Origin of the sequence: Mucilaginibacter corticis (assembly GCF_007558865.1) — a bacterium.
Classification (GTDB): Bacteria; Bacteroidota; Bacteroidia; order Sphingobacteriales; family Sphingobacteriaceae; genus Mucilaginibacter; species Mucilaginibacter corticis.
Map to the genome: position 1 here is coordinate 2304051 of NZ_VLPK01000001.1, position 57671 is coordinate 2361721.

General features: G+C 42.6%; 54 protein-coding genes (2 of these 54 cut by a window edge). 26 read left to right on the forward strand and 28 right to left on the reverse strand.

Annotation, left to right across the window (positions count from 1 at the left end):
- From FO440_RS10195 to FO440_RS10220, 6 genes are all read left to right on the forward strand, one after another.
- Nucleotides 1-351, forward strand: partial view of a UxaA family hydrolase gene (locus FO440_RS10195; protein WP_144248083.1) — the 3' portion only. Its footprint begins 1311 nt before the window's first position; 351 of the gene's 1662 nt are visible here — the last part of the coding sequence; its start codon lies beyond the left edge, outside the window; it ends in the stop codon at nt 349-351.
- 962 nt (nt 352-1313) lie between these two features.
- Entirely contained in the window at nt 1314-2405 is a 1092-nt protein-coding gene (locus FO440_RS10200) for an AAA family ATPase (RefSeq protein WP_144248084.1), read from the forward strand.
- Between the two features lie 311 nt (nt 2406-2716).
- Complete coding sequence (locus tag FO440_RS10205; RefSeq protein WP_144248085.1) at nt 2717-2983, forward strand: hypothetical protein; 267 nt, start codon at nt 2717-2719, stop codon at nt 2981-2983.
- A gap of 74 nt (nt 2984-3057) precedes the next feature.
- The gene (locus tag FO440_RS10210) at nt 3058-3888 is read left to right on the forward strand and encodes a Shedu anti-phage system protein SduA domain-containing protein (protein WP_186292630.1); all 831 of its coding nucleotides are present in this window, start codon (nt 3058-3060) and stop codon (nt 3886-3888) included.
- A gap of 364 nt (nt 3889-4252) precedes the next feature.
- Complete coding sequence (locus FO440_RS10215) at nt 4253-5344, forward strand: carboxypeptidase-like regulatory domain-containing protein (RefSeq protein WP_186292631.1); 1092 nt, start codon at nt 4253-4255, stop codon at nt 5342-5344.
- 72 nt (nt 5345-5416) lie between these two features.
- A complete protein-coding gene (locus tag FO440_RS10220; protein ID WP_222103955.1) occupies nt 5417-6055 on the forward strand; it encodes a putative polyvalent protein kinase domain-containing protein in 639 nt (212 codons plus the stop codon).
- A gap of 97 nt (nt 6056-6152) precedes the next feature.
- Here the strand turns inward: FO440_RS10220 and FO440_RS10225 are convergent, their stop codons facing one another.
- Entirely contained in the window at nt 6153-6866 is a 714-nt protein-coding gene (locus FO440_RS10225; protein ID WP_144248088.1) for a head GIN domain-containing protein, read from the reverse strand.
- A gap of 66 nt (nt 6867-6932) precedes the next feature.
- Nucleotides 6933-8615 (reverse strand): M1 family metallopeptidase, encoded by a 1683-nt coding sequence (locus FO440_RS10230; protein WP_144248089.1) that lies wholly within the window; start codon nt 8613-8615, stop codon nt 6933-6935.
- Between the two features lie 219 nt (nt 8616-8834).
- Between FO440_RS10230 and lpdA the strand changes: the two genes are divergently transcribed.
- From lpdA to FO440_RS10255, 5 genes are all read left to right on the forward strand, one after another.
- Nucleotides 8835-10238 (forward strand): dihydrolipoyl dehydrogenase, encoded by a 1404-nt coding sequence (gene lpdA / locus FO440_RS10235; RefSeq protein ID WP_144248249.1) that lies wholly within the window; start codon nt 8835-8837, stop codon nt 10236-10238.
- A 117-nt stretch (nt 10239-10355) separates the two neighbouring features.
- Entirely contained in the window at nt 10356-11780 is a 1425-nt protein-coding gene (locus FO440_RS10240; RefSeq protein WP_144248090.1) for a hypothetical protein, read from the forward strand.
- A gap of 139 nt (nt 11781-11919) precedes the next feature.
- Nucleotides 11920-12795: an alpha/beta hydrolase gene (locus FO440_RS10245; RefSeq protein WP_246104203.1), complete on the forward strand. Its 876-nt coding sequence runs from the start codon at nt 11920-11922 to the stop codon at nt 12793-12795.
- Nucleotides 12796-12843: 48 nt separating this feature from the next.
- Complete coding sequence (locus tag FO440_RS10250) at nt 12844-13749, forward strand: alpha/beta hydrolase (RefSeq protein ID WP_144248092.1); 906 nt, start codon at nt 12844-12846, stop codon at nt 13747-13749.
- Between the two features lie 158 nt (nt 13750-13907).
- On the forward strand, nt 13908-14387 hold the full coding sequence (locus tag FO440_RS10255; RefSeq protein ID WP_144248093.1) for a universal stress protein: 480 nt from the start codon (nt 13908-13910) through the stop codon (nt 14385-14387).
- A 119-nt stretch (nt 14388-14506) separates the two neighbouring features.
- On the opposite strand, the gene FO440_RS10260 is transcribed toward FO440_RS10255, so the two are convergent.
- The gene (locus tag FO440_RS10260; protein ID WP_144248094.1) at nt 14507-15796 is read right to left on the reverse strand and encodes an HAD-IB family phosphatase; all 1290 of its coding nucleotides are present in this window, start codon (nt 15794-15796) and stop codon (nt 14507-14509) included.
- A 235-nt stretch (nt 15797-16031) separates the two neighbouring features.
- A complete protein-coding gene (locus FO440_RS10265; RefSeq protein WP_144248095.1) occupies nt 16032-16541 on the reverse strand; it encodes a hypothetical protein in 510 nt (169 codons plus the stop codon).
- A 198-nt stretch (nt 16542-16739) separates the two neighbouring features.
- Between FO440_RS10265 and FO440_RS10270 the strand changes: the two genes are divergently transcribed.
- The 3 genes from FO440_RS10270 (at nt 16740) to FO440_RS10280 (ending at nt 18833) form a co-directional block, all read left to right on the forward strand.
- Nucleotides 16740-17186 (forward strand): MarR family winged helix-turn-helix transcriptional regulator, encoded by a 447-nt coding sequence (locus tag FO440_RS10270; RefSeq protein WP_186292639.1) that lies wholly within the window; start codon nt 16740-16742, stop codon nt 17184-17186.
- Nucleotides 17187-17279: 93 nt separating this feature from the next.
- Nucleotides 17280-17774: an FKBP-type peptidyl-prolyl cis-trans isomerase gene (locus FO440_RS10275; protein WP_186292632.1), complete on the forward strand. Its 495-nt coding sequence runs from the start codon at nt 17280-17282 to the stop codon at nt 17772-17774.
- Nucleotides 17775-17876: 102 nt separating this feature from the next.
- The gene (locus FO440_RS10280) at nt 17877-18833 is read left to right on the forward strand and encodes an FKBP-type peptidyl-prolyl cis-trans isomerase (RefSeq protein ID WP_144248098.1); all 957 of its coding nucleotides are present in this window, start codon (nt 17877-17879) and stop codon (nt 18831-18833) included.
- Here FO440_RS10280 and FO440_RS10285 read toward each other — a convergent pair whose 3' ends face one another.
- The 4 genes from FO440_RS10285 to FO440_RS10300 all read right to left on the reverse strand — a co-directional run bounded on the left by FO440_RS10285 (nt 18834) and on the right by FO440_RS10300 (nt 25526).
- Complete coding sequence (locus tag FO440_RS10285; protein ID WP_144248099.1) at nt 18834-20141, reverse strand: cryptochrome/photolyase family protein; 1308 nt, start codon at nt 20139-20141, stop codon at nt 18834-18836.
- A gap of 9 nt (nt 20142-20150) precedes the next feature.
- On the reverse strand, nt 20151-21071 hold the full coding sequence (locus FO440_RS10290) for a TIGR01777 family oxidoreductase (protein WP_144248100.1): 921 nt from the start codon (nt 21069-21071) through the stop codon (nt 20151-20153).
- Nucleotides 21068-22522, reverse strand: a complete 1455-nt coding sequence (locus FO440_RS10295) for an SDR family oxidoreductase (RefSeq protein WP_144248101.1) — start codon at nt 22520-22522, stop codon at nt 21068-21070. Before FO440_RS10295 ends, FO440_RS10290 begins: the two co-directional genes overlap by 4 nt.
- 112 nt (nt 22523-22634) lie before the next feature.
- Nucleotides 22635-25526: a DEAD/DEAH box helicase gene (locus tag FO440_RS10300; protein WP_144248102.1), complete on the reverse strand. Its 2892-nt coding sequence runs from the start codon at nt 25524-25526 to the stop codon at nt 22635-22637.
- Nucleotides 25527-25777: 251 nt separating this feature from the next.
- Here FO440_RS10300 and FO440_RS10305 point away from each other — a divergent pair, with 251 nt between their 5' ends.
- Nucleotides 25778-26203 (forward strand): hypothetical protein, encoded by a 426-nt coding sequence (locus FO440_RS10305; RefSeq protein WP_144248103.1) that lies wholly within the window; start codon nt 25778-25780, stop codon nt 26201-26203.
- 6 nt (nt 26204-26209) lie between these two features.
- Here the strand turns inward: FO440_RS10305 and dapF are convergent, their stop codons facing one another.
- Nucleotides 26210-27001, reverse strand: a complete 792-nt coding sequence (dapF, locus tag FO440_RS10310) for a diaminopimelate epimerase (RefSeq protein WP_144248104.1) — start codon at nt 26999-27001, stop codon at nt 26210-26212.
- A 186-nt stretch (nt 27002-27187) separates the two neighbouring features.
- Here dapF and FO440_RS10315 point away from each other — a divergent pair, with 186 nt between their 5' ends.
- Nucleotides 27188-28729: a Do family serine endopeptidase gene (locus FO440_RS10315; RefSeq protein ID WP_144248105.1), complete on the forward strand. Its 1542-nt coding sequence runs from the start codon at nt 27188-27190 to the stop codon at nt 28727-28729.
- Nucleotides 28730-28932: 203 nt separating this feature from the next.
- On the opposite strand, the gene FO440_RS10320 is transcribed toward FO440_RS10315, so the two are convergent.
- Entirely contained in the window at nt 28933-30453 is a 1521-nt protein-coding gene (locus tag FO440_RS10320; RefSeq protein ID WP_144248106.1) for a M56 family metallopeptidase, read from the reverse strand.
- Nucleotides 30450-30821, reverse strand: a complete 372-nt coding sequence (locus tag FO440_RS10325) for a BlaI/MecI/CopY family transcriptional regulator (protein WP_144248107.1) — start codon at nt 30819-30821, stop codon at nt 30450-30452. Before FO440_RS10325 ends, FO440_RS10320 begins: the two co-directional genes overlap by 4 nt.
- A 213-nt stretch (nt 30822-31034) precedes the next feature.
- Between FO440_RS10325 and FO440_RS10330 the strand changes: the two genes are divergently transcribed.
- Nucleotides 31035-31547, forward strand: a complete 513-nt coding sequence (locus FO440_RS10330; RefSeq protein ID WP_144248108.1) for a DinB family protein — start codon at nt 31035-31037, stop codon at nt 31545-31547.
- 245 nt (nt 31548-31792) lie between these two features.
- Here the strand turns inward: FO440_RS10330 and FO440_RS10335 are convergent, their stop codons facing one another.
- From FO440_RS10335 to FO440_RS10350, 4 genes are all read right to left on the reverse strand, one after another.
- Complete coding sequence (locus FO440_RS10335) at nt 31793-32533, reverse strand: LytR/AlgR family response regulator transcription factor (RefSeq protein ID WP_144248109.1); 741 nt, start codon at nt 32531-32533, stop codon at nt 31793-31795.
- Entirely contained in the window at nt 32533-33567 is a 1035-nt protein-coding gene (locus FO440_RS10340) for a sensor histidine kinase (protein ID WP_246104204.1), read from the reverse strand. The genes FO440_RS10335 and FO440_RS10340 overlap by 1 nt, the downstream gene beginning before the upstream one ends.
- Nucleotides 33568-33605: 38 nt before the next feature.
- Entirely contained in the window at nt 33606-34451 is an 846-nt protein-coding gene (locus FO440_RS10345; RefSeq protein WP_144248110.1) for a LiaF transmembrane domain-containing protein, read from the reverse strand.
- A gap of 213 nt (nt 34452-34664) precedes the next feature.
- Nucleotides 34665-35228: a YbhB/YbcL family Raf kinase inhibitor-like protein gene (locus tag FO440_RS10350; protein ID WP_144248111.1), complete on the reverse strand. Its 564-nt coding sequence runs from the start codon at nt 35226-35228 to the stop codon at nt 34665-34667.
- Between the two features lie 98 nt (nt 35229-35326).
- Here FO440_RS10350 and FO440_RS10355 point away from each other — a divergent pair, with 98 nt between their 5' ends.
- Nucleotides 35327-35740 (forward strand): hypothetical protein, encoded by a 414-nt coding sequence (locus FO440_RS10355; protein WP_144248112.1) that lies wholly within the window; start codon nt 35327-35329, stop codon nt 35738-35740.
- 15 nt (nt 35741-35755) lie between these two features.
- Here FO440_RS10355 and FO440_RS10360 read toward each other — a convergent pair whose 3' ends face one another.
- The gene (locus FO440_RS10360) at nt 35756-36793 is read right to left on the reverse strand and encodes an agmatine deiminase family protein (protein ID WP_144248113.1); all 1038 of its coding nucleotides are present in this window, start codon (nt 36791-36793) and stop codon (nt 35756-35758) included.
- Between the two features lie 115 nt (nt 36794-36908).
- Nucleotides 36909-37778, reverse strand: a complete 870-nt coding sequence (locus tag FO440_RS10365; RefSeq protein ID WP_144248251.1) for a carbon-nitrogen hydrolase — start codon at nt 37776-37778, stop codon at nt 36909-36911.
- A 200-nt stretch (nt 37779-37978) separates the two neighbouring features.
- Here FO440_RS10365 and FO440_RS10370 point away from each other — a divergent pair, with 200 nt between their 5' ends.
- The gene (locus FO440_RS10370; protein ID WP_144248114.1) at nt 37979-38959 is read left to right on the forward strand and encodes a lysylphosphatidylglycerol synthase transmembrane domain-containing protein; all 981 of its coding nucleotides are present in this window, start codon (nt 37979-37981) and stop codon (nt 38957-38959) included.
- A 12-nt stretch (nt 38960-38971) separates the two neighbouring features.
- Nucleotides 38972-39676 (forward strand): SDR family NAD(P)-dependent oxidoreductase, encoded by a 705-nt coding sequence (locus tag FO440_RS10375; RefSeq protein ID WP_144248115.1) that lies wholly within the window; start codon nt 38972-38974, stop codon nt 39674-39676.
- A gap of 47 nt (nt 39677-39723) precedes the next feature.
- Here the strand turns inward: FO440_RS10375 and FO440_RS10380 are convergent, their stop codons facing one another.
- Both FO440_RS10380 and FO440_RS10385 read right to left on the reverse strand, forming a co-directional pair.
- The gene (locus tag FO440_RS10380) at nt 39724-40011 is read right to left on the reverse strand and encodes a hypothetical protein (RefSeq protein ID WP_144248116.1); all 288 of its coding nucleotides are present in this window, start codon (nt 40009-40011) and stop codon (nt 39724-39726) included.
- A gap of 78 nt (nt 40012-40089) precedes the next feature.
- Entirely contained in the window at nt 40090-40428 is a 339-nt protein-coding gene (locus FO440_RS10385) for a single-stranded DNA-binding protein (protein WP_144248117.1), read from the reverse strand.
- 157 nt (nt 40429-40585) lie between these two features.
- Here FO440_RS10385 and FO440_RS10390 point away from each other — a divergent pair, with 157 nt between their 5' ends.
- The 3 genes from FO440_RS10390 (at nt 40586) to FO440_RS10400 (ending at nt 42688) form a co-directional block, all read left to right on the forward strand.
- Nucleotides 40586-40951, forward strand: coding sequence for a hypothetical protein (locus FO440_RS10390; protein ID WP_144248118.1), 366 nt, complete (start codon nt 40586-40588; stop codon nt 40949-40951).
- A gap of 91 nt (nt 40952-41042) precedes the next feature.
- On the forward strand, nt 41043-42110 hold the full coding sequence (gene namA, locus FO440_RS10395; RefSeq protein WP_144248119.1) for an NADPH dehydrogenase NamA: 1068 nt from the start codon (nt 41043-41045) through the stop codon (nt 42108-42110).
- A gap of 158 nt (nt 42111-42268) precedes the next feature.
- Nucleotides 42269-42688 carry an OsmC family protein gene (locus FO440_RS10400; RefSeq protein ID WP_144248120.1) on the forward strand — a complete coding sequence of 140 codons (420 nt, stop codon included), beginning with the start codon at nt 42269-42271 and terminating at the stop codon, nt 42686-42688.
- A 480-nt stretch (nt 42689-43168) separates the two neighbouring features.
- Here the strand turns inward: FO440_RS10400 and FO440_RS10405 are convergent, their stop codons facing one another.
- The 3 genes from FO440_RS10405 to FO440_RS10415 are packed head-to-tail and all read right to left on the reverse strand — an operon-like array spanning nt 43169 to nt 47907.
- Nucleotides 43169-43408, reverse strand: a complete 240-nt coding sequence (locus FO440_RS10405; protein WP_144248121.1) for a hypothetical protein — start codon at nt 43406-43408, stop codon at nt 43169-43171.
- Nucleotides 43405-46038 carry a restriction endonuclease gene (locus FO440_RS10410; protein WP_144248122.1) on the reverse strand — a complete coding sequence of 878 codons (2634 nt, stop codon included), beginning with the start codon at nt 46036-46038 and terminating at the stop codon, nt 43405-43407. The genes FO440_RS10405 and FO440_RS10410 overlap by 4 nt, the downstream gene beginning before the upstream one ends.
- A 9-nt stretch (nt 46039-46047) precedes the next feature.
- The gene (locus FO440_RS10415; protein WP_144248123.1) at nt 46048-47907 is read right to left on the reverse strand and encodes a site-specific DNA-methyltransferase; all 1860 of its coding nucleotides are present in this window, start codon (nt 47905-47907) and stop codon (nt 46048-46050) included.
- Between the two features lie 471 nt (nt 47908-48378).
- Here FO440_RS10415 and FO440_RS10420 point away from each other — a divergent pair, with 471 nt between their 5' ends.
- Complete coding sequence (locus tag FO440_RS10420; protein ID WP_246104205.1) at nt 48379-50769, forward strand: alpha-L-rhamnosidase-related protein; 2391 nt, start codon at nt 48379-48381, stop codon at nt 50767-50769.
- 195 nt (nt 50770-50964) lie between these two features.
- On the opposite strand, the gene FO440_RS10425 is transcribed toward FO440_RS10420, so the two are convergent.
- The 4 genes from FO440_RS10425 to FO440_RS10440 form a co-directional block, all read right to left on the reverse strand.
- Nucleotides 50965-51246: a Txe/YoeB family addiction module toxin gene (locus FO440_RS10425; protein WP_144248124.1), complete on the reverse strand. Its 282-nt coding sequence runs from the start codon at nt 51244-51246 to the stop codon at nt 50965-50967.
- Entirely contained in the window at nt 51228-51437 is a 210-nt protein-coding gene (locus FO440_RS10430) for a DUF2683 family protein (RefSeq protein ID WP_144248125.1), read from the reverse strand. The genes FO440_RS10425 and FO440_RS10430 overlap by 19 nt, the downstream gene beginning before the upstream one ends.
- Nucleotides 51438-51475: 38 nt before the next feature.
- Nucleotides 51476-52954, reverse strand: a complete 1479-nt coding sequence (locus FO440_RS10435) for a glycine--tRNA ligase (RefSeq protein ID WP_144248126.1) — start codon at nt 52952-52954, stop codon at nt 51476-51478.
- A 537-nt stretch (nt 52955-53491) separates the two neighbouring features.
- A complete protein-coding gene (locus FO440_RS10440; protein WP_144248127.1) occupies nt 53492-54148 on the reverse strand; it encodes a DNA alkylation repair protein in 657 nt (218 codons plus the stop codon).
- Nucleotides 54149-54231: 83 nt separating this feature from the next.
- Here FO440_RS10440 and FO440_RS10445 point away from each other — a divergent pair, with 83 nt between their 5' ends.
- Together FO440_RS10445 and FO440_RS10450 are read left to right on the forward strand one after the other, a co-directional pair.
- Complete coding sequence (locus FO440_RS10445) at nt 54232-54750, forward strand: hypothetical protein (protein ID WP_144248128.1); 519 nt, start codon at nt 54232-54234, stop codon at nt 54748-54750.
- 77 nt (nt 54751-54827) lie between these two features.
- A complete protein-coding gene (locus FO440_RS10450; protein WP_144248129.1) occupies nt 54828-55784 on the forward strand; it encodes an acetyl-CoA carboxylase carboxyltransferase subunit alpha in 957 nt (318 codons plus the stop codon).
- 86 nt (nt 55785-55870) lie between these two features.
- Here the strand turns inward: FO440_RS10450 and FO440_RS10455 are convergent, their stop codons facing one another.
- Nucleotides 55871-57049 (reverse strand): TlpA family protein disulfide reductase, encoded by a 1179-nt coding sequence (locus FO440_RS10455; RefSeq protein ID WP_144248130.1) that lies wholly within the window; start codon nt 57047-57049, stop codon nt 55871-55873.
- Nucleotides 57050-57216: 167 nt separating this feature from the next.
- A protein-coding gene (locus tag FO440_RS10460; protein ID WP_144248131.1) for a glycosyltransferase family 117 protein crosses the window boundary here: on the reverse strand, nt 57217-57671 show its end. Its footprint extends 2677 nt past the window's final position; only the last 455 of its 3132 coding nucleotides appear in the window; the start codon falls outside the window, past its right edge; it ends in the stop codon at nt 57217-57219.

Genomic DNA, 57671 nt, shown 5'->3' on the forward strand with positions numbered 1-57671 from the left:
AAACCGGGCCTGAACCTGTTATGCACACCGGGCAGCGATGTAGAAAGCACTACTGCCGAGGTAGGCTCAGGCGCTAATGTGGTGTTGTTTACCACCGGCTTGGGTACACCAACAGGCAACCCTATTACCCCGGTTATCAAGTTGTCAACCAATACGCGCATTTTCCAGCGTATGCCGGATATTATCGACATTAACTGCGGAACGATCATAGAAGGTACAGAAACTATAGACCAGGTTGGCGAGCGTATCCTGAACTACGTGATTGACGTAGCCAGCGGCGTGGTACAACCCAAGTCTGTACAGTTAGGACAAGACGATTTTATACCGTGGAAACGCGGCGTATCATTGTAACAGCTGTGCCAAACTGAAGGTGTCCCGATGGTACACTTTGGTACACCTGTTTTTGTAAACTACTGATAGTTAATAAACTGTGTTTGTTGAATTGCTTTCATGGTACAGTTTGGTACAGATTTTCTGACTTATAAGTATTTTTTGGCGAGGGTATTTTCTGACAAAATGGTGTCACCATAAGTTTGGAAAATAGTGTTTTGACGCGGTATTTATTTAAACGAACCCTATCGCTTTGAGGCCTTCTCGCGCCTGGCTTGCCCCGCTCTTGGGCGCGGAACCCCATTACTTTTTTCCTTGATGAAAAAAGTAACAAAAAAATCAAGTCATCCGGGATGCTTCTCTGCCGCACTTGGCCTTATGCGCTGCAAATCAGGTGAAACCTAAGGCCCGGTCCTTTTGCCGCCGGTGTCGCTCCCGCAAACCCTACGCTTCAGGCAAAATTACCAATGCCTTTGCAGCCGCACTCCCCCTCTTGTTTTACCTGATTTCGCCCGAAGCTGCCCGTATGACGGCTTTACGTATAAGACAAGGATCATATTAAATATGGGCAGCTCACAATTAAGTTCATTCATATTTAGAAAAATTTCGGTTTTGCGGAAATTCCGTCAGCAAAAAAGCTTCGGATGAAAACTGATAAAACAAGCTGGACTTGCGGGCGGGAAGGGCATAGCGTCTTTTTGCCATGAGCGTTGGGCAAGAGCGGTTGCGGCAAAATTATGCAGCCCGTGGTTTTATCAGTTTTGCAGGGCAAGGGCCCGTGCGGCAAAAGAAGCCTCTTTGCTGACTTGATTTTTGGTTCTTTTCATCAAGGAAAAGAACAAAGGCCTCCGCGGCCATAGCGGGGCAAGCCTTGCGCGTAAGGCAAAGGAACGATGAACGAAAGCACGCTCACCCCACTACTGACAAAACACCGCCACCATTAAAGATCTTTATCCTCATTACCTTGCATAAAATCTTTAAAAATGAGTAGTTACAAAGAACACCCAACCTTTCAGCGGCCGGCCGAAATTGAGTTGATTCGGTCCATGTCGCACCGCAAATTAACCGCCAGGGAAAATAAACGGCTTGATAAATACCTGCAGGGGCCACCCAGCAGTAAGGATGCCTTTATCATTAAACCCGCTGCTGACTGGCTCGAAACCGAAAACGACACCCATGCCGGTAAGCTCTTTGGCGATTTTTGGTACCAGGGCGAACTATGCATCATGTTTGCCGATACCAATGTAGGCAAATCCATCCTTGCCGTTCAAATTGGCGATAGCCTGAGCAGGGGCATACCCATCCCCGGTATTGGCGGCGACCGCCCTGCAGAAAAGGTGCTATATTTTGATTTTGAATTGAGCGCCGCCCAGTTTAAAAAACGCTACAGTAGCGATTTGCAGGGTAACTACCGCTTTGGCCCCGGCTTTACCCGCCTGGTGTTTAACCCCGATGCTGACGGCGCCCGCAAATTTGCCACTTATGCCGACTACCTGAACAACGCTATCGAAAACGTATTGATAACCAGCGGCGCCCGTATCCTCATCATTGACAACATTACCTGCCTGCGCAGCAGTACCGAAGCCGCCGCCAGCGCGGTAGCGCTCATGAGCAAGTTACAGGCCATAAAAAGCCAATACGGCCTGTCCATTTTAGTGCTGGCACATACGCCCAAGCGCAACCCTGCCAGGCCCATTAGCCGTAACGATCTGCAGGGCAGTAAAATGCTCATCAACTTTACAGATAGCGCCTTTGCCATTGGCGAAAGCCAAACTGATAAGGGCCTGCGTTACCTTAAACAAATAAAGCAACGCAGCGGCACGCAGGTACACGGTGCCGATAATGTTTGTCTTTGCCGCATGATAAAGCCAAACAACTTTCTGCATTTTGACATTTGCGGCCGCGAACCCGAGGCCCGCCACCTATTGCATTATACCGAGCAGCAACGCAAAGCCAATGAGGACCGCATTATCCAACTGCATGACCAGGGCCTGAGCCTGCGCGCCATAGTCGCCGAAACCAATAGTTCGTTAGGTACGGTGGCAAGGTTGCTGAGGAGGTTGGAGAAGGTATGATCTGTTAATCAGGGCGTTGCCTGCGGCCCACGCTTTCTGCTCATACGGGCACAAGGCGTTAGGCGCAAGGCCGGTATCCGCTACAATCGTTAACGCGGCTATACGCACTGCGTTTAAATTTACTATGCTGTTTGAAGTTTGCAACTTCAAACTACTATGCAAATAGTCTTTAAACTATTGCGGCCTGAACATCATTGCGCCTGTAGTCGCAGACTATAAACATGCTGGTCCGAAGTTACAAACTTCGGCAGTGGAGTTAATTTAAAATTGATATTATTCGCTATCTTTAAATTAAATCCTTACCATATTGAATGCGCATTCTTTTTATTTTAAATAATTTCTGGGAAACTGATACTATAAGAAACGCATTGGCCGACCTAGCTGAAAAAGATTCGATTTATTTTGTAGATTCTTACTTTGAAGCAGAAACCTTTATTAATAAGCGAATTGTTGATAAACAAGAACCTCTGGATTTGATTATTTCTCAAAATAAAATAGGAGGAGAAATTGCACTTGATTTTCTTAATAAACTATCTGCTGAGCCCACAAGGATTTATCAAATCGCGACTTTAATTTAAACAAAATACCAATCGTATTATTAATACTACCAGTTGAGGATCAAAGACTTTATAAACGCCAAGGGTTTTCGAAAGTGCTTTTAGATTTTGGTGCAGATGAACTTAATAAACAAATTCCTCATTTTTATTCAACCCTAAAATCGTGGCGTAAAAAAGTTGTAGATGAATTGGATAATTTAGGTATCAAGTATAATTCTGGTTTGGTTGATTATAGTTATTATTTCAGCAAGACAAAACAATATGTGCCAACTAAGGTGCTTTCTGAAAATTTTCAAATAATTCCAAGAAAACTCAATTATTACTGGCTAAATCAAAATCAACGGCAGATTGAATTAGCTATTGATGAGTTTTCTAAACTACTTCGGCAAACCTACCGTGGTAATCCCAAGAAGGAAGAAAAGCTTTACCACCAGTTTTTTAACGAGAATGATTTTTTTTTATTGAGGGATAATTATTCGAAATCTTGGTATGAGCTTACACTTCCTTACGGTAAAAATAAGTCTTATCAACCCGATTACAGCCTTAAACCTAATATGAATTATAAGACAGACTTAAATATCCTTGAGGTTAAGCTCCCAAATGAGGGTTTTGTAAAAAATACAAAATTTCATCCAAACTTATATTCTAAGTTCTTTGAACATTTAGGACAAATCAATGACTATAAGATGTATCTTGAAAATGAAGAATTTAGAAATATTATCCAACAGCGTTATGGATGGTATCCAGAAAGAGTGCAATACAGTTTGCTAATGGGGCGAGAGGCAGAAAAAGAAGAGAACTTGGATACATTAACTGTTAGAATGAAGCAGTTTGGTCAAGAAAATATTTATTTAATGACCTATGACGAGTTACTTGCCTATCAAGTTCGATTTCTTGACCGTATGAATCTTCTACAAATAAATTGATACCCCTATGCTGTTTGAAGTTTGCAACTTCAAACTACTATGTAAATAGTCTTTAGACTATTGCGGCTTGAACATCATTGTGCCTATAGTCACAGACCATAAACATACTGGTCCGAAGTTACAAACTTCGGACAGCGGTAGGGGAATCTAACCATGCAAAGCATTTGGATTTGCCCTAAAATGTTATAAGCATTCTGCTTGCGTTATCAAATCATTATCTTAGCCTAATGGGCCTGAACTTTCGACCAATGGTAGTTGAAAGATAAATTCGTCACTATAAATCATGCATCTTAAAAAAACTTTTAGGGCGATTATTATTTTCAAACTAAAATTGCTAGCTGCTTGTTGCATAATCATTTTAAGTTTGTCGCTATCAGTGTTTAATTGTTTTGCGCAATCTAATTATACCATCAGCGGTGCGGTATCCGATGAAAATAAAAAGCCTATTGCTGATGCTATTATTTTTGTAGACGGCAGTGAAATTGTAACAACTACCGACAATTTTGGCAGGTATAAACTAAATGTCCCGGGGCTTGGATCATATACCATTTCCGTTAAAATGATGGGTTATGATGGGCTTACCAAAGATGTTATGCTAAAAACCAGGGCTATGACTTTAGACCTTAGTTTAACTTTACATTCGGTGCTGCTTGATGAGGTTAAAATTGGGGTTGATAAGAAATGGCAAAGCGATTATGAACTTTTTAAAACCCAATTTTTGGGTTCAACACCTAATGCAAAAGCTTGTGAAATTGTAAATCCGGAGGTGCTTAGTTTTAAAATGGATAAAAGTTTATTCACTGCCCGCGCTAATGATATTTTGGTAATTGTAAATCCACATTTGGGTTACCGTATAAAATACATGCTTAAGTATTTTCGGTTCAGTCAAAAGATCATTGGCACTATGTTACATGTCGAAACATCGTATGACGGCAATACAGTTTTCGAGGAACTACAGGGAACAAATGACCAAAAACAAGAGTGGGTAAAAAACAGGGCGTTGGCTTATAGGGGCTCGATGGTACATTTTATGCGTTCTGTTTTTAGCAGGAGATTGTTAGAGGAAGGGTTTATAGTTACTCAATTATCAGGTGATGGTAATGCATATGATGATAATAAACCGGTAAATTTTGATACCCTTGAGACATCCCGGAATCAAGCTTTCGTAACGTTTAGGTCAACCGGCTTGCATATTACCTATAATGTTGAAGCATCACTGAAGTTAGCAGAACAAAAAGGCAACGCAATTTCAAGAAAAGACAAAATAACTAATGATGTTGTATTAAAATATCATTCTTACCTCTTACCCGGCGAAAAACAAATTGTAGTAGATGCCAGGGGCCGAACGTCTGTTGGTTACATACAGGCGTTTGACATAAAAGGCGATTGGTCCAATCAACGTTTGGCAGACCAGGTGCCTTTTGAGTATTCGCCTCCTGTAAGTAATATTAAATGATAAATTGCTCACGGGTAGAAGTATGTGTTGATACAATAGCTCGAAAATGGTATATTTGAATTATAGTTTTAAATGAAAGGCATCAAAGATGAATTACAAAATATCATTCTCAGAGATGAACAAATTGGCCCAGGAAGTCAACTCAAAAAAGTCCAAAATTTCCTTAGAAGGTATGCGAAAACAAGCATCACAACTAAAGAACAGCAGCGCTTCAAAGATCAAGAAACAGCAGCACTCATAGCTTTTGCAAAAGCTGAAAACTGTTTTTACAATCATTCCATATCTATAAATGATTTTATCAGCGAAGGGGCTGAGCAAAAAGTTTACCGATTGGATGATACTCAAGTTTTAAAAATAAATCAAAGTATTTTTTACGAAAGTTGGCTTGACTATTTTAATAGCCTGCTTACGCATAATTTCTTTTTTCCCTCAACCGCATATACATTTTTAGGTTTCAGATTTATTAATGAAGAATTACATGCGGTAATTAAACAAGATTTCGTTACCGCTGACGAACCTGTTGACCTTAATGTTGTAAAAGAATTCCTTGAATTTAATGGCTTTCAGCATAAACGTAATAACGATTATTTCAATTCTGAAATTGGTGTAATATTAGAAGACCTGCATGACGAAAATGTACTTACTTACAATGGGGTACTTTTTTTTATTGATACAGTATTTTATCTAACGGAATCGTTTTATTCTACGTAGATTAATTGAACGAATGTCCTGTGGAGATAAAACAAAAAAAATGTCACCCCAAGCCTGGGATGACATTTTTTTAATATCTTATAAAATATATCCTATCTTAATTCCCGCTGATATCGCCGCTGCCTGATTTTGACCTGGAAACATATTTAGGGCTGCCTGAATAATGGATATCGCCTGATCCTGAAACGCTTGCTTTAAGGTTGCCGCTTACAGTTATTGAAGCGTCGCCCGAGCCGCCAACAGCAACAACCGTATTATTTGAAGTAAGGCCATGAGCCGAATAATCGCCCGAGCCGGTCACATCTACTTTTTGATCATTGGCATGGCCTACGATCCTTACATCGCCTGATCCGCTAATACTGCTCTCCAAACCTTTGGCATTTATTTTACCTGACACGTCGCCTGATCCGCTAACGGATAAACTTAAATTATTGGCGTTGATACCATCCTTAAAATACACATCGCCAGATCCGCTAACAGCTATGCTGTTAATATCTTTAACGGTAACATATACTACCATTTTTTTGTTATTGAACAAGCCGTGCCAGGTGAAATGGGCTTTTGTCGAGATGGTTAGTGTACCGCCTTTAACTTCGGTCAAAATGTTGCGGATAACATCAGAAGGCGCATCAACCTTAACAGACTCTGTGTTGCCCTGGGTGATATATACATCGAATGAGCCGGCCACGTCAACAGCGTGGAAGCCGCTCAGGTGACGGTCTTCAACCACATTGCCTGCATTGGGTTTTGCCTGGGTTTGCACTGCGCCGCCAACCAGCAGCACGGCAATAAAAATTCTGATCAGTTTCATAATAGTTTGTTGTTTGTTTAGCTATAAGACGTTATGCCGGTGGCAAACGTTACAATAAAACATAAATTAGTCTACCATTACACCTACATAATAATTAAAGGTATCAACCTCAATGTTATCCATGGTCAGGCCGTCAATATTAACCTGCTCAAAATAGTTTGCGCCGGGTACAATAAATTTATACTCGCCGCCCTTTGCACGTACCTTTAACGGCATTTTAAAGTTGGGCACGGCCGCTATCCATTTAGCCCATATTTTACCGTCGCGTTTGGTAAATTCAACAACAGGCAAATGTGTGGTATGCAGGTATTGGTCAAACACGGGCAGCAGGTCTATGCCGGACTGATCGCTGATGTATTGGGTAATATCATTATACGTAACCGTTTTATGATAAAAGGTTTTATTTAAGCCGCGCAATATGCCGCGCCATTTTTCATCGTCATTAATAATGGTGCGGATCATATTTAAAATAACCGAACCTTTAAAATACATATCGCCCGATCCTTCCTTATTCACATTATATGGGCCTACGATAGGGCTGTCATTAATGATGGTTTGGCGCAAACCACTTATATATTGCTGCCCCAATAGTTTGGTAGAAGTACTCTCAACAAACAACGATTCTGAGTAATCGGTAAAGCTCTCGTGGATCCACATATCCCCAATATCCTTTGACGTTATGTTATTGCCGAACCACTCGTGCCCGCTTTCGTGCACAATAATATAATCCCATGTAAGGCCAATGCCCGTGCCCGACAGGTCAATGCCCATAGGCTTGTTTCTGTGCCCGGCGTAATACCCATTAACATAATGATTGCCGTATGCCACGCCGCTTTGGTGCTCCATACCCAGGTGCGGGGTTTCGACCAGTTTATAGCCATCCTCATACCATGGGTAAGGCCCAAACCAGTATTCAAAAGCTTTTAACATACGGGGCACGTTGGCAGCAAATTGCTTTTTAGCTTTTTCAAGGTTATAAGGCAATACCCAAAAATCGGTGGTGAGTTTGCCTTTTTCGCCATTGTAGGTATCTGCAAAGTGAACGTAATCGGCAATGTTGGCTTCCACATCATAATTGTTAATGGGGCTTGAAACAAACCAGTCGAAACGGTTATAGCCATTTTTTAGGTCGGTTACTTTGCGCAGACGGCCGTTTGATACATCTTTTAATCCCTTAGGTGCGCTGATGCTGATCAGGATGCTGTCCACCTCGTCGGCCTGCTGGTCTTTATTGGGCCACCAGATGCTGGCGCCCACACCCTGGCAGGCGGTAGCCACAAAGGGTTTGCCTAAGGAGTCGGTAGTGAAAACCACACCGCCATCCCAGGGTGCGTTTTTGGCTATAGTAGGGTTGCCCGAATAATAAACGGTAAATTCATCTTTACTGCCTTTGGCAATAGTGTTCGGGAAGGTTACAAACACCGCGTTAAACTCACGGGTATAAGGCAGCTCTTTGCCTTTGTAAACCACTTTCTCAACAGTAAGGTTAGCAAACAGGTCAAACTGCAGTTTGGTAAAATCCTGTGTGGCGGTAAACTTAAATAGGTTGCTGCCGCTGATAAACTTTTTGTCGATATCAAATTTCACATCCAGGTGATAGTAATTGATATCATAACAGGTACGTAAAGGCGACAGGTATCCGCGCAGCGAATCGGCACGGGTGAATTTTTCTTTGGGCACCATTAACTGGGCCTGCGCGCTAAATGATATTACTGCCAAAAAGATGAGCAGTGAGCGGTGTAGTTTCATGAAATCAGATTAATTAGCCAAATATACTCAGCCCCCTCTAAATCTCGCTCCGACAGGGGAGAATTTTTTAGCCCACCCTACCGGGGTGGCTTAGAAGGGGCTATTTTCATATCAGCATAAATATAGTGTAAAAATCAACGCGATAAGTTTAACTAATCGCTAATTAACTAATCACTGATGTCTAAAATACTTAACTTTGCGCCACAAAAACATACTACTATGCAATATGATGTTATCGTTATAGGCTCGGGGCCGGGTGGCTATGTGGCCGCTATACGCTGCGCCCAGCTTGGTTTAAAAACAGCCTGTATTGAAAAATATGCCACTTATGGCGGTACCTGCCTTAACGTAGGCTGTATCCCTTCAAAGGCGCTGCTTGATTCGTCAGAACATTTTTATAACGCGGGCCACGCGTTTGCTACCCATGGTATTAACCTTAAAGATTTGAAGGTTGACATGGCGCAAATGATGAAACGCAAAGTTGATGTAGTTGCCAAAAATACCGGCGGCATCAGCTTCTTATTCAAAAAAAACAAAATAGACGGCTACCAGGGTATGGGGTCGTTTAAAGACAAAAATACCATCATCATTACCAAGGCAGATGGCACTACGCAAGAAATAACCGGCACAAACATTATCATTGCTACCGGTTCAAAACCATCAAGCCTGCCGTTTATCAAGATCGATAAAAAACGCATCATCACTTCGACCGAGGCTTTGTCATTAACCGAAGTACCAAAACACCTGATATTGATTGGCGGTGGTGTTATCGGTTTAGAGTTGGGTTCGGTTTACCAGCGTCTGGGCGCCAAGGTATCTGTTATTGAGTTTATGGACGGTATTATCCCTACCATGGATAAAAGCCTGGGCAAAGAGCTGCAAAAGGTATTGCAAAAACAAGGTATGGAGTTTTACCTGGGCCATAAAGTTACCGGCGCAACCGTAAAAGGTAAAGAGGTTACGGTAACGTTCGATTCGCCTACCAGCGAAAAGAAAGAGCTGAAAGGCGATTACTGCCTGGTAGCTGTTGGCCGTGTTGCTTACACCGACAGTTTAGGTTTAGACAAGATAGGTTTAACCGTTGAAGAGCGCGGCCGTAAAATCACAGTAGATGAGCATATGCAAACCAGCGTTAAGGGTGTTTATGCCATAGGCGACGTGATCCGCGGAGCGATGCTGGCCCACAAGGCAGAGGACGAGGGTACTTATGTTGCCGAAACCATTGTCGGCCAGAAACCGCACATTAATTATAACCTGATACCGGGTGTGGTTTATACCTGGCCCGAGGTTGCTGCAGTAGGCCAAACCGAAGAGCAGTTAAAAGAAAAAGGTGTAAAATATAAGGTAGGTTCGTTCCCGTTCCGTGCCAGCGGCAGGGCGGTAGCCAGCGGCGACCTGGATGGCTTTGTTAAAGTACTTGCCGATGAGAAAACCGACGAGATCTTAGGCGTACACATGATAGGCCCACGCGCCGCGGACATGATAGCCGAGGCCGTAGTAGCCATGGAATACCGCGCCAGCGCCGAAGATATATCACGCATGAGCCATGCACACCCAACATACACTGAAGCCATGCGTGAAGCTTGTTTGGCAGCGACGGCTAACAGGCCGATTCACATTTAGTTGGCAGTTTGAAGTTGCCAGTTGGCAGAATATTCAGAGCCTTGCAGAGTTTTAGAACTTTGTGAGGCTTTTTTGTTGGCGATAATTTGTAACTTAGTTTGACCAACTACCTAAACCATGCGTGCTAAAATCCTGTTTGCTTTTCTTTTTGCCTGGACCTGTTTTAACCCAAATAGTATTGCGCAAAAAATCAGGTTAAAAGACATTACCAAGATAGAATTAGTAGAAGCAGACCCCTGGTGGCAATCGGGTGGTTTTAGGCAAAGTGAAATAGTTTTTGAAAACAATGGCTGGAATTGTTATCAGGAAAGATTAAAGAAAGATAGTGTCGACCAAAAGGCATTAAGATCGCCAGAAAAGAAAGTCATTATGATTCAGATCAGGGACTCAATACGTAAGTTTTTAAGGCCCATTTCGGTAAAAGACTTAGAGCAGTTGTTGGCTTACATTAACAAGCCTGATACGGAATTTAAGCTTAAACAATTCAATGTTTCAACAAAGCAATTAGCGCAATGGGTTGATTCGCTTCAGGTTCAGGCACAATCTTCACTTAAAGGTTATCATGATAAGCAAGATAGCCTCAAGGCCCGGATAATCCCCGAGCAAAAAGCGTACTTTTTAAAAATAACCCAATCAAAACAGGCCGTGAGTGATGCCGTTTTAAGATGTTTACACCCTTTTCTTGATGATGACCGGTCTTATTATGCCATGATCTTCAATTATAATGATGGTCATAAAGACACAGTATATGCTTATGTTAATAGTTTTCATATATACCATTTACCCTGGCGTATAAAAAACAAACAAAGTTATAACCCCAAACTAACCGAGCTATTTGAATCTTTAATCGGTAACGGAGATTATGCTGAAAAAACAAAAAATATTTTAAACTGGCGCATTGATAACGAATTGTTTAACCAACCGGTTTTAACTAAAGCTTCATGGGATGATTATAAACAGCATCATTTATCAAATTACAATACTTTAAATAAAACTTTAACGCCTGCTTTAATTTACGATTGGCGGTCTGGTTATTTAAAATCGTCAGCATTGCCTTTTAATATACAGATCAGGTTTGATTTTGGATGGGATGATACCCTGAAGACCAGGGGGTATAACGCGTCTGAAAAAGAAGTTACCGATTTATATCATACGGGAAATTTCTTTTTTGATTACTTAAAAGCTCACCCAACTTATATAGCTATGGTAAATGATATTGGCCCGAAAGCCCTTGAACAAGCTAAAGTCATTTATCCGGATATAGCGAAGTTTGATTATCACGAAGTGAAATTTATAAATGTTTATGTTAACTTTTATCAGGGCTGGGATTTTGGTAGATCTGCCGGTTGGCTGTTGCTGCCGGACGGTAAAATGATCCTGCTATATTGTAGCGACCAACTAATTAAGGATGGAGATAAAATATATGCAGATATAAAACCTGCATCGAAAGACAAGAGCCAATATTTTTGCATCGTCTATGACAAACAGGGACATAAAATTGCAGGCGGCGAATCGAAGGTAAGAATAGACTGGAATAAATAAACAGCGCAGGCAATTATCTAGGTTAATTACATATTCCCAATACGGTTTCTTTTTACGCCGATATAGTCTTTCTGTGTGAAAAGATTTATAATTGCATAAACCTTTTATTATGAAATTCTTCTGCGCAACTTTGCTTTTAATGGCACTTATATTCAAGTCTCACGCCCAGGGCACGGCGCCGGCAATTCCGTTATATCCTAATGGGGTAATTAATGCTAAACCTACGCCTGCAAATTATGTCGAAGCGATAAACCAGGATAGTCACGTAAGCAATGTCAGCGTGCCTACAATAACTCCCTTTTTTCCTGAAAAAGGTAAAGCCAATGGCACCGCGGTAATTATTTGCCCCGGCGGTGGCTATGCTATACTGGCGATAGGCCATGAAGGTTATGCCGTAGCAAAAGAATTTAATAAGATAGGCGTTACCGCCTTCGTACTAAAATACCGCTTGCCGAGCGACCAGATCATGGTCGATAAAGCCATTGGCCCGCTGCAGGATGCACAGACCGCCATTATGCTGGTACGTAAAAACGCGGCGCAATGGGGTATCAACCCGGCAAAGATCGGAATCCTCGGGTTCTCGGCAGGTGGGCATTTGGCCGCGACTGCCGAAACTCATTTTGATAAACCGGTGATTGACAATAAAGGCATCAGCGTAAGGCCCGATTTCGCGGTGCTGGCCTACCCGGTGATTACTTTTGGCGAGTACGCGCACAGGGGTTCCGCCGATAATCTTTTAGGTAAAAATCCATCAAAAGAACAATTGGATCTTTACAGCAACGAGTTGCAGGTAACGCCCGAAACGCCGCCCACTTTTTTAATGCAGGCAGGGGATGATGGCGCGGTGCCGGTAAAAAACTCCATATTAATGTACGAGGCTTTGCAAAAAGCTAAGGTAAAAACTGAGTTGCATTTGTTCCAGGAGGGCGGTCACGGTTTTGGCCTGGTAAACCCCAAAAGCCGCGAATTGTGGTTTAACTGGTGCGCAAGTTGGTTAAATGCCAATGGCTTTTAATGTGCAGAGAAACCGTAATTTTAAAATCAATACAAATCTACTAAATCAATGAAAAAACTGATCTTAACCCTGCTGGCTTTTGCCGCGGTTACAGTAAGCACCCGCGCGCAGGATGTAAAACCAATTTTATTATATCCTGATGGCATACCTAATTCAAAGCCAGCCCCTGCAGATTATGCCGAAACCGGCAGCAAAGACTGGGCCTGGAAAGTAGTTACACCAACACTGCTTCCATATCCCGCAGATAAAAGTATAGCTACAGGTACGGCTGTAATTATTTGCCCCGGTGGTGGTTACGGTGGCTTATCCATGGATAACGAAGGGTACAGCTTAGCCAAAGCTTTTAACCAGATAGGTGTATCGGCTTTTATTTTAAAATACCGCTTACCCAGCGATCTGATCATGAAAGATAAAACTATTGGCCCCTTACAGGATGCGCAAAGGGCTATCCAGATCGTTCGCATCCGTGCTGCCGAGTGGGGTATTAACCCGGCCAAGATCGGTATTTTGGGCGCTTCGGCCGGCGGGCACCTGGCCTCGACCGCCGAGACGCATTACAAACAAGTAGTTATCGACAATAAAAGCAATATTAGCCTGCGCCCTGATTTTGCCATACTGATGTACCCGGTTATTACCTTTGGCGATCTTACCCACCAGGGATCAAAAGATAATTTAATCGGTAAAAATCCACCGCAGCAGCTGGTTGACCTGTACAGCAACGAGAAACAGGTAACTGCCGATACCCCGCCCACCTTTTTGGTAATGGCCGAAGATGATGGCACCGTACCGGTAGAAAATGCCCTTCTGTTTTATAATGCCATGGTAAAGGCAAAAGTTAAAGGCGAGCTGCATATTTACGAAGCAGGTGGCCATGGCTTTGGTATTAATAACTCAAAAAGTAAAGAAAAATGGTTCGACTGGTGTAAAAGCTGGATGAACAGCAACGGGTTTTAAATTGCTAAACAATAGGGTTTTCATGCTGAGCCCGTCGAAGCATGCGGGCGGGCCTTACTCTCACCCTTCGAGGGCCTCAGGGCGACAGCCATTAGTTGTTAAATGAATAAAACAAATTACCTGTAGTTTGTTTATACATACAATCAACCTTTATAATCATGCTGATCAAAAAAATACTTATTGGGATAGACGACAGTAAGTTTGCCGAGAACGCCGCGCAATACGGCTTTGACATTGCCCATAAATTTAAAGCCGAGGTAGGAATAGTACACATAGTTGAACCCGTGATAGCGCAATATAATAACGCTGCCGACCCGTTACTGGGCTCGTCAGACTTGGCGATAGTGCCTGACATGGAAGTGCTTGAAGTGCAAAATAATAATTCTAAATTATTGATAGACAGAGCTATTGAAAAATTTGCTGAAGGTATGGAAGTTACCCATTTCAGTGAATTTGGGGATGCCGCCAATGGAATTATCGATTGCAGTAAAAAGTTTGGCGCAGACCTGATTGTAATAGGCACACATAGCCGCTCAGGTATTGACCGCCTGCTAATGGGCAGCGTAGCCGAACATGTGGTACGTCACTCGGACGTACCGGTGTTGGTGGTGCCGCTAAATGAGTCCGAAAGTCAGTAAAAAGAAGTTTGGAGTCTGTAAACTCGGAAAGTCCAAAAGAAATTTTGATAAAATCAAACACTTTTGGACTTGTAGCATTTCTGACTAATGACTAATGACTAATGACTAATGACTAATGACTAATATAGCAACCTAAACTTAATGGTATGCTCAATGGCCTTTAGCTGGTTTAATACCTGGGTATCATAACCGGTATTAACGTCTGTAATTACATAGCCAATTTGCTCGTTGGTAACCAAAAACTCGGCTACTATGTTGATGTTATGCTGGGCAAAAACCTCGTTTATCTGGGCCAGTATTCCCGGGATGTTTTTGTGGATATGGATAAGCCGGTGCGCGTTGTTGATACGCGGCGGCTGCAGATCAGGGAAGTTACAGCTGGTATGTGTTTTTCCCTCGTTCATAAAAGCAATAACACGTTTTGGTAAAAAGTCGTCGCTGCGGGGATTGTGCTTAGGATCATCAAATACAATGATACCGTTCTCGCAGGCAACCTCGCCCAGTTTGCGATTTGCTTTGCCGAAACAGCCAATAACTTTTAACCGCCCTGCGTTTTGTATTTGCTCGGGTGTTGGCTGGTTGTCCTCATCGCAAAGCAATACACCTGCTTCCTCAAGATATTTTTCTTCAACGGTATCGCGCTGGCGTATGTTATAGCCCTCTTTTTGCATTTGAGCCAACACTTCCTCTTCAACATTACCTACCACCAAACATTTAATGCGGTTTTTAGGGTAGGAGATAGCGCGCGGAAGCTTATTGATGTACAAAAACTCGTCAAAGCTGGGCGTAATATGGTCGGCCTTTTCGGCTACTGATTTACGCTCAATGTTCTCTGTAAAGGCAAAGAACTTTTTGATCATGCCCGACTCTTTCAGCTGGAAATCAGAATAACCATCGCCAATACCATAAATATCGCCTTCAAGTTTCAGTTCTTTCAACAGTTTTACCTTACCGCCTTCCTGCGATAATGGGTTCTCGCGGTCATAGCCAATGATGTTGCCATCGTCGTCAAACTTAAAGGTGTTGGCGTAAATGTTTTCCTTTTTGATATGGTACTCGGTTACTACCGGGGTAATAAATTCCTTGAAACCTCCCGATACGATCAATACTTCATCCTGGTGGTTCTTAAAAAATATGGTATTGCGCGAAAACGAGGTCGAAACTTTTTTCTTTAAATGGGTTATCAGTAGCTTTAAATGGTCGCGATTGGCTTGCAGAAGTTTAACCCTTGCCTCAAGGCTTTGGCTGAATGACAGTTTACCTTCCATTGATGCATTGGTCAGATCTTCTATCTGCTGGTATATTTTTTCCCTGTCGGGATGGTTTTTTAATGATATGCGGGCAAGTTCGTCTAATGCCTCAACTTGTGTAAATGTACTATCAAAATCAATTATGAAATACTGGCTCATGCTGCTTATATGCTAAAATACGCTCCCTTAAGCTTAGCGGTACCATCGGGACAGCAAAAGTGCAATTTTTGATTGATTTTTTTAGTTTGATTATCGTAAAAATAAGGATGGGGAGAGCTAATGTCTGAAGAAAAGGGCGGATAATGATCAGGACAAATTTACCCGCCGGGCTGGCCGAAACGCACCACTCCCGGCGGGTAAACCGTGTTTGTAAATTTGCCCGAAAAATAATTGACTATTTAAAAGCGTATTTAATGCCAAGCCCCGGTGCAAGGTCAAAAAACGGACCTGAAGCCAGTTCAACCCGCGGGTTAAGATCAAGGCTAACCGCTATGGGCGAGTCGGGGATAAGGTATTCAAGGCCTATGGCGCCATCGGCACCTAACAATAGCTGGGCATTGTTATAGCGGCGGTCGTTACCGTTAAATGTGCGGTAAGTGCCTTGACCTATCGAACCTATGTGGGCACCAAACCCGTAATAAAATTTTAAAGCGGGTACATTAAAAGCTTCCTGGTTAAACTCATAAAGGCCGGTTATTACCACCCCGTTTTGCCTGAAACCAAGCAATCCTTCAAGCGATATTCTATCATCCATAAAGTATTTGCCGGAGATACCGTTTTCATATCCGCCAAATTTTAGGCCTGCGGCAAATTTATAATCTGCTGATTGTGATTGTGCTTTCGTTCGGTTTGCAATGAATAAAAAAGAAACTGCAATAAATAAAATGTAAGTTGTTTTTTTCATGATAGTATAACGACGTATTTCTGATTTTATGGTCAAAGATAGGAAAGATTGTAACTTTTATATAGCTTTTGGTCCTAACGCGTATTTGTACGTAGTTGTAAAATCCTTGTGTAAACGTGTTAAAGGGGGCAATTACTGTCGTAAAATTTACTTACAATTGTGTCTGCAAAATTTAAGTTTATTTAAATGCCGGGCACTATAAAACACCAGGAAACCATCGACTATTTTTTAAAAATAGTTTGGCAAACCGTTGCTAACAGGTATAATGCCCTGGTTACTGATTTTGGCATAACCCAATCAATCGGCTATTTGCTGATCAATATTGACGAAGAAGAGGGCACAACAGTATCGCAGGCCGCGGCCTTGCTGGGCTTAAAATCAACCAGCCTGTCGCGCATGTTAAACCAGCTTGAAAAAACAGGATTGATCTATCGGGAATCAAACAAAGGCGATAAACGGTCCGTCAAAATATACCTGACCCCGCTTGGTAAAGAAAAACGGCAACTTGCACGGGGCGTAGTAAAGCAATTTAATAACTACCTGAACGCGCATATCAGCGACGCCGATAAGCTGTACCTGACCGAAATGCTGAAAAAAATAAATCAGCTCACACTAAATTATAAGCCCGATAATACTGAAAAATAGCAATTAACGTTGTTGATTTGCCGGTAAATGTTAAAAAATGTTAAGCTGCTGTTTTTGAATTATAAAAGAATAAATTTGCCTTTTGGAAACGTAATGAATAGGGCTGCGTTAATTATATTGTTTTTATGTGCCGGTTTATCGGCCTGCAAGAAATCAACAGAGGGTGGTACGGCAGGATATAAAGCACAGGCGCGTGTTGATGACGCAATTATTGCCAAGTATTTAAGCGAGAACCCGACACTTGAGGCTAAAAAGGTTGATACATCCGGTGTATATTATATAGTAGAGCAACCGGGTACGGGTAGTGATCTGTTTACCAACTCAACCTCTGTTACTGTAGGATATACTGGAAGTATTTTATCAAACGGGAAGGTATTTGCGCAAACACAGAGTTTTCATCCATCATACATATTGCAAAGCGTAATATTGGGCTGGAAATTAGGGATCCCGAAAATACAAAAGGGCGGTACCATACGATTATTGTTGCCGTCACGTTACGCATACGGGCCGGCGCCGCAACCACAAATTGGGTTACCGGCAAACGCGATACTTGATTTTACAATAACGCTGTACGATATAGTTAATTAAATACCATTGCCAAGGCAATATTGAATATAAACTGCTTGTTAAAGCAAAAAGTCCCAGAGCCGCTAAACTAAAGCGACGGGTAATACGAAACAAAACATACAAATGAAACAAACTACTTTTACTCTTTTATTATTTTCAATAATAGCCCTGGTTTCGTGCCGAAAAGACAAATATGATCCTACTATTAAAGAATATGATGACGACCAGATCGCCGCTTATATAAAGACTAATGGCATTACCGGTATGCAGCGTGATACTTCGGGTATTTACTATAAAATAACCGATCCTGGTCTTACCGGTTCTGATATACAATATCCTGATACCATATCGATGGTATTTACTATACGCAGTATTGACGGTAAATATATTTCGTCAGATACTATTGCGAATCACTATGCCGGTGTAGCCGGCCATATTTATGGTACCGTATCGCCGCTTGGCCTTAACGTGCCGGGGCTGCAATCTGCCATACATGATATATTAAAACATCCGGGTGGTATAATGCGCGTTATTGTCCCTTCGCATTTAGCTTATGGTGTTTCCGGAGCGGGTTCAGGTAGCAGTACAATTACAACCAACCGGATAGCCGGTAACCAAAGTCTTGACTATTATATTCACCTAATTGGTAACAGGCGTGGTGATGCAACGCATCTAAGCGATCAGGAAGCATATGATCAATTGGTTATAAAAAATTACATCGGCGCAAGCGGCCTTACAACCATGAAACAAGATCCTAAATATGGTTTTTGGTATTCTATAGGTGTGCCCGGAACCGGTACTGTACCTATTACAGACAGTACAACCGTATCTGTAACTTATACCACCCAATTGTTGAATGGTACAATTGCTGATCAATATAACACTGCCGGCCCAGGCATATCATTTGATATACCGGACCTGATAAAGGGAGTACAATTGAGCTTAAAAAAATATGCAACGACGGGTACATTAATGACGGTGATAATGTCATCTCATTTTGCTTATGGCAATAAGCCCTCGTCTATACCCCCAAATAGTTGTGTCAGGTATGATGTTAGGGTTTTGGGCATAGCACCATAATTATTTGCTTAAAGCGGCTTTAAAAGCTTTTAAACAACGATCGCGCGCCATAGCGTGATCAATAATGGGTTTAGGATATTTGCTGAAATCAGCATACTCCGGAACCCATTTTTTTATGTATTTCATTTCCGGGTCAAAGCGTTTGGTTTGCGCGTCGGGACTAAAGATCCTGAAGTAGGGCGCGGCGTCCGTGCCTGATCCTGCCGCCCATTGCCAGCCGCCAACGTTACTGGCCATTTCATAATCTAATAATTTAGCCGCAAAATAGCGTTCGCCCCATCGCCAGTCAATCAGCAGGTTTTTGGCTAAAAAACTGGCAACAAGCATACGGATGCGGTTGTGCATATAACCGGTTTCATTGAGCTCGCGCATGCCGGCATCAACCAGTGGGTACCCCGTTTGGCCATTGCACCAGGCATCAAATTGCTTTTCGTTGTTGATCCATTTTATACGGTCGTACTCGGGCCTGAAAGCATGGTCCTGTGTTTTTGGGAAGTGGTGCAGTATCATCATGTAAAACTCGCGCCAGATCAATTCATTCAGCCAGGTTTTTTCTTTGGCATGATTAGCCTCTGTAGCCAACTGCCGGATGCTCACCGTGCCAAAACGCAAATGCATCCCGATGTGCGATGTGCCTTTTATAGCCGGATAATCTCGTTTTTCGGCATAGTCATCAATAACAGCCTTGTAGTTTTTACCCGGGATAGCTTGTTCACTTCTTTCAAAACCCATATCTTTTAATGTGGGTACTGGCAGGTGTTTTATCTCAAGCAGGTTTTTTAAATACTTTTTAGTGGGGTAAGAGCTTAAATAAAAGTCATTAAGCTTTTGTTTCCATTTACGGCTGTAAGGGGTAAAAACGGTGTAGGGTTTGCCATCATATTTTACAACTTCGTCCGTTTCAAAAATTACCTGGTCTTTATAGGTTTTAAAATCGATGTCGTGCTTTTTTAATAGTTTGCCTATGGCCCCGTCGCGGGTTTTGGCGTAAGGCTCATAATCATGGTTGGTGTAAACTGCCGCTACATCGTGTTCTTTTAAAACTTGGTGCCAGGCTTTTTCAACCTCGTCATACAATACTAATAAACTGCTGCCGTGTTCTTTTAATTGTTGCTGCAGATCTTTAATGGTATCGTAAATAAAGGTTACACGGGTATCGTGTTTATTATCCAGCGCATCTAATATCGCAGGGTCAAAAATAAACAGGCATAGTACAGGATTACCACTTTTCAAGGCGCGGTATAATCCCGCGTTATCATCCAGCCGCAGATCACGGCGAAACCAGAAGATGGTTGTTTTTTGTTTCATTAATAAAATTTAACTGTCATTCTGAGCATAGATCTCTTTCAAAGCCCACATTAAGGTAGGATATTTAAACTTAAAGCCGGATGCTTCAATTTTTTGTGCCGATGCTTTTTGGCTTGACAGTACTACGGTACTCATTTCACCCAGCAATAGTTGTAATGCAAACGAGGGCACTTTAGGCAGCCACAGCGGTTTATGCAATTCTTTAGCAACAGCCTTGGTTAATTGTTTATTGGTTACCGGGTTGGGCGCTACCATGTTATATTCGCCGGTAAGCTGTTCGTTCTCTATGCCGTACAGGTACATGTCAATCACGTCTGTTTCGTGGATCCATGCCATCCATTGCTTACCAGTACCCAGCGTTGCTCCAAAACCCAGCTTTATGGGCTTTGCTAAGGTTGTCAAAGCGCCGCCATTAGCGTCAAGTACTACACCAGTCCTGAATTTTACTATGCGTAAACCTAGGCTTTCGCCCATATTCACAGCATGTTCCCATTGCAGGCAGCAGCTTGCCAAAAAATCGGTGCCCGGTGCGCTTGTTTCAGTTAAAAGCTCATCGCCCTTATCCCCATAATAACTTATGCCTGATGCCGAAACCACAGCCTTAACTGTATGTTGCGGTTTGGCTTTAAGCAATTTATAAACCAAAGCGATGGATTTGGTACGGCTTTCAATAATTTCTTTTTTACGCGCGTCTGTCCACCTGCCGTCAGCAATATTGGCCCCGGCTAAATGTACTATGGTGTCAACACCGTTAATACAGGCCTCGTCGATCTGGCCTTTGTCAACATCCCATAAAAATGTAGTAACGCCGTGATGTGTACTCGGTGTTCGGCTTAAGTGACTTACCCGGTGGCCTTTATTCAGCAAAGCTTCGGTAAGTTTGCCGCCAATTAAGCCTGTGCCGCCGGTTAATAGAATATGTTTGCTCATTTTTTAGCAGGTAGTATTTGATAATTTACAATTTGTTGGGCCATCCCTTTAAAAATAAATAAGTGAAACGGAAACATGGCGTACCAATATAAGCGCCCCCACAAACCATTGGGTCTGAAAGTAGCAATTTGGCTCAGGTTTTTACGGCCGTTGCGTTCAATTATTTTAAATTCCAGCCACGCCTCGCCGGGTAGTTTCATTTCGGCATAAAGCAGTAGCCGTTTCGCTGCTTTATCCATTAGTAATACGCGCCAAAAGTCTATAACATCTCCCGCCGAAATGGTTGAATTGCTGGTACGCCCCCTGCGTAGCCCCACGCCACCGACAAGCCTGTCCAGAAAACCGCGGATGCTCCAGATCCAGTTCCAGTAATACCAGCCACGCGCGCCGCCAATAGCCATAATGTTGTCCAGCACTTCTTTGCTTTCGCGCTTAAATGGAGTGTTTACTTTATATTCAAGCGTGCCGTTTTGCGGTACTTTGATCTGGTCCATAAAATCGGATGTCAGGTAGCCGTTATTCAGGGCATCGCGCCAGCTTGAAACAATGGAATTTTGCTCGATCTTTTTAAATGCAAGCTTTAATGCTTCGCGATAGGTGAGGCAATCACGTTTAACCACATCATCAATATCATGGTTTTTCATGATGGTTTCGTTCTTCATGCTGTCTACCAGGCTTTGCGCTAGCGGGTAACTTACTGAAGTAACAAAGTACAGCCAGTAAGATGAGATCTTGGGCGACAGGAACGGAATGGTAATAATGTATCGTTTTAAATGCCTTACATCCGCGTAGGTCAAGATCATATCCTTAAAGCTCAATACATCAGGCCCGCCGATATCGAAGGTTTTGCCCAACGCTTTTTTATTGAGCATCACACCATCCAAATAAGCCAAAACATCACGAATGGCAATAGGCTGGCACTTGGTATGCACCCAGCGCGGAACGGTCATTACAGGCAGTTTCTCTGAAAGGTCCCTGATGATCTCGAACGAAGCGCTGCCCGAACCAATAATAATGGCAGCCCTTAAAACGGTTAGCTTGGCTTTGCCTTTACTTAAAACGTCCTCAACATTACGGCGCGATTGCAGGTGTTTAGACAAACCCGAATCGTTAGTAATACCGCTTAAGAAAATGATCTGCTTGCAATGGGTTTTATCCAGGCAGTCGACAAAATTTTGTGCCGATTGCGCTTCCTTATCGGCAAAGTCTTTATCGTTTGCCATGGAATGCACCAGGTAATAGGCTACATCAATATCTTTCGGGAAATTGTCTATGCTTTCTTTTTTCAGCAGGTCACCTTTTAACAACTCGACCTTTTCGCTAAAGTCGCTTTGTTCATGAAAGCGGCGTTTATCACGCACCAGGCAAACCAAGTTATGGTCCTGCTCAAGCAAAACCGGGATAAGCCGGGTACCTATATAACCATTTGCGCCTGCCAGTAATACTTTCATGTAAGGTTAACAAGAAAGTAGGGTGGGTGTTTGCAACCCCTCTAAATCTCCCCGAAGGGGAGACTTTAAATAGCATTTTTAGCCCTCCCCTCGGGGAGGGTTGGGAGGGGTCTTACCCCAATATCTCCTTAATATCATCAGCCGACAACGACTTGATAAAGCTTTCCTCGGTAGTAATAAGCGCCCGCGACATGGTTAGCTTGCGTTGTTGCAGGGCCAGGATCTTTTCTTCGACGGTGTCTTTGGTGATGAATTTGTAAATGAACACGTTCTTGGTTTGGCCGATGCGGTGTGTACGGTCAATGGCCTGCTGCTCAACAGCCGGGTTCCACCATGGGTCAAGAATGAATACATAATCAGCCTCGGTAAGGTTAAGGCCCACGCCGCCGGCTTTTATCGAGATCAGGAACACACGGGTGCTTTTATCTTCCTGGAACTGTTTAACTACATCGCCCCGGTTTTGGGTGGCGCCATCAAGGTACACGTAGGGGATATGCTGCTCGTCAAAATACTGGCGGTAAATACCCAACTGCTTAACAAACTGCGAAAAGACCAGCACTTTGTGTCCGCCGTCAAGTACGGTATTTAGGGTATGGGTAACGTTCTCGAATTTGCCCGAGTCACCCTCATAATCCTGATCTATCATGTATGGGTGATTTGCTATCTGGCGCAGCTTGGTCAATCCCTGCAACACCTGGATCTGTGTTTTGGCAAAGGTGCCGTCTTCCAGGCTTTTCAACAGCTCATTGCGGTATTCTGATTTTACCTTTTCATATACCGATGCCTGCTCTTCGCTCATCTGGCAGTAAAACAGGTTCTCGGTTTTTGGCGGCAGTTCGGTAGCTACCTGCTCTTTGGTGCGGCGCAGTACAAAAGGTTTTATCAGGGCCTGCAGCTTGCGGGCCTTTTCTTCGTCCTTTTTCTTTTCTATCGGCGTTACAAATTCGTTTTGGAAATATTGCTGCGTGCCCAGCAAGCCGGGGTTAATGAACGACATTTGAGTCCACAGGTCGTTAACCGAATTTTCTACCGGCGTGCCGCTCAGTATCAGCTTAAAGCGCGATTTTAATTGCTTAACCGAGTTAAATGATTTTGACGACGGGTTTTTGATATTCTGGCTTTCGTCAAGTATCACGTAATCAAAAAAGTAAGCCTTAAACAGTTCAATATCTATCCGGCTGATGCCATAGGTAGTAATGATCACATCATAATTGGCAAACACCTCCGGCGACTTGTATCGGAACGTGCCCGTATGCACCATCAGCCTTAACTGGGGTGTGAACTTTTTAGCCTCGTTAAGCCAGTTGTAAATGAGCGAGGTGGGCATAATAACCAGCGAAGTGCTTTTGCCTCCCTCCGCCTCTGTATCTTCTTTATGTTTTTGCAGCAGGGCAAGGGTTTGTATGGTTTTACCCAAACCCATATCATCAGCCAAACAGCCGCCAAAATGAAAGCTCTTTAAAAAATGGAACCAGTTATAACCCGCCTGCTGGTAGGGCCTTAAACTGCCCAAAAAGTTAGTTGGGATAGGCACTTCGTCCAGTTGCTCAAAATCCATCAGCTTTTGCAGCTTGCGCGTCATGGTTACTTCGGCCATTTCGCCGGCCAGATCATTCACCAGGCCCAGGTGGTGTCTGCGCAGTTTAAGGTGGTCGCCACCCTCGCTAAAATGCAGGAGATTGCCGTACTGCGAGAACCATTTTTCGGGGATCACTGCTATCTCGCCGGATGGCAGCGTGAATTCTTTTTTATGGTTAAGGATATGGTTCTTTAGCTGGATAAAAGGGATGCGGTATGGCCCGAAATACACAAACGCGTTAATATCAAACCAGTCGTTATCCTCTTTAACCTCAAGGTCAATTTTGCTGGTGCCAAAAACGTAACGCTTCTGGCCCTCGGGCTGTTCAATTTCAAAGCCCAGCTCCTTTAGCTCGTTATGTTGCTGGTTAAGCCATTCAAATATCGAGAAGGCCTGGTTGGCATCATCGTCATGGTGTACAACTTCCAGGTTTTGAAACAGCGACGAAACAGTTTTTAGCCCCAGGGCCTCTAATTGGTTCAGTTTATTTTTCTCCCAGGTTACCGAGCGTTTTATGCGGTGGAAAGTGTAGTTATCTCCGTCGCGCTCCATGCGTACTGAAATGTGCCTGCCATCCCCGTAAGGGAAAATATAACCGGCATATTTAAAATACAATTGCAACTGCGATGTGCCGCCTTCAACATAAATAGGCTTTAACATGGGCTGCGCCTCATGTTTTTCGGTATCAATAGTGAAACCCTCGGCATATACGTTATGCTTCTCGATAAGCGGGGCCACAAATTTTTCGAAGTATGATTGCTCGGACGAACGCGGAATTGCTATGTACCGTTTGTTTAAAAATGGCAGCAGCTTTTTACCCTCTATTTCTTTGTCAAAATGGTAAAGTGTATCGTCCATCAGCATCCATGCTGGATGATTGCAGATGATCTCGGCATTTTTAAACATGAACTCAATGCGCATACCCTTATACTTGATGGTAGGGAAGTAGCGGATCTCTTCTTCATTACGCCTGAAGTGGAACAGTACCGAAGCCGGTTCATCAGCGATCTTTAGCTTACGCTCGGCCGGGTAGCCCTCCTTGCTCATCTGGTAGATCTGCTTACAGCCTAATAAATTAAGCGCATCGGCCATGCGCTTTTCCATTTTTGGGCGGATGGTATCAAAAAGCTGCTCGGTAAAGATCTTGGCAAAAAACTCGGACGGGCGGATGGGCTTTTTGTAGAACTTCTTGATTACGTTGCCCTGCTCTATCTCTTCTAAAAGCTTGATGAGTTTGATATCAACCTCGTCAATGCAATGGGCAAACTCGGTAGCTGTATTTGAAAATAAGCGCTGATGGGTTAAAGAAAATTCGCCGTTGGGGTTTAGCTGAACAATGTGCGGCTCAATAACATAACCAAGGTATTCATGCCGGGCAACGGCATAAATGATCTGGCAAGGTTTTGAACTATCTACACGTAACATTAGCTTCTGATAAAAAATTAAGAGAAGCTACATGAATAAAAAATTCAAACGTAGTCAGAATTTGCAGTAAGAAAAAATGTTTTACGTTAAATAATTATTAACAATGGGATAGAAAGCTGAAAGAATAAAGCTGAAAGCAATATAGGCAAGTAATTAAGTTTGTCTAAGTATTTAATTTCTTACAGTTTGCATCAGAAAGATTTTTTACTTTATTAATAATTCGATTTATCTTCGGCTACAATCTTAAACCAATGAAAAGAAACTTACTCCTTATCTTATTAAACTTTGCTGCTGTAACTTGTTTCGGACAAAAAATATCGCTTACCCCGGTGCAGAACAAAGGCTTGAAATCAATTCTTTGCGATGTCGATACAGTTTTGTTTAGACGGAGCGTATCAACATCAGTAATGCTTTACAAAATCAATAACCCTACGGGAAGCGCACATACGCCGGGAACCGATGAGATATCCAACAAATTTTTTATAGCGGTTACTAATGGGGATGAAGTGCCTGACCAAATCCTGTATAGCGTGGGCGATTTCTTAGGGCCTAAAATAATAAGATTTCAAGCGGTAAAAAATGATCAATACTTATTAACCATTGAGTACGGCGTACATAAAAGCCGCAAACGGATTAATCTTGATATTTCTTTAGATAAGGTGACTGTTTTGAAGTGATAATTGTCAACTATCAATCTCTACTTCGCCCTCAAACACCTGTACCGCAGGCCCTTCTAAAAAGATCTTAGTAAAGCTGATGCCGTCATAATCAAAGCGGATATTCAGATCGCCGCCTAACACTTTTATGGGTGTTTCTATGGTGCCGGTCTGGTTGTTGTGTTTGGCCATAGCTAAGGCTACTGCGGTAACGCCTGTGCCACAGGCATAGGTTTCGTCCTCAACTCCGCGTTCAAAGGTGCGTACAAAATAGCCGTTGTCTTTAGGTTCAACAAAGTTTACGTTGATGCCGTTGGCATGATAAGTTTCATTATTGCGGATGGCGTGGCCTTCGGTATAAACATCTTTATTGGCCAGGTCATTGGCCAGGGTTACGTAATGCGGCGAGCCGGTGTTTAAAACATAAGCCTCATTATCGTTGCTAATAACATCTACATCAATCATTTGCAGGCTCACCCAATCACCGCTTTCTGAAATTCTGGCATGATGCGGTCCGTCCACTGCCAAAAAATCCGTTTCTTTCCCAATGATCCCCAGGAACTTGGCGAAAGCGACGATACAACGCCCGCCATTGCCGCACATGCTGCTTGGCTGGCCATCGGCATTGTAATAAACCATTTCAAAATCGTACCCCTCTTTGGTTTGAAGAAACATAATACCATCGCCTCCAATACCAAAACGGCGGTCGCACAGGTGGCTTATCAGCTTTGCATTGTGGTGATCTACAGGATTTTCACGGTTATCAACCAAAATAAAATCATTGCCTGCGCCCTGGTATTTATAGAAATGTAACTTCATTATATCGTTATTATAAGGTAGCTTTATATGGCAAACCCAATACCAAAATGTTAACTAAAGCTTTTGATTTAGATTTAACATTTTTTAACATAAAATTCAATAACTTATTGTTGCTTATGCAGTCTATATGGTATTAAATTTGACTTGCAAAAGTAATTATAACACAGAATAAATAAGGAGAATAAGATGAAAAGATTTGGTTTAACATTATTAACGGCTTTTGTAGGCGGCGCTATGGCGTTAGGCACTTACAAGTTAGTTGAAAAGAAGTATGCTGATAACATGAGTTTTGATGATAAGCAAAATGTTTATTTTGCCAGCAACCGCATGTCACCGGCTATCACCTCATCGGCAGGCGAGGTTGATTTTACACAGGCAGCAGCAGCGGTAACACCTGCGGTAGTTTATATCCGCACCACTTACGCAAGCTCAGGACAGCAATCACAGCAAGACAGGTTACAACAAATGTTTGGCGATATGTTTGGACAGGGTTCGCCGCGTCAAAGCGCGCCGCAAATGGCATCAGGTTCGGGTGTTATTATCTCTCCGGACGGATACATCGTCACCAATAACCACGTAGTGGCAAAAGCTGATAAAATAGAGATCACTACTAATGATCACCGCCGTTTTACCGCTAAAGTGATAGGCACAGACCCTAATACAGATCTTGCCCTGATAAAAATAGAAGCTAATGACCTGCCGATTGTAAAGTTGGGTAACTCTGACGATGCAAAAGTAGGCGAGTGGGTACTGGCAGTTGGTAACCCTTTTAATTTAACGTCAACAGTTACTGCGGGTATTGTTAGCGCAAAAGGCCGTGGTATTGGTATCATTGGTAAAGATGACGACCAGGACGATAATCCGTTTGGTCCTACCAAGCTACGAGCTTCGAAACCTATAGCAGGTATTGAATCATTTATACAAACTGATGCTGCCATTAACCCGGGCAACAGCGGCGGCGCATTGGTAAATACCAGGGGCGAACTGATAGGTATTAATTCAGCTATCGCTTCTCACACCGGATCGTACGAAGGTTATGGCTTTGCTGTACCGATCAACCTGGCTAAAAAAGTGTTGAATGATATTAAGAAATTCGGTGCGGTTAAACGTGGTTACATTGGGGTTAGTTTTTCTGACCTTAGTGTGCCTGAACAGGTTGCTGATCTGAAAACCGATAAAACTAACGGTTTATATGTTAGAAGCGTTGTGGCAGGTGGTGGTGCTGAAGCTGCAGGTGTAAAAACCGGCGATGTTATCACCAAGGTTGAGGGGGTTACTGTTTATGAGTCATCTGACTTGCAGGAACGTGTAGGCCGTTTACAACCCGGCGACAAGATCAACATAACCGTAATGCGTGATGGCGCCGAGAAGAACTTTGCTGTAACGCTTAAAGCTGATGTTCCTGCTGCCCGTACTGCTGGTTTATCAAGATCTGCAAACGAATTGTATAATAAGTTGGGTGCAAGCTTTATGCCGCTTTCACAAGGCCAGAAAGTTAAGTATCATGTAAATGGTGGTGTAATAGTAACCCAGGTGCGTGATGGTGGTATATTTGATGAAGCTGAGATCCCATCAGGAACTATAATTACCAGCATTAACAAAGAGCCGATAAATAGCGTAGCTGATATTGATAAGGCAATAACCAACCTTAAAGACGGATTGCTTACCATTGCCGGCTATTACCCTGATGGTACTAAATTCAATAATAAATTTACGGTAGAGCAATAAGCCCTGCGTAAACAAACATAAAACCCGGCCAAATAAGCCGGGTTTTTTTGTGGAGTTATTTTTCTAATTTACGGTGTAATCTAAGCTGACGGTTATAAGAGTTATGTGCCGTTAGGCACATGACTTAGATTTTTTTATAACCCACAATTCGGGTTAATTAATAATGTAAAAGGCAGATAATGGTTTCCGCCTTTTACTTGCAATTATTTTCTTTCGGGTAAAGGCTCTAATTTCTCAGGCCGATAAGCCATTGTAGTTTTGTAGTAATCGGCATAATATGCCCTGGTCATTAAATCAACCTGGTATCGAAAGCCATCACTCTTGATAGCTGCAGGCGTCAACCGGCTATAATCATAACGATCAAAATCATCGGCTTTATAATTTGCTAATGTTTCATTTTTTACGCGTTTGCCATCAATCCACACGCCATAATTTTTATCTTTTTGCCATGCTGCCAACCAGAATTTAGATGTCGTATTTTTAGGCATCGGAAGTAATGGTTTTGAAAAACGCACTACTTGCCCGTCCTGCTGCCTGATACTCATTTGCACAAATAACGCGTGTAGCGCTGCCGTATCCGCGTCAGAGATCTCTTTGATATTTCCGTAACCATCCTGCATATTATATTTTTTTAATATGGCATCGTAGGCGGCAATAACATTTTTGGGCGCATCTTTAATACTGTGTTTTGTTCTGCTTCCTGAAGGCGTAGCAAATAGCACACGCCGTGGCCTTGTCGGATCGTTTTTCTTAGCCTCTGTTACTTTAACCGGCTTATCAGCTTGTGTAGTAATGGCAGACAGGCTGTACGCCATAACCTTATGGCTAAACAATAGTGCCGCAACAGCAAGTACCGGTAACAACCCCAGCTTTTTGCAGAGCGCTGTTTTTTCTGATGTGGTTTTTGTCATCATGATTAATCTTTTTTTTATGGTTAGGTAATTAAATTGGCTGGTTAGGTACAAACTATTGCCTTGCTGCGCTTTTGCCAGTAACAGGTATTGGTATGCGGGTGTATCCGTATGATCTTTAATGACAGCTTCATCAGCCAAAAACTCGTGGTTAAGCTGTATGGCTTTCCTGTAAAACGGCATAAACGGGTTAAACCAGCATATCACCTGTAAAAGCTCAATAAATACCACATCTGCCGAGTGTAACTGGCGTACATGCGCTTGTTCGTGGCAAATAATTTCGGGTTCTGTGGCATCGTTTTGGTATTGATGTTTATTGATAAAAATGTACTTCAAGAAACTATGCGGGGTAACATCCTCATCCAGCAAAACCAAAGTAGCATTGCCCAAGTTTAGGTTATCACTCCTGTTGATCTTTTGTTTAAGGCGATAGAGGTTCAATATAAAGCGAATGAGAAATAGCAATGCTACAATTATATAGATACCGGGTAGTAGATAAGGTTGATAACTGGTACTTGAAACAACGGGCTGTTGTGCATACAGTTTATTATTCCCGACTACAGCTTCATCTGTAAATTGACCGGCAGGTTGCTGCTGTTCAACCGGAGTAATATGCTCAATAATCGGGATATCATTGCTAATTAACCTGTGTGGTATTTGTACGGTGATAACCGGAACTAACATTGAAAATACCAGGCTAAACAACAAGTAAAAACGGTTGAAGCGGTACAGGTTTTCACGGCTTAAAAATACATGGTACACTAACAGCAATAAGCCCGAACACAATACAAAACTGATCAAATAGCTTGTCATTTTGCCCTCCTTTTAATTTCGTCGTCGATGATTTTTTTCAGGTCCTCTAATTCGTCAGGGGTTATGTTTGACGACGAAGTAAAGAACGACGCAAATTGCAGGGCCGAATCATTAAAATAGTTTTTAATGATGCCGTTAACCTCTTTTGAAAAATAAGCCGACTTTTTAACCAGTGCGTAGTATTGCCTTGAATTGCCCAGGGTGTTATATGCTACAAAGCCTTTGTCCTGCATACGTTTTAACAAAGTAGCTATGGTGGTCCCCGCCGGCTTCGGATCCGGGTAGCTTGACAGGATATCTTTCATGAAGATCTTTTCATGTGTCCAGATCAATTCCATTAGTTGTTCTTCTGATTTAGTCAATTTCATTTCTACAATATTAGAATATACTCTACAATTGTAGAGTAATAAATTGACAGTTCAAAATTTTTGTGAAAAAAGATTGATTACGTTTTCCAGTCAATCTTTAATCTTTTGCAACTATTATTCAATAAAAATTAAAAACACTTAAATCCTGCTGACATAGGGCTGTCATTACCGTGTGGTTTCTTTGTATCAACAAACAACAAAAACTTAAAAGTTATGACACTCATCGAATTATTATTGAAAGAAATTGAACAGGAAGTTCAAATCACCCGTAAAATGTTAAGCATTGTGCCAAACGACAAATACGACTGGCGCCCCCATGCAAAAAGCATGACCATTAAGCAACTTGTAAACCATATTGCCGAGTTACCCGGCTGGCTAAGCGTGGCAATAGCAACTGACGAACTTGATTTTGCCGCTAACCCTTACGAGCCAAACAATGCAAACACCACAGCAGATGTATTGGAAATCTTAGAAAACACTTATGCTGACGGCTATGCACACGTGAAAAGCGCTACTGATGCCGAGCTGGAAAAGCCATGGACTCTGCGCAATGGCGATCAGATCCTGGTGGCTTACAATAAGTACGGCACCATCCGCATGACGATTGCGCAAATGATCCACCACCGTGCCCAGTTAGGCGTATTCTTACGTTTGTTGAACATACCTATCCCCGGCAGCTACGGCCCAAGTGCCGATGAGTTGGAAGCTATGAAGCAGTATGCGTAGTTGGTGGTTAGTCATTAGTCATTAGTCATTAGTCATTAGTCATTAGTCATTAGTCATTAGTCATTAGTCATTAGTCATTAGTCATTAGTCATTAGTCATTAGTCATTAGTCATTAGTCATTAGTCATTAGTCTAATTTTGGCTATACAAGTTACTAAAAAGGGCGATAGGTATTGAAACTTATCGCCCTTTTTGTTTGCCGTGATAGGCCTAATCTCTAGTCACTAATTAACTAATCACTAATATTTATATTCCCAGTACCTGTTTCAATTTTACGTACCCGGTTTTACTTACCGGTATTTTAGCACCCGATTTCAGGATGGCCAGGTGGCTGTCTTTTTCGTAGGGATCTATACGGGTAATTTCCTGCACACTTACTATGTAACTGCGGTGCACGCGTACAAACTGGCGCCCATCCAGCGTTTGCTCGAAAAAGCCCATGGTTTTATTTTTTAAGTATGCGCCTTCAGCGGTGATGATGCTTACATAGTCGTCGTCGGCTTGCAGGTACTGCACGTCGGCCACAGGGATGATCTTTACTTTGGTACCGGTTTTTACTACGATACGCTCATGCTGGGCAGGCGAGTGGGCGGCGGTTTCCAACAGGTTTTCTTGTTTGGGTTGCGCAGTGTTGGGTGCCTGTGCTAAAAACTTATCAACCGCTTTGTTAAAGCGTTCTTTGCTGAACGGTTTTAACAGGTAGTCGGTTGCATGTGCTTCAAAGGCTTTAATAGCATATTCGTCAAACGCGGTGGTAAAGATCACTGCCGGCTGCTCATCAACCAGCTCAAGCATCTCAAAGCCGTTTATCTTAGGCATTTGTACATCCAGAAATATCAGGTCGGGCTGATGTTGCTGTATGGCTTTGAGGCCCTCAAAGCCATCGCCGCATTCCTGCAACACCTCTATCTGCGGGAAACCCTGCAGGTATTCTTTTACAACCATACGGGCCAAAGGCTCATCGTCAATTAATAATGCACGTATCATCACTGCGGAATTTTAATTATAGTTGTAAATATATTATCATTTGCATGAGTTTCCATCAAATCATTACGTGCAAAAAGCAAATATAATCTGCGTTGCACACCACTCAGGCCAAAACCGGTACCCTGGCGGGGGCGTGATGTTTTAGGGTCGTATGGGTTTTGAACTGTCAGTTCAAGGTAGTTACCTTCCAATTCACCGCGGATGCTTACTACCACATCCTCGGTAGTATCATACAAACCAAACTTAATGGCATTTTCAACCAGGGGCTGTAGTAGCATAGCAGGCATAATGCTTTCGCCACATTTCTCGTCGCAGCTTATTTCTGTTTTAAGGCGATGCCCGAAGCGTACCTTTTCTATCTCGAGGTATAGGTTAAGATGTTGCAGTTCCTCATTTAAGGTAACTTGTAACTGATCATCCTTTTTCAAAGTCCCGCGCAAAAAGTCAGACAGTTGGTGGATCATCTTGCGGGCTTCGTCGGGCTTAAACCCAATAAGCGCGTTAATAGAGTTTAGGCTGTTGAACAAAAAGTGCGGCTGCAACTGCTGGCGCAGGTTGTAAAGTTCGGCTTCGCGGGCCAGTTGTTCGGTTTCGGCTTTGCGTTTTTCGTTCTCTTTCTGATCTATCTGCGCATACCATATCATACTGATCATGGCCATCCAGCCTACAGCCAAAAAATCTGTAAAGAAACGGATAACCAACGATTGTGTCATGAAGTTAGCATACACCGGCCCCGAATTAATAAAAGGCAATATATACCGGCAACCTGCAGTACAAGCTGCTGATAAGGCTACACACCAGATCAATATATTGGCGTAGCTGCCTTTACCGGGCTGATAATAACGCAGGTTATTGTTGATGAGCCAACAAGCGGCAGCCAATAGTATAGAGCTTACGCCGCTGTCTGTAAGGGCTGTAAACCATTCAAAACCAAACCCGTGGATAATGTAAGCTTGCAGGCCTGCCCATGCAAGCCCGCAAGCCGCGAATGACCAGCGCAGTTTTTGAAATGTTAATGAATGTGATACAGCCAAAACGCTATAATTATTTACGGTTGATGTTTAATTTAATATTAATAACTGCGGATATCTACCCCTGCAAAGATGGATACGCCTTTTAGCACCAATACCTTGTTGCTATCTAAAGGCGCGCTGGTTCTTACCCTTTTATCATCTACACCGGCAAACACGGCTGCCATATCTGATACCACCATCCAGTGCGATGGTACAATTATTTTGGTACCGCCAAATATCTGTGTGATATCTATAACCACACGACCATTAATGTTGGCTTGTGTAAAATCAAGCTCGGCACCGCCCATTACATTCACAACCTCGCCACCCTGGAAGTTTTTTGAGAAGATAGTTTTCTTAACGCTCCCAAAAACCGATACGGCATCCAAGTGCTCGTCGCCGGTAAAAGTGTTTGTATTAGAGTTAGGCGAAGTTGACTGATCAGCAGGTTCAGCGCCTACGGTGTAGTCAACTATAGGGTCGTTTGGGTTAACCGGGTTTGGGTTGTTAAAATTATACTTGCCCGAATCCCATTTTCTTTTCCAGTCTTTCTTATCCCAGGTAGTATGGTCGTTACGCCTTAACAGAAAGTAAGCACCTATACATATCAGCAGCACCGGCCAAAAAATGGCACTTGCATCAAAAGCGGGTATAATATCCTGCAGAAGTAAAAAACAGCCAAAGCCGGTTACAATTAACCAGCCTTTGTTATTGAAATTATTTTTACCGCCCATATAAAGGCCCAATACAATGAGGCCTGTAGGAAAGCTGATCAGCCAGCCCGGGAACGAAACAAATTCTTTTAAAAGCAGGGATACGCCTATGATGAGTAAAACTATGCCGGCTAAAACCTTCCCCCGGCGCGGGTTATTTTGATATTCTATATTATTGATGTCGTTAGCCATGATCTTATTTTTAAATCTTACTCAAAAGTAAGGCACTAATATAGCGAGCCAAAACTAAATCTGGCGACTATCCTTAAAGAACTCGGTAAACGCGGGTGTTTTTTCGGTAGAAAAGGTGGCCGTTCTGATTGTTTATGGTCACACAACTCTAAACAGGAAAAATAGCAGTAAAATAACAAGCTTTATTGAAGCAAAAACAAGCCAATATTATTCTTATTGCGGCCGGTGAAACAGGCCCACATAGGCGGCTTTACCAATGATATGGCCCTGCATTAATTTGAAAATATTTAGCTTGGTTTCAAGCGGCTTGTCAGCCGCTTTTTCATCTAATTTAATGTCTAAGGCAAACAGCTCAAACACGTAATGGTGTAGCGGTCCTGAAGCTGCCGCGCCGGGTCCGCGATAGCCTACAACGGCATTACTTACCTGGTAACTGCCGTCGGCAAGTTTAGGCCCGGCGGGTATATTTTCTGCTAATGAGGTAGCGGTGCCCGGGATATTCCATACCAGCCAATGCAAGTTATCGTCCATGTTTTTATTGAGTGCGAGGTCAACATCATGCATCCATAACACAAAGCTTTGCGTTCCGGCAGGAACATCGCTCCAGGTAAGTTCAGGCGACACAGCGGCACCTGTTGTCGAGGCCTGTGTATATTTTAAAGGGATCAAACCACCATCAGCAAACGCGGTAGTGGTTAAGCGCATGGGTTTGCTTTGCGCAAATGATAAAGCAATAGTACTTAACAGCAATGCAATAGTGGCCAAATATTTTTTCATGGTGAGTGGTTTTTATAAAATTAAAACTATTACCGATTGAAACAAAATCAATCTTTGACAGTCAAATTTATCTATTTTAGATATTACAATTAATACCTATGCAACGTGAGTTTACTGTTCATCCCAACTATAAAATTGCTTATTATTTATTAAGTACTGCTGTGGTAGTCATTTCGTTTTTTGTTGCCTATAATGATTTCAGATTTACAACCTGCTTTTTTTCTGTGATTGCTACAATAGCAGGTCTATCGATTCCGATTAGTGTAAATAGGCGAAAAGTTATTGTAAGCGATGATAAAATTACCGTAATTGATTTTTTCAATACGCATCAGATAAATATAATAAATGTTAAAGGTTACCGAAGGAAAAGGAAAGATATGATAATAGAGCCAAACGCTATTAATGACTTGAAAATTGAAATAAATAATTATCCGGATCTATTTGAAGATGGCGATGAACTTATATACTATATAAGTTCGCATTTTAAAGATTTGGATAAAAAAGATCTTTAGATAAAACACGATGCATTACACCGCCGGTTCCTGCTGGCTCAAACAATGAAAACTGCCCAATCCCCAGATAATATCTGTCGAATCGATGCCGATCACTTTTCTGTCGGGGAAACAGCCTTGTAAAATATCTAACGCTTTATCATCCTTATCACAACGATAAGTAGGTACCACCACAGCCGCGTTGCCTATGTAGAAATTGGCGTATGATGCCGGCAGGCGCTGATCGTCATAAACAACCGCGTCGGGCATAGGCAGCTCAATAATGTTGAGTTGTTTGCCATTTAGCAAGCGCATGGTTTTCAGGGTATCCAGGTTTTCCTGCAGGATGTGGTAATTTTCATCGTGCTTATTTTCCTCAACAACGGTAACCACGGTATCTTCATTTACAAAGCGGGTAATGTCGTCAATATGGCCATCGGTATCATCGCCGATAATGCCGTCGCCCAGCCATAAAATTTGCTCTGCGCCGTAGTAATTATACAGATATTCCTCTATCTGTTGCTTGTTTAAATGCGGATTACGGTTTTGGTTAAGCAAACAGGCAGTAGTAGTTAAGATTGTACCCGCACCATTAAAATCAACCGATCCGCCTTCCATTACTATACCCGGATGGTAAACCTGTAACCCGAATTGATTGCCAATTTTTGTTGGGATAACGTCATCCAGGTCGAACGGGGGATATTTGCCACCCCAGGCGTTATAACCCCAATCAACTATGGCTTTTTCTTTGGTTGTGGGATTGATCAAAAATGCGGGGCCATGGTCGCGGCACCAGGCATCATTAGTAGCAAAATGATAAAATTCTATCTTACTTAAATCGGCACCAACCAACTGCAATTGCTGTTTCGCAAAAGCTTCCATTTGCGCATCTTTAACGTTAATACGCACAATTTCACCAACGGTTAAAGCTTTGATGAACTCGCAGTACTGCGGATAGATGCTCATGATCTTACCCGGCCATGATTCTTCCTTATGCGGCCAGCTTAGCCAGGTGGCAGTGTGCGGATGCCATTCGGCAGGAAATGTAAAACCTTGTTGTTTTGGGTAAGTCATGGTTGGTAATTATTTACAAGCGTCATTGCGAGTAACGAAGCAATCTCTACGCTTGCATGTCGTGATGTTTAATAGTTCAGAGATTGCTTCGTTACTCGCAATGACGCTTTATTATTTAGTCGTTATCAAGTAAACGTTTAGTAATTGGCTGATATGAATCAATACGGCGGTCGCGTAAAAACGGCCAGTGCGTGCGGTAATAATCTGTTTTATTAAGATCCAATTCCTGAACAATAACTTCTTCTTGGTCATGTGTGGTTTGATGGATAATGGTGCCAAACGGATTTGAAAAGAATGATCCGCCCCAGAATTTAACACCGGCTTCTTCGCCTACGCGGTTAACGCTTACTACGTGTACACCATTGGCAACAGCGTGCGAGCGTTGGATGGTTTGCCACGCATTGTATTGCTCAACATTGGTCGCTTCGTCCTGTGTAGTTGCCCAGCCTATGGCGGTTGGGTAAAACAGTATCTCGGCACCCATCAAGGCAGTTATACGCGCAGCTTCAGGATACCATTGATCCCAGCAGATCAGCACACCTATGGTAGCAAATTTGGTTTTGAAAACTTTGTAGCCCAAATCACCGGGGGTGAAATAAAACTTTTCGTAAAAACCCGGATCGTCAGGGATATGCATTTTACGGTATTTGCCCAGGTAAGCACCATCGGCATCAATAACGGCGGTTGTATTATGGTAAAGGCCCTGCGCACGTTTTTCAAACAACGAAGCAACTATAACCACACCCAAATCGGCAGCGACTTTTGAAAGCGCGTCAGTTGACGGGCCCGGAATAGCCTCGGCCAGTAAAAAATTATCATGATCTTCAACATCACAAAAATAAAGTGATGTAAACAGCTCTTGCAGGCAAACTATCTGCGCGCCTTTGGCAGCGGCTTCTTTTACCTTTACAATGGCCTTATCTAAATTTTCTTGCTTGTTGGCTGTGCAGCTTATCTGCACAATACCTACCTGTACTTTGCTCATCCCTAAAAATTTTTGCAAAAGTAGTATTTAGAGATTAGAGATTGGTTAATTAGATATTAGTTATTTAAACTTTATAGTCACCGGTTTCTAATAATATATTGCTATCATGGTTAATGCATGTTTATTTTAACATTTATTAACCATTCCCTAATAACTAATCTCTAATTAACTAATCTCTAAAAAAGCTACCTTTGCAGCCGATGACAGAAATTGATAAAAGCATTATTAACGAGGTGGAGGACGAAATTAAACCCAAAACCTGGAAAGGTACCCTTTGGAACATTACCAAAACGCTTTTAAAATTTGCAGTAACATCTGTGCTGCTATATTTTGTATTCAGGCATGTGCCGTTTAAAGACGTTAAATACAGGTTATTACATGCCAATTACTGGTGGATGTTTGCAGCGCTGATCTGCTTCTTTCTGTCAATGATCGTGTCGGCATGGCGGTTAATGAGTTTCTTTAATTCTATCAATTTAAGACTCGATCCTAAGTTTAATTTCAGGCTATACCTGTTAGGGCTTTTTTATAATTTCCTGCTTCCGGGCGGTATAGGCGGCGATGGCTATAAGATTTGGCTGCTTAATAAAAACTATAAACTACCCGGTAAAAAAGTTTTCTGGGCTATCATGTTCGACAGGTTGAGCGGTTTATGGGCCATAGGCCTGATAACTGTTGTGTTGATATTTTTGATCCCTCAAATTGATATCCACATCGGTATCCCATTGGGCATTTTTGCTGTAGCATCGGCTATATATTACTTTGTTGCTTATAAGTTTTTCAGGGAATATACTCGCTATTTTTTTGCAGGGCATGCCAAAGCGGTTGTGGTGCAGGGTTTCCAGGTACTTGCCATTGTATTTATACTATTGGGGCAAGATTTTCACGATAAATTCTCGCCTTACCTGTTATCATTCCTGATATCCGCGCTGGCAACTATCATTCCTATCAGTGTGGGCGGTGCGGGTATCCGCGAAACGGTGTTTACCCAGTTAACAAAAGTGTTCCCGATGGATAAGACACTGGCCGTTTTCCTGCCGGGATCTTTTTATATCATATCTCTTTTAGTCGCTTTGTTGGGCATATATTATGTGATCAGGCCAAGCCGGTTGGAAGAGGGTCTACCCAAAGGTCAGTCGGTTGTTGATGATGAAGATACAGAGCAGGCAAAAACTGTTTAATCTGAAAATTTTATGAATATTGTTATAACAGGAGCCAGCAGCGGGGTAGGGTTTGAAGCGGTAATTGAGCTTATTTTATCGGGTAAGCATAAGGTGATCGCGCTGGCACGGTCGCAGGACAAACTGGAACGCCTGGCCGAGATCTGCGCCGGCTTAAATCCCGACGGCGTACTTTATCCTATAGCTTTTGATATTGTACATGATGATTACGATGGCCTGCAGCAATTCATCAACAGTAATTTCGACGGTACTATTGATGTGCTGATCAACAATGCTGGCGTTTTAATCAACAAGCCCTTTAGTGATTTATTGGAAACAGATTTTGTAGAAATGCTGCAAAGCAATTTTATAGGGCATGTACGCATTATACAAAGTTTGCAGAAGTTTATGCCTAACGGATCACACATTGTAAACATAGGCAGTATGGGCGGTTTTCAGGGCAGCGCGAAGTTTGCGGGGCTGTCGGCCTATTCGGCAAGTAAGGCCGCTCTACATACGCTAACCGAATGCCTGGCGCAGGAATTTACTGAACAAGGTGTAAAAGTTAACTGCCTGGCGTTAGGCTCGGCGCAAACAGAAATGCTGGAAAAAGCTTTCCCCGGTTATCAATCGCCGGTGATGGCTTTTGAAATGGGCAAGTACATTGCTGATTTCGCCTTAACAGGGCACAAGTTTTTTAACGGTAAGATCTTACCGGTAGCGGTGAGTACGCCATAAACAAACAAGCCCTGAAAACTTTCGGGGCTTGTTTGTTTTAAAGTGTTTTATTTTTTGAATAGCAACATCATCAAAGCGATCATACCGCCAAATTGGCCTGCCCAAAAAATGAACATCCATTTTATGATGTCAGCTTTATTTTCTGCAGCCTCTTTTCTGACATCGCCAATTTGCTTGACAAGGTCATCTTTAGTAGCCAATGATTTAATGCTTGCTTCCACAGATCGTTCTGTTTTGTTATCAATGTATTTAAACATCGCCTCGGTGGTGTCGTTGCCTAACTTATCAGACAGTAACTGGTACAACCGGGCGGTTTCTTTTGCTTCTAAGTACATAACAAATATAGTGATAAGGTTTAGGTAATTGTGATAAGTTCAGGCAAATAAAGTTTAGGTTGATTGATATGATGAGGTCTAGTTTCTGCTGCCGACCTTTAAAAATTCGTTCACTATAATTTCTGAAATATATTTTTTGTTACCGTCTTTATCTACATAGCTGCGGTTGCTCAGGCGGCCCTCTACTACGATCTCGTCGCCCTTCTTTAGTAACTCACCGGCTATTTGGGCCTGTGCGCCCCATATCACCAGGTTATGCCATTGGGTATCGGTTATCTTTTCGCCTTTGTCATTTTTGTAGCTGTCGTTTGTTGCTAATGACAGTTTTGCCAGTTTCTTGTTGGTATCAAATGTTTTTACTTCAGGGTCCATGCCCAATGCACCTACAAGGCGTACGCTGTTTTTTAATGAGTTCATGATTTTCTTCGTTTTATCTGTAATAATATTTAGTCCGTTATTGACGATACAAAGGTGCATCCAGACAAAAATATTAGTCGGTTAATAAGCGCTTATAGTCGACAATATTCATTTGCAAACGTTTGCAAGCGGTTTTATTAATTGTTACCTTAGCCTTATGGAAACCGAAAAAACATGCCTTGATTGTGGTAAGCCCATACATGGCCGTGCCGATAAGAAGTTTTGTAACGACCTGTGCCGCAACAACTACAACAACCAGCTTAACAGCAACAGCTACAACATGGTGCGCAACATCAACAATATCCTTAAACGTAACCGCAGGATACTGGAAGAGCTAAATCCTACCGGGAAGACCAAAACCACCACAGCTAAGATGGCTGCTAAAGGCTTTAACTTTAAGTACCTCACCAATAAGTATGATACCCAAAACGGCAAAACCTACCACTTCTGTTACGAGTACGGCTACCTGCCGCTTGAAGGCGACGAGGTGTTGCTGGTAAAACGCGAGGAGAAAATCGATTAGATTTATCATCTGATTATCAAATCAGCCGGTTCTTGCAAAACAGTGGGCTAACTCTGCGTGTTACTACCCATATTTACGGCAAAAAGTAAACATGGCAAATCTATTCTCTCCACTTACAATAAAAGACATCGAATTCAAGAACCGCATTGTGGTATCGCCCATGTGCGAATACAGCAGCGAGGATGGTTTCGCCACTAACTGGCACCTGGTACATTTAGGCAGCAGGGCTGTCGGCGGGGCGGCCTTGGTTATTACCGAGGCTATTGCCGTATCGCCCGAGGGCCGTATCAGCTACGGCGACCTAGGCATCTACAAAGACGAACACATCAGCAAGCTAAAGGAAATAACCGACTTCATACACGAACACGGCGCTAAGGCAGGTACGCAACTTGCCCATGCCGGCCGTAAAGCCAGTCACGATGTACCGTGGAAAGGTAACGCGCAGATCCCGTCAGATCAGCCGAATGGGTGGAAGGCTGTTGCCCCGAGCACTGTGCCCTTTGCCGCGATCGAGGAAGCCCCGCACGAACTGGACAAAGCGGGCATAGAAAAGATCAAAGCCGACTTCAAAGCCGCAGCAGTGCGCACCCTTGCCGCAGGTTTTGACATCATCGAGATCCACGCTGCGCATGGGTATCTGCTGCATGAGTTCTACTCTCCGTTGAGCAATAAGCGTACGGATGAATACGGCGGCTCATTTGATAAGCGGGTGCGCTTGCTGCTGGAGGTGGTTGATGCCGTGCAGGAGGTTTGGCCCGCGTCGCAGCCCTTGTTTGTGCGGATCTCGTCGACCGACTGGACGGAGGGGGGCTGGGGTATTGACGACTCGGTTGCTTTGGCTAAGCTGTTGAAGGATAAGGGTGTCGACCTGGTGGATTGCTCGTCGGGCGGGAACGTGATGGCTAAGATCCCTTTGAAGCCGGGTTACCAGGTTGAGTTTGCCGAAGCCGTACGCGCCACAGGCATACTAACTGGGGCCGTGGGCCTGATAACCGAACCTAAGCAAGCCGACGAGATCATACAGTCGGGACAAGCCGATATGGTATTCATAGCGCGCGAGTTTCTGCGCGACCCGTACTTCCCGCTGCGTGCCGCGCATGAGCTGGGGTACGAAGACGTTAAATGGCCGGTACAGTACGAACGGGGGAAGTGGGGTTGATGGTCATTAGTCATTAGGTCATTAGTCATTAGTGTCGGCTTTAACAACAATGACCAATGACTGACTTTCAACAATGACTAATGACCAAGGCGAATGCCTAATGACTAATGACTGAATTAACTATATTTACATACACAACAATTTAAAACTTAACCATTATGAAACGCACCGCACACGCCCATTGGAACGGCACTTTAACCGAAGGTAAGGGAGAGATATCTACCCAAAGCACCATCCTTAACAATACCCAGTACTCATTCAAAACCCGCTTTGCCGATGGCGTTGGTACCAACCCTGAGGAGCTGATAGCTGCTGCGCATGCCGGTTGCTTCACCATGGCTGTTGGCGCTGCCCTGTCGCAGGCCGGCTTTACACCTGGCGACCTGAATACTGATGCCATACTTGACCTTGACATGCAGGCACTGGTTATCGTTGGCATCCATTTAGAGTTAAAGGGCTCTGTTATCGACGGTGTATCTGAAGACAAGTTTAAGGAGATAGCCGAAGGCGCGAAGGCCAATTGCATCGTATCAAAAGCATTGAGCGTGCCTATTACGCTGAACATCAGCTACCAATAACCAACCGTAGCGGCACAATACTTTGTGTCTCTCTGTTGAGCTAATAACAAAGACGCCCCGGCATATCGGGGCGTCTTTGTTTTAGTGGGTGCAGGAAGCGGCGGACCCGTGCGATTTCCTCCCCACGGGAGGGTGCAGGGAGGGGTTTGAACGTCTTTGCGTTGCTACCAACCCCTCCCTGCCAATGCACGGGCAGCCGCACCTTCCCCATGGGAGGGATTTGATCGCCTATGCCTGTTTGTGGACAAGGGCAACTGTACCAAACTGAATGTGTCCCGGTGATACACTTTGGTACACCTGTTTTTAAAACTGCCTGTAAAACAATTGCTTAACTTTTTGAAATTGACTTGATGATACAGTTTGGTACACTTTTTTTGCCTTTTTGGTGATTTTTGATGCTGTGTTTAGTGACAATGTAGCGCCACCATAATTTTAATTAATGTTTATTACGGCACACGCAAATAGGATGCTTAGGGAAAGCTATAAATTCCTTAACCTAATTAAGTTGTCAGAAACAGGTTCAAATAAATGTAGATACCGACCCTTACTTTTGGTAGATCGTAGCATAACTTGTTTTGCTAAAGTTATGTTGCCTTTACGTTCAGGGAATAAATTTCTATCTGTTATGAACTTCTCTATTTCTTCAAAAGATGCAGTACGATTTTCTTTACTTATTAAAGCCAATACAATTGCTTCATGCAGTTTTAATAGATTTTTCATTCTGATAATTCGGTTACAGTTGAAACCTGTTTGTATATGACATCATCAAAAATTTTGAAATGAGCTTTACCGCATTCTATTTTCAGCTTTTCACTCCCTCTTAGTTCCTGACCGGCACTTTTCGTTTCTGCAACAAAATATATTTTTTTCTCATCTTTAAAAACGATAGCCCAATCCGGATTATAAGTTCCAATAGGAGTATCTATTTTGAACCAGAACGGTAATTTAAAATAGAACTCTATATTTTCACTGCTTTCACAATCGTTAGCAAAATCACTTTCTACTTTTGAGTCAAGGGGAATATAATTTTCGTAGATAGTTTTATCTGCATCATTGACAGTATGCTCTAAATTATTTAGATAGATCTCTATTTCATTATCTTGAAATAATTGCATCTCATACTCTTTGCTGCCAATTTTCTCATATGTAATACCATCAATCATTAATTCATATAATACTGACCTGATGGCTACTACTGTATTATCCATAAATAGCTGTGGATTGATAAGTAGTTCTTTCACCCTGCCTGACTGTTTTAATATGTCTAAAATAGTATTTCGAGTCAATTCTGTTTTATTTTGGATATAGGATAATATATCGGGAATATCAAAACTTAAGGTGTAATCATTTCCACTATCACTCAATAACTGCCCTTCGACACCTGTGTCAGTTATTGTTATTCTTTTTTTGGTTGATCTTATTGTTGGCTTTTTTGTTTCAGGCATTTGTCTTACGCTTTTTGCAGAAAGTATTATAAGTTCTTCAGTTTTATAATTGACATTGTACCGGGTTTTAAATTTTATCCTGTCCCATATTTCTAAAAATTTAGGATCCGCCTCGAAACCTTTTCTTAATATAACTTTATGCCGTTGACTTTTATCTTTGATCCGCCCGCTAAAATCTACACCGCATTGTTCGCTTATTTCGGTTTGCAGTTCTTTTGCAAAATCTTCAAACTTTTCATTTGCTATAACCGTCAGTCTGTTGATATTTTTATCTCTTATCCTGATGCCGTTTTGATCCACGCTTAGCCTTAATCCTCGGCCAATAGTTTGACGCTTGTCGCGTTCTGTGTTAATTTCACGTAACGTACAAATCTGGAATACATTGGGGTTGTCCCAACCTTCACGCAAGGCAGAGTGGCTAAATATAAAACGAAGTGGTGTATTGATATCAAGCAGTTTTTCTTTATCCTGCATAATGAGTTTGTAAGTATCATCATCTGCTTGTGTTTCCCCGGCAGTATCCTTAACCCTTCCTTTGCTATCTTGGGAGAAATATCCGTTATGTACATCGGCAGCATCAAAAGCATTTAAGGTTTTAAAAGCAGGTTTAGTTATTTCATGTGCATAAAGTTCTTCAAACCACCTGGCAAACTTTCCTTTTAACGTATTACCGTTTTCGTCATATTCTCGGTAATTTTTTACTTTGTCAATAAAAAATAAGGAAAGGATTTTAATGCCTTTTTCTTTATATGCTTTTTCTTTTTTTAGATGTTCTTCTATGGTCTTGCGAATCATGAATTTCATGATCTCATCATTCATTCCACCCTGACTTTCGCCAATTGATAGCATAACGCCATTGGTTAACAATATACTGTCATTACCTGCATCTATTTCGTCAATAATATAACCGTCATTGTAAATTTCTCTTTGGTTACTAAGTGCATATAAATCATCGCCCGATTTTACAGTAATTGATTTTTTAACGACGCCATTATTAGTATTACAATCAATTTTAATTTTTGCAGTAATTTTGCTTTTGGCAGCAGTTATACTTTCTAACTGTACAAAAGCTTCATTCATTGCGTTTTCACTTATTACTGAATCTACTTCGATTTGCTTTACCAAACCAAGATCATAAGCCTTGACTGGGTTAAGAGAATACATTAAATTATATACCGAGGTATGTGTTGCAGAATAGCGAAGTGTACAAAGCGGATTTAGATTTTCAATTGCACGTTTCCTGTTAACAGTTTCCATGTTTTGCGGTTCATCCACAATAACTATCGGATTAGTGCCTTGTATAAATTCTATCGGCCTCTTACCGGTAAGTTTATCATTAGGCCTGTTGATAATGTTTTCATCTTTTGCAAAGGCATCAATATTTAAAACTAATATTTGGATGGCGTTGCTTGACGCAAACCCACGTAAACCCGATACCTTTTTGCTGTCATAAACATCAAAATTTATTTGTGCCTTATCGTAAAGGGTTTGGAAATGCTCATGGGTTATCTGCAGATTTTTTAAAACACCTTCGCGTATTGCAATAGATGGTACAATTATGACAAACTTTTTGAACCCGTAAAGTTTGTTTAACTCATAAATAGTCCTTAAATAAACATAGGTTTTACCGGTGCCTGTTTCCATCTCGACGGAAAAATTCATCCCCTGCAATTCGTCCGATGCTTGTAGATCGTTATTGATTTGAATAGATTTTACGTTATCCCATATCTGTTGTTCGGTAAGATTTAATTTATTTCCAAAGCCATTTTCTGATAATAACAAACCACTTTCGATAACACCAAATTCAAAATCACCACTGCTTAAAGGTTGCCCTTCAAATATATCAGTAATTGATTTTATGGCATCAATTTGGTAATCCTGGTTACTGTCAAAATGGAGTTTCATACACTGAATTTATATAGTTTTAAATTCAATACCTGCATACCTCATTTGCAATACTGTATTGGTTTTTAATTGATCATCACCTTTAAAAAGATTGTCTAACATTAACACCTTTTGTGGTTTAGTTGTGAGAATTTCATCAATTAAAGTTTTACTTATTTCTTCAAGCACAATTACCAATTCATTATCATTTATAGAATAGTATTTGTTTTTAACTTCAGTTTTATCAGTGAGTTGGTAACCAGACTTAAGCATTAACTCAAATAACATATTTTGCTCTTTACTGTCTTCGTGTGTTGGGTTTGTGAAAGCGTCTAATTGTATCACCAAATTCTCTTCGTTTATATCATCAGTTTGCCATACTTTGAAATTTGATGCATCCAACTTGAGTATTTTAAGGCCCAAATCAAGAGTGTTGTTGTCAAAAAGATCAGGATCTTCTTCCTTTTGTTTTTTTATTTTTAAAATAGAATTTTTAATACGCTCTTTTGAAAGATCGGCAATCGTCCTACAGCCAATTTGAAAAGCGATGCTTTTTTCATCGATCAGTTCAGGTAATTGAACTAGAATGAATTTTCGGTTTAATTTATCCTCCTTATTTTGCTCTAAAACTGCTTGAGCAGTACTTCCTGATCCTGCAAAAAAATCTAAAACTATATCATTCTCTGAGGTTGAGATTGACAATAGCGATTTTAATAGCCTAATAGGTTTCGGATTATCAAATAAACCTTCTTTATTGAATAGGCTCTCCAACTCGGCAGATGCCTCTTGATTACTACCAAATCTTTCATGCCCTAAAAAATTCACAGCCGATTGTCCGTTTTTGATAGCTTCTTTTAAATATATTTTAATACGTGGAAATCCATTACCGCCATCTGTCCAATGGACTCTACCGTGTTTTAAATAATCATTAAACGTATCTTCGTTACCATACCATATAGCATCGTGTTCAACTCCTGTCGGTGTTACTAATTTATATTGAGAACCACCTCGTCCAACTGCAGCTTTCCAAGGATTAGAAGACCAAGCGCCATTTTTATCATTATCAGGATTAACATAATCTGCTTTTCTATCTTCTGTTAAGGGTAAGCCGTAATAAGTTCCGTTTTCTTTTAACTTATTAGAATTTTTTGAATAAACTAAAATATATTCTGCAACCTTTGCTATCATTTTAGATTTATCATTTGGTTGATTATGCCTTCGTCTCCATGTCGTCATACTTTCAAAATTTTCTTCACCAAAAATTTCGTTCATTAATAAACGGAGATTATGAACTTCGTTGTCGTCAATATGCACGAAAATAACCCCATCCTCTTTGAGTAAGTTTTTAGCTAAAAATAATCTTGGGTACATCATACTTAGCCAATTGCTGTGAAAATGTCCGCTATCCTTGCTGTTTTTTCTAAACAGTCCTTGCTTAGTCAAATATCCTTCTTCATCCTTATCGCCAACCCGCTTTTCGTATTCTTTCTTATTTTCCTTAAAACTATCTGGGTAAATAAAGCTGTCGCTGCCCGTGTTATACGGAGGGTCAATAATGATACATTTTACCTTTCCATAATATGATTTTTGGAGCACTTTAAGTACCTCTAAATTTTCGCCTTCTATAAAAACGTTTTGCGTCGTGTCAAAATTTATAGATTCTTCAGACACTGGTTTTAAAGTAGCGGTGGTAGGTATTTGCAGACATTTAAAAGCGTCAGCCTTTCCAGCCCAGTTTAAAACATATCGCTCATTGTTGAAATTTATGTCCTCACCAAACGCAGCTTTTAATTTTTCCCAATCCAGTTTTTCTTCTGAAAACAGCTCTGGGAAATGCTGTTTAAGTTCGTTTAGCTTAGTTTGCTGTATATTTAAAGATTCGCCGTCCATAGTATTTTGATAGCTATAAATGTAAAAACATTTTGTTTTAAACAAGCTATACATTGGGATTTCTACGATTTGCAAGTGCAGAGATTGCTTCGTTCCTCGCAAAGACGTTGTAGAGTAGGCGCGGTGCGTCACCTCGCTGTCCGAAGCTTGCGCCCTTATTGGAGTTGTCACCAACAAGGGCATCGGGCCTTTATGCTCGCCCTTCGAGAGCTTCAGGAGACATCCCTTTTGCGTTAACGATGGTAGCGGATACCAGCCAGTGGCTAAGGCCTGTGCAGTATGAGCGAACAGCGTGGGCCGCAGGCAACGCCCAAAACATAACCTTCGCGACAACAAAAACTATCCTCAAATCTTTCGGCTGTTACATCGGGGCTTTTTATATATTTATAAAATCCCGCTGATCATAAAAACGGTGCGCTTTTTTTAATGGTCTATGCGTGGTAATTACCCTCAAAATACAGCTTTGGCACTATGATCAACTTTTTACAGAACAAACTTTGCCGGTTTGCAATGGCGGCACTGGCATGCTTTTTTTATGTCGCAAATTTGCAGGCGCAGCCTTACACCGCGCAGGCGCATAAATGGTCGGCCAACTGGATAGCCATGCCCGACGAGGCGGGCACGGCATACGGCATTTACTATTTCCGCAAAAACCTAACGCTCGATCAAAAACCAGGTGCCTTTGTGGTGCATGTTTCGGCAGATAACCGCTATAAGCTTTATGTAAACGAGCAACTGGTAGCCGCGGGGCCGGCAAGGGGCGATAATTTTTACTGGAACTATGAAACCGTAGACCTGGCGCCATACCTTAAAACAGGTAAAAACACCATAGCCGCATTGGTATTTAACGAGGCGCAGTACCGCCCCACTGCACAGATAAGTTACCGCACCGGGTTTTTGCTGCAGGGCGAAACCCCGGAGGCTGATATAGCCAACACCAATTATACCTGGAAGTGTACGCCGGCTGTGGCGCATCAGCCTTATCCCGGTTATTTCCCCATTATGGCCAGCAAGGGCGAAATTGTGGACATGCACAAAGAAACCGGCGACTGGAGAAAGATAGATTTTGACGACAGCAAATGGACGAGTGCCGCCCAGGTGCTTGAAGCGCAGCCAAAAGGCAAGGGCGATGGTTTCGGCTGGATGCTGGTACAATCGCCATTGCCGCAGATGGAAATGCGCTACCAGCGGATCTCGACCCTGCGTAAAGTGAGCGGGATGGAAGCGCCGGCGGGCTTCCCCAAAACAAAAGGTTCGGTCACTATTCCGGCAAAGAGTACGGTTCAGTTCCTGCTTGACCAGGATACCTTGACCAATGCCTACATCACCCTTAATTTAAGCGGCGGCGAAGGCAGCACCGTTAAACTGCGTTATGCCGAAACCCTGTACGATAAGGACACCGGCAACGGCAGGCTAAAAGGTAACCGCAACGATGTGGAAGGGAAAGACTTTTTAGGCCGTGCCGACAGCATTATTGCCAACGGAAAGCCGGGCCAGACGTTTACAACCCTATACTGGCGCACCTACCGCTACCTACAGGTTACCGTAAAAACCGGCGATGAACCGCTGGTGATAGATGATCTGTACGGCACCTTTACCGGGTATCCGTTTAAAATGAGGGCAAGTTTAAGTACAGATAATGCTGAAATGAAAAACATTATGGCTATTGGCTGGCGCACGGCCCGCCTATGCGCTATCGAAACGTATTTTGACTGCCCGTATTATGAGCAGCTGCAATACATTGGCGATACCCGCATACAGGCCATGGTATCGTACTATAACGCAGGTAATGACACGCTGGCCCGTAACGCCATTAACCAGATTGACCACTCGCGCCTGCCCGACGGCGTTACCCAAAGCCGCTGGCCAAGTAAAGACAACCAGGTGATCCCCGGGTTTTCATTATGGTACATAGGCATGCTGCATGACTACTGGACCTATCGTAACGACAAGGCTTTTATTAAAGAAAAGCTGACCAGCGAACGCGCCATACTGGGTTTTTTTGACAAGTACCGGCAGGCAGATGGCTCGCTCAAGAATGTTCCATTTTGGCTGTATGAGGATTGGGTGAACGGGCATGGCTGGGACTGGGGCAGTCCGCACAAAACTGCCGATGGTAATTCGGCCTTGCTTGATCTGCAATTGCTTTGGGCCTACAAATGGGCCGCAGAAATGGAGGCCGACTTAGGCATGCCTGCCTTTGCTGCCGATTACCGTGCAAAGGCTGCACAACTAACAGCTACCATACAAACAAAATACTGGAGCGAAAGCAAACAGCTCTATGCCGAAACAAGTGATAAAACTACCTTCTCGCAACATATAAACAGTTTGGCTATCCTTACGGGGATAGTCCCCAAAGAAAAATGGGCCGGCCTGGCTGATAAAATATTAAACGATGCCACGCTTGCGCCATGTTCTATTTACTTTAAATACTACATGCACATGGCGCTGGTAAAGGCGGGCCTGGGTAACCAATACCTATCATGGCTGGGTGTTTGGCGCGATGATATGCAGCTTGGCTTATCAACCTGGGGCGAAGAACCCGACCCGCAGCGCACCCGGTCTGACTGCCACGCATGGGGTGCCAGCCCGAACGTTGAATTTTACCGCACGCTTTTAGGTATAGACAGCGATGCGCCGGGTTTCCAAAAAATACGCATCACCCCGCGCCTGGGCGATATCACCAATATTGCCGGCACCATGCCGCACCCCAACGGCAAGGTGTCTGTAGCCTATAAACTAAACAACAACAACTGGAACATGAGCGTTGATATCCCCCTAAACACCACAGGCGTGTTTGTATGGAAGAACAAAGAATACACGCTAATGCCGGGACAGAATAGTTTTGTATTTAGTAAATAGAGGGGGCAGCCGCGCGCGATTCCCTCCCCACGGGGAGGGTGCAGGGAGGGGTTTAGACATTGGCGTTGTAAACCCCTCCCTGCCACTACACCGCCCGCCACACCCCTCCCGGTGGGAGGGAATTTAAAAGCACAAAGCCCGCCCAGGTTGATGAGCGGGCTTTTTGGTATAGTGTGTAAGGTTATCAATAATTATTTACTTATCGCCATAATGACCTATTGCAGAAACTATAGTCACGGTAATAATGTTGTTTTCTATTAAATAAACCAATCTGTCTTTTTTATTGATACGTCTTGACCAATATCCGGCCAATTCAAACTTTAGTTTTTCGGGTTTACCTATACCGGTTTCGGGATGGATATATAACTCGGAAATTATACGTTCAACTTTTTTTATGGAAGATTTGTCTCCTGATTTTTCTATTGCCGACAAGTCTTTTTTGGCGTTTTCAGATACAATTACCTTAAATTCTCCCATATGGATTTGGACGGATCAAGGGTAGTGAATTTGCCTTCTTTTACTTGTTTTTTGCTGGTTTTGATCTTAGCTACAAAATCCGGATGATAAGGGCTTTTGGTAGTTTCAAAATCAACCTTCAATGCTTTAGCAAATGCCTTTAGGGCAGATAGCTGTTCATTGTTTTTTGGATGCATGATAACTGTTTCCATATAACAAATTTAAAAAATAAGCAGATATGGTTGATAGTTTACTTCAATAAATTTTTCCAGCTTACCAGGTCGCCAATAATTTTATCCAGGTCGGCGGCGGCTACGCGTTCTTGTTTCATGCTGTCGCGATGGCGGATGGTTACGGTATTGTCTTCCAATGTCTGATGATCTACGGTGATGCAGAACGGCGTACCAATAGCGTCCTGGCGACGGTAGCGTTTGCCAATGGCGTCCTTCTCTTCGTATTGCAGGTTAAAGTCAAGCTTCAGCGTGTCCATAATCTCGCGGGCCTTTTCTGGTAGTCCGTCTTTTTTGGTCAACGGGAATATGGCGGCCTTAACCGGGGCAAGGCAAGGGTGCAGGCGCAATACGGTGCGGCTGTCCTGCTTCTCGTCGGTGCTCAGGTCTTCTTCCTCGTAGGCGTTGATCATGGTCAATAAAAACATACGGTCCAAACCTATCGACGTTTCAATAACGTAAGGTACGTAGTTGCCGTATGGTTTGCCGTTCTCGTCAAGCTCAGGGTCAAAGTATTGCATTTTTTTGCCCGAGTATTGCTGATGCTGGCTCAGGTCAAAATCAGTACGACTGTGAATACCTTCTACCTCTTTAAAGCCGAATGGGAACTCAAACTCGATATCGTAAGCGGCATCGGCATAGTGTGCAAGTTTGGTATGTTCGTGGTAGCGGTATTTGGCGGCATCGGTACCCAAGGCCAGGTGCCATTTTAAACGGGTTTCTTTCCATTTTTCAAACCACTCTTTCTGCGTGCCCGGGCGAACGAAGTATTGCATCTCCATCTGCTCAAATTCGCGCATGCGGATAATAAACTGGCGGGCAATAACTTCATTACGGAAAGCCTTGCCAATTTGCGCAATACCAAACGGAATTTTCATCCTGCCTGATTTTTGCACGTTAAGGTAGTTTACAAAGATACCCTGCGCAGTCTCAGGGCGCAGATATATGGTGTCCGACTCCTCGGCAATGGCACCAACCTGCGTACTAAACATCAGGTTAAACTGGCGAACTTCGGTCCAGTTGGCGGTGCCGCTTATAGGGCATTTAATATTTTGCTCGATGATCAGCTCGCGCAGACGGGGCAGGTTCTCGGCCTTTAGGGCGTTATCCATTTCAATCTGCAACTCTTCGGCCTCGCTGGTTTTGCCTTCTTCATTAAGTTTGGCTATGCGTTCTTCCAGGAGCTGGTCGGCGCGGTAGCGTTTTTTGCTGTCTTTATTGTCGATCATGGGGTCGCTGAAGCCGTCAACGTGGCCACTGGCTTTCCAGATCTTAGGATGCATAAATATGGCCGAGTCAATACCTACAATATTGTCATGTAATTGCACCATGCTTTTCCACCAGTAGGTTTTGATGTTATTTTTCAGCTCGGCGCCAAACTGGCCGTAGTCGTAAACGGCGCTCAGGCCGTCATAGATCTCGCTGCTTGGGAAAACAAAGCCATACTCTTTGGCGTGTGCTATAACGTTTTTAAACAATTCGTCGGTATTCTTGCTCATAATAGGGGCAAAGATATATTTTTTTGATTTTGCGGGACGGGAAAATTTGCGCTGTGTTAACTTAGCTTATGTCGTAGCGCTCAATTGCCACGGGTAGGCTTTGTTCTTTTCCTTGATGAAAAGAACCAAAAAGTCAGCAAAGAGGCTTCTTGCGCTCAAAGCCTTTGCCCGGCAGTGCAGGTAAAACCTCGGGCCGCGCCTCTTTTGCCCCGCTATCGCACACACATTGCCATCGCTTCAGCAAAACCTGCGAATGCCCGTGCCAACTCACAAGGCCACCATTGTTTTACCTTCCCTCACCCGAAGCTTTTTTGCTGACATTTCGTTTATAACAATAATCTCGTATTTGTACAAAATCCAAAAAAGAGCGCAAAGGCCTGCCAATTCGCCGGGCCGGGAGTATGGCCCGTGCGGATGAAGCGATCGAATTGGCTTGATGTTTGGTTACTTTGCATCTAAGGTAAAGTAACTGGCCTCCGCGGCCAAGAGCGGACTGCTTATCTCAGTGTGCAATTATTAGTTAAAACCTTTAAATAATTACACTTTTCCCTTCAACTCCCTCAACGCATCCCCCGCGATCCATTTGGCCGCTTTGTTGTCCTGTAATAAAATACGTTCGGCACATTGTATGGCCAGGGGCCTAAGTGTGCCGTTGCGTTTGCCAATTTGCCGCAGTGCCCAGTCAACAGCTTTCTTAACGAAGTTACGGTTGTCCCAGGCCTCGCGCTCTATGATGGGGAAGAACTGAATGAATACCAGGTCGTCGGCTTTTTTATGGTGTACGGCCATTTCGGCCATTAGTACAAAGCCGGCACGTTTTATAAATTCTTCTTCGTGGCTGCTAAACTCTAATGCTTTTTCAATGGCGTAAGGTGTGCGGTCAAACAGGTTGCCGCAAGCCTGGTCGCAAACGTCCCAGGTTTTAAAGTCTTTGGTCCAGGCATCAATTTGCGCCGGGGTTACGAGTGCCGGGTCGTCGATCATGGAGGCCAGGATGCGGGCTTCGTGGATCCCGGTGTCCCATAATTGTTGTGCCAGATCGTGGTCCTTTTTGATCAGTTTGGCCAGTTTTCTTACCTCGGGGATCTTAACGCCCAGCGCTTTATCATTGTCTATGCCGAAGCGCAACATGCCCGTGTGGTACTTGCTATCGGCTTTATTTTTAAGCAGATCTATTACTTCGGTAACGTTCATAAGGGTGGTTTGATCTGGTTAAATGTAAAAATAAACGAACTTTACTTCAAAAAAACCGTTTACAGGAAAACATTGCATTTACTATGATCAAAACCTTACTTTATTTCATGCTGATACTAAGCGGCGCGTCGGTTTACGCGCAATCTGCCGTGGATACTGCCGGCAAACAGTCGCCGGTGCGTACATTAACCTATCAACAGTATGAGGCTTATTTAAAAGGCCAGGCAGGCGAAGACCTTGCCCAGGTTGCCGAAATGAACCACTATCCGCTGCCTGACAAGGTGCTTAAATTTAAGCACGAGCTTGACCTGAGCCCGGTACAAATTCAAAAACTAACCGAAGCCAGCAAGTACCTGCACAGCCGCAGGCTGCAAATTGGCGGCTCGGTTATCAATACCGAAAAAATGCTGGACAGCTTGTTTAAGAGCAGGCAAATGGACGAAGGTAACCTGATATTCTTTACAAACCGTTACGGCTTATACCAGGGCGAATTAAAAAACGCGCTGCTACAGGCTTGTTTATCAACAGAAAAGCTGCTGTCGCAAAAGCAAATGGCTAAGTTTGAAAGTTTGCAAAAAACCCCACCCAACCCTCCCCGGTAGGGAGGGCTTAATCAATTTGATTTGTACCTTAAATATGCCGTTTGATTTATTTAATTTAGCGGCCTCATTAGTTAGATATGAAGATAACGTTTGATTTTGAAAAACCATTGGCAGATTTGCTTCAACAGATTGAAAAAGTAAAGCAGGTTGAAGACAAAAATAAGTTAGACATGTCTGCAACAGTGGCTGAGCTGGAGAGTAAATTAGAAACAACCAAGAAAGAAATATACAGCAACCTTAGCGGCTGGGAAAAAGTTCAGATCTCGCGCCACCCCGAAAGGCCTTATACTTTACAGTATCTGGAGCTGATGTGCGATGATTTTATCGAGTTACACGGCGACCGTACTGTAGGCGACGATAAAGCCATTATAGGCGGCTTTGGCACGCTGAACGGCGAAACGGTAATGTTTATCGGCCATCAAAAAGGGCGTAATACCAAAGAGCGCCAGTACCGCAACTTCGGTATGGCTAATCCCGAAGGTTACCGCAAGGCTTTAAGGCTGATGAAACTTGCCGAAAAATTTGGTAAACCCGTAGTTACTTTGATCGATACACCGGGCGCGTTCCCGGGCCTTGAGGCCGAAGAGCGTGGACAGGGCGAAGCCATAGCACGTAACTTATTAGAAATGGCGGTATTAAAAGTACCTGTTATTTGTGTGGTGATCGGCGAAGGTGCATCGGGCGGTGCCTTGGGTATTGGCATTGGCGATAAAGTTTTAATGCTGGATAACTCATGGTATTCGGTAATATCGCCGGAGAATTGCTCGACCATCCTGTTTAAAACATGGGAACAAAAAGAGCGTGCTGCCGAAATGCTGAAACTAACATCTACCGAGATGTTTAAGAATAAGCTGATCGATGGCGTGATCAAAGAACCACTTGGCGGCGCACACCAGGACCCGGTAGCTATGGCCAACATCTTAAAGAAACATTTAATAAAAGACCTAAAAGCCCTTAAAGAACGCGACGTTAACGAACTGGTTACCGAGCGCATTGACAAATTCTGCTCGATGGGTGTGGTACTTGAAGGTTAAGCGGATACTGTAGCTTTGAAAGATTTAAGGGCATCATGATAATCATGATGCCCTTTATTGTTTGAGTTTAGGTGAGAATACAGAGATTAATTGATGCTTTCAAGCACCTTAGGTAATGCGTTTTGATCATTTTGTTTGAAATCGCTTTTATAGATCATTTTTCCTTCCTTATTTATCAAAACCATTAACGGGATTGCGTCAACACCATAAAGCTTACTGATCACCCGGTTTTTGTCGTAAAATTGGGGCCAGTTCATGTTCTCTTGTTTTACAAACTCAATGAATTTTTTTGAATCGTAATCAGAGCTCACTCCAACAATCACTAATTTTTCATCAGGATAATTTTTCCTTACTCCTTTTACAAACGGCATTTCAGCTAAACAAGGGCCGCACCAGGTGGCCCAAAAATCCAGTAACACGTATTTACCTCGTAAGTCTTTTAAACTGATTTTTTTACCATCAATGGTAGTTATTGTAAATGAGGGCACGGCTTCATTGAGTTTTAACGGGGGCGGATTTATTGCGGCTGCATAATTTTTAATTAATTCCTGCCCCTCAACACTGCCGGTGAATTTAGCCGGGAATACAGCCTTTATATAGGCTAATTGCTCTTTTAAATAAGCGGTATCTTTCCTTAATATTTGCCCCGGCTGCGCTACCTGGTTAATGAAATACCAAAATGAAAAATAGTCATTTGGATATTGCTTTAAGAACCGCATTACGCGATTTATGTGTATTTTATAATATTTTTTAAAAACGCTATTGAGCGAATCGTTTGTTATGAAACCCGGGTGATTTTTTAAAAAGGCGTCAAACTCTTCATTTTCTTTGGTCATTGAACTGTCCGTCATAAAGGCCCGATATTTTACCCAGATCTTATTACTAACGGTGTCATAAATAGGCGTTGCATTTTGAATATAAGTATAGCCTAATTTATTTTCCTTATTTACTGTGAAATGAAAATTGATAATTGCAGGCTTGTTGTTCAAAAAAAAATCATTGCCATAGAAATTCTTTGCCGAATCGGTATAGCTGATAGTAAAAGATGCTAAAGGCGAGTAATATTCACTTTTAAAAACAAATGTTCTTGCGTTGCCAAAAGTATCCGGGAGGAACGTAGTGTTTTTGCCGTCATAATATTGAATTTGAATATTTTTTGTGATAATGCTGCTATCAAGTTTTATGGTGATATTGAAACTATTTTGTGCATCGGCCATGTTTGTGCAAAATGCAGATATGATAGCCATGAAAATGATTTTTAACATAGTTTAAGTTTTAGGTAACTGATAATGTTGTGGTTATGCAAATATACAACTGCCTTTTTACCCTGTATTTTCTTTAACATTAATTAACACAACGCATTATCTTAATGCAACAAAGGGCACCATGATCGTCATGATGCCCTTTGTTGTTACAGATATTTTTAAAGAACCTAATACTGCAGCGTCGCCCCAAAATCTTTAATGTACTTGTCAAGCGGGGCTTTCCATTTGTCGCTAAGGGTAGGGTTGTATATTTTGGTAAATACCACTATCTGGTTTAAAAGCGACAGGTTAAACCTGATCTGGTTATGGTCAGCCGGTTTGCCATCGCTAAATAGTGTATGGTTGTAGGCAAGCGAGTTATTTATGTAGTCGGCTATTTTGTTAACTTCTTTGTCGGCCAGCTTGGTTTCGCCTAATTGATAAGCAACTTTGGCCAGGTAAAACTGTCGCCAGGCAATTTCGGGCGCAGGGATATTATCGGGCGCAACCTCATAGTATTTTTGTAGTACATTTTTAGCCAGGTCGGCGTGTCCTTGTTTTTGTAAATTATCGGCCAGCGATAAGTACGAGCGGGTAACCATCGGGAACATCTGGGTTAATGATACATCATCAAGGTATTTAG

What these genes read in the sequence shown, in the direction of transcription:
- FO440_RS10415 (WP_144248123.1), bottom strand. Translation starts at nt 47,907, where the DNA reads ATGGACGGCGAATCTTTAAATATACAGCAAACTAAGCTAAACGAACTT.
- FO440_RS10360 (WP_144248113.1), bottom strand. Translation starts at nt 36,793, where the DNA reads ATGACTTACCCAAAACAACAAGGTTTTACATTTCCTGCCGAATGGCAT.
- FO440_RS10330 (WP_144248108.1), top strand. Translation starts at nt 31,035, where the DNA reads ATGACACTCATCGAATTATTATTGAAAGAAATTGAACAGGAAGTTCAA.
- FO440_RS10365 (WP_144248251.1), bottom strand. Translation starts at nt 37,778, where the DNA reads ATGAGCAAAGTACAGGTAGGTATTGTGCAGATAAGCTGCACAGCCAAC.
- FO440_RS10370 (WP_144248114.1), top strand. Translation starts at nt 37,979, where the DNA reads ATGACAGAAATTGATAAAAGCATTATTAACGAGGTGGAGGACGAAATT.
- FO440_RS10430 (WP_144248125.1), bottom strand. Translation starts at nt 51,437, where the DNA reads ATGGAAACAGTTATCATGCATCCAAAAAACAATGAACAGCTATCTGCC.
- FO440_RS10385 (WP_144248117.1), bottom strand. Translation starts at nt 40,428, where the DNA reads ATGAACTCATTAAAAAACAGCGTACGCCTTGTAGGTGCATTGGGCATG.
- FO440_RS10420 (WP_246104205.1), top strand. Translation starts at nt 48,379, where the DNA reads ATGATCAACTTTTTACAGAACAAACTTTGCCGGTTTGCAATGGCGGCA.
- FO440_RS10305 (WP_144248103.1), top strand. Translation starts at nt 25,778, where the DNA reads ATGAAAAGAAACTTACTCCTTATCTTATTAAACTTTGCTGCTGTAACT.
- FO440_RS10375 (WP_144248115.1), top strand. Translation starts at nt 38,972, where the DNA reads ATGAATATTGTTATAACAGGAGCCAGCAGCGGGGTAGGGTTTGAAGCG.
- FO440_RS10285 (WP_144248099.1), bottom strand. Translation starts at nt 20,141, where the DNA reads ATGAAACAAAAAACAACCATCTTCTGGTTTCGCCGTGATCTGCGGCTG.
- FO440_RS10240 (WP_144248090.1), top strand. Translation starts at nt 10,356, where the DNA reads ATGCGTGCTAAAATCCTGTTTGCTTTTCTTTTTGCCTGGACCTGTTTT.
- FO440_RS10355 (WP_144248112.1), top strand. Translation starts at nt 35,327, where the DNA reads ATGCAACGTGAGTTTACTGTTCATCCCAACTATAAAATTGCTTATTAT.
- FO440_RS10250 (WP_144248092.1), top strand. Translation starts at nt 12,844, where the DNA reads ATGAAAAAACTGATCTTAACCCTGCTGGCTTTTGCCGCGGTTACAGTA.
- FO440_RS10425 (WP_144248124.1), bottom strand. Translation starts at nt 51,246, where the DNA reads ATGGGAGAATTTAAGGTAATTGTATCTGAAAACGCCAAAAAAGACTTG.
- FO440_RS10435 (WP_144248126.1), bottom strand. Translation starts at nt 52,954, where the DNA reads ATGAGCAAGAATACCGACGAATTGTTTAAAAACGTTATAGCACACGCC.
- FO440_RS10220 (WP_222103955.1), top strand. Translation starts at nt 5,417, where the DNA reads ATGAAAGGCATCAAAGATGAATTACAAAATATCATTCTCAGAGATGAA.
- FO440_RS10230 (WP_144248089.1), bottom strand. Translation starts at nt 8,615, where the DNA reads ATGAAACTACACCGCTCACTGCTCATCTTTTTGGCAGTAATATCATTT.
- FO440_RS10410 (WP_144248122.1), bottom strand. Translation starts at nt 46,038, where the DNA reads ATGAAACTCCATTTTGACAGTAACCAGGATTACCAAATTGATGCCATA.
- FO440_RS10455 (WP_144248130.1), bottom strand. Translation starts at nt 57,049, where the DNA reads ATGTTAAAAATCATTTTCATGGCTATCATATCTGCATTTTGCACAAAC.
- FO440_RS10345 (WP_144248110.1), bottom strand. Translation starts at nt 34,451, where the DNA reads ATGGCTAACGACATCAATAATATAGAATATCAAAATAACCCGCGCCGG.
- FO440_RS10380 (WP_144248116.1), bottom strand. Translation starts at nt 40,011, where the DNA reads ATGTACTTAGAAGCAAAAGAAACCGCCCGGTTGTACCAGTTACTGTCT.
- FO440_RS10320 (WP_144248106.1), bottom strand. Translation starts at nt 30,453, where the DNA reads ATGACAAGCTATTTGATCAGTTTTGTATTGTGTTCGGGCTTATTGCTG.
- FO440_RS10335 (WP_144248109.1), bottom strand. Translation starts at nt 32,533, where the DNA reads ATGATACGTGCATTATTAATTGACGATGAGCCTTTGGCCCGTATGGTT.
- FO440_RS10450 (WP_144248129.1), top strand. Translation starts at nt 54,828, where the DNA reads ATGAAGATAACGTTTGATTTTGAAAAACCATTGGCAGATTTGCTTCAA.
- FO440_RS10290 (WP_144248100.1), bottom strand. Translation starts at nt 21,071, where the DNA reads ATGAGCAAACATATTCTATTAACCGGCGGCACAGGCTTAATTGGCGGC.
- lpdA (WP_144248249.1), top strand. Translation starts at nt 8,835, where the DNA reads ATGCAATATGATGTTATCGTTATAGGCTCGGGGCCGGGTGGCTATGTG.
- FO440_RS10440 (WP_144248127.1), bottom strand. Translation starts at nt 54,148, where the DNA reads ATGAACGTTACCGAAGTAATAGATCTGCTTAAAAATAAAGCCGATAGC.
- FO440_RS10445 (WP_144248128.1), top strand. Translation starts at nt 54,232, where the DNA reads ATGATCAAAACCTTACTTTATTTCATGCTGATACTAAGCGGCGCGTCG.
- FO440_RS10225 (WP_144248088.1), bottom strand. Translation starts at nt 6,866, where the DNA reads ATGAAACTGATCAGAATTTTTATTGCCGTGCTGCTGGTTGGCGGCGCA.
- FO440_RS10245 (WP_246104203.1), top strand. Translation starts at nt 11,920, where the DNA reads ATGGCACTTATATTCAAGTCTCACGCCCAGGGCACGGCGCCGGCAATT.
- FO440_RS10300 (WP_144248102.1), bottom strand. Translation starts at nt 25,526, where the DNA reads ATGTTACGTGTAGATAGTTCAAAACCTTGCCAGATCATTTATGCCGTT.
- FO440_RS10325 (WP_144248107.1), bottom strand. Translation starts at nt 30,821, where the DNA reads ATGAAATTGACTAAATCAGAAGAACAACTAATGGAATTGATCTGGACA.
- FO440_RS10255 (WP_144248093.1), top strand. Translation starts at nt 13,908, where the DNA reads ATGCTGATCAAAAAAATACTTATTGGGATAGACGACAGTAAGTTTGCC.
- FO440_RS10350 (WP_144248111.1), bottom strand. Translation starts at nt 35,228, where the DNA reads ATGAAAAAATATTTGGCCACTATTGCATTGCTGTTAAGTACTATTGCT.
- FO440_RS10200 (WP_144248084.1), top strand. Translation starts at nt 1,314, where the DNA reads ATGAGTAGTTACAAAGAACACCCAACCTTTCAGCGGCCGGCCGAAATT.
- FO440_RS10260 (WP_144248094.1), bottom strand. Translation starts at nt 15,796, where the DNA reads ATGAGCCAGTATTTCATAATTGATTTTGATAGTACATTTACACAAGTT.
- dapF (WP_144248104.1), bottom strand. Translation starts at nt 27,001, where the DNA reads ATGAAGTTACATTTCTATAAATACCAGGGCGCAGGCAATGATTTTATT.
- FO440_RS10275 (WP_186292632.1), top strand. Translation starts at nt 17,280, where the DNA reads ATGAATAGGGCTGCGTTAATTATATTGTTTTTATGTGCCGGTTTATCG.
- FO440_RS10205 (WP_144248085.1), top strand. Translation starts at nt 2,717, where the DNA reads ATGCGCATTCTTTTTATTTTAAATAATTTCTGGGAAACTGATACTATA.
- FO440_RS10405 (WP_144248121.1), bottom strand. Translation starts at nt 43,408, where the DNA reads ATGAAAAATCTATTAAAACTGCATGAAGCAATTGTATTGGCTTTAATA.
- FO440_RS10315 (WP_144248105.1), top strand. Translation starts at nt 27,188, where the DNA reads ATGAAAAGATTTGGTTTAACATTATTAACGGCTTTTGTAGGCGGCGCT.
- FO440_RS10280 (WP_144248098.1), top strand. Translation starts at nt 17,877, where the DNA reads ATGAAACAAACTACTTTTACTCTTTTATTATTTTCAATAATAGCCCTG.
- FO440_RS10265 (WP_144248095.1), bottom strand. Translation starts at nt 16,541, where the DNA reads ATGAAAAAAACAACTTACATTTTATTTATTGCAGTTTCTTTTTTATTC.
- namA (WP_144248119.1), top strand. Translation starts at nt 41,043, where the DNA reads ATGGCAAATCTATTCTCTCCACTTACAATAAAAGACATCGAATTCAAG.
- FO440_RS10390 (WP_144248118.1), top strand. Translation starts at nt 40,586, where the DNA reads ATGGAAACCGAAAAAACATGCCTTGATTGTGGTAAGCCCATACATGGC.
- FO440_RS10400 (WP_144248120.1), top strand. Translation starts at nt 42,269, where the DNA reads ATGAAACGCACCGCACACGCCCATTGGAACGGCACTTTAACCGAAGGT.
- FO440_RS10295 (WP_144248101.1), bottom strand. Translation starts at nt 22,522, where the DNA reads ATGAAAGTATTACTGGCAGGCGCAAATGGTTATATAGGTACCCGGCTT.